The organism is Microbacterium sp. 3J1, assembly GCF_001049495.1.
GTDB lineage: Bacteria > Actinomycetota > Actinomycetes > Actinomycetales > Microbacteriaceae > Microbacterium.
In genome coordinates, this window is sequence record NZ_CDWI01000007.1 from 168428 (window position 1) to 225331 (window position 56904).

The following is a 56904-nucleotide window of genomic DNA, read 5'->3' on the forward strand; positions in this document are numbered from 1 at the left end:
GTCGAGGTCGACCAGAGTCGCGGCATCCGCCAGCGCCTCGCCGACCGCCTTCGCCGAGCGTTCGATCGCGGCGCGTGCGACGGCCACTCCCGCCGCGGCATCCCGCGCCAGGTCCTCACCGGTGGCTCCTGTCCAGCCCTGCTGCTGCGCCCACGCGGCGCTCGCGGGTCCGGAGGCGATCTCCTCGAGTGTGAGCCCGCCCTCGCGGCGCACCTGGCCGAGGTGGCCCGCGTTTCCCGTGGCTCCAGGAATGTACGCGCCGTTCACGACGAAGCCGCCGCCGACTCCGGTCGACACGACGATCGAGAGTGACGCACCGGCATCCTGCGTGGCGCCGAGCCACGACTCGGCAAGTGCCAGGGCGCCGCCGTCGTGACCCAGCACGGTCGGCACCTCTCGTCCGAGAAGAGCGGATGCCGCGACGCGCACCGCTTCCGCGAGGCCGAAGCCCCGCGCCAGAGGCATGTTCACCGGCATGATGGCGCCCGCGATGCGGTCGATCGGGCCGGCACTTCCGGCGCCCGCGCCGACGAGCTCGGCGCCTTCCGGCAGGTGTGCGAGGGCGTGCGCGATGATCGCCTGGACGGCGGCGGTCAGCGACTCGACGGTCGCCTCGCGCCCGGTCGCCTGACGGCTGCGGCTCCCCGCGACGAGCGCGCCGTCTTCACCGACGAGCGCGGCCTCCATCTTCGTGCCGCCGACGTCGACGGCGAGAGCGTAGCGGGTCACTGGGGGTCGAGTCCGAGGTCGTCGAGGTCGAACGCTGCGCGCCATTCGAGTCCCTCGGCTTCGATCGCGGCCTGCGCCCCGGTCTTGCGGTCGACGATCACGGCGACGGCGACGATCTCGGCGCCCTCCTTGCGCAGGGCCTCGACGGCCTTGAGCGCCGACTGGCCGGTCGTCGAGGTGTCTTCGAGCACGACGACGCGCTTGCCCTTGACGTCTGCACCCTCGATCTGACGACCGCGGCCGTGGTCCTTCGGCTCCTTGCGCACGACGAACGCGTCGAGCGGACGCTCGGTGGCGACCGAGGCATGCAGCACGGAATTGGCGATCGGGTCGGCGCCGAGGGTCAGGCCGCCGACGGCCACGACGTCGAGGTCGCCGATCAGGTCGAGCATGATGCGGCCGATCGCGGGGGCCGCGCGGTGGTCGAGGGTGAGCTTGCGCATGTCGACGTAGTACGTCGCCTTCTTGCCGCTCGAGAGGGTGAAGTCGCCGTGGAACACCGCCTCGTCCTTGATGAGGTCGAGGAGTGTCTGGCGGTCTGCGTCGAGTGCGGTCACGGCATCCAGTGTAGGAGGCACGGCCTAGGCTTGACGCATGCGCTTGGCCACCTGGAACGTCAACTCCATCCGCACCCGTGTCGCCCGCACCGTCGAGTTCGCCGTCCGAGAGGACATCGACGTGCTCGCGATGCAGGAGATCAAGTGCAAGCCCGAGCAGTTCCCCTACGGGCCGTTCGAAGAAGCCGGGTACCACGTCGAGGTGCACGGCCTGAACCAGTGGAACGGCGTCGCGATCGCGAGCCGTCTGCCCGTCACCGACGTCCGCACCGCGTTCGACGGCATGCCGGGCTTCGCGAAGGGCCACGAGGGTCCGGATGCTCCGCTCGAGGCGCGCGCACTGGGCGTGCTCGTCGACGGCGTGCGGGTGTGGAGCCTCTATGTGCCGAACGGCCGCTCGCTCGACGATCCTCACTACGCGTACAAGCTGCACTGGCTCGAGGAGCTGAAGAAGGCGACCGCCGCCGAGCTCGCGACGAACCCTGATCTGCCGCTCGCCCTGGTCGGCGACTTCAACATCATCCCTTTCCCTCATGACAACGGCGACCCGGGCATCGTCGAGGGCGTCTCGACCCACGTCTCCCCGCAGGAGCGCGCCGCGTTCTTCGCGCTCGAAGACGCGGGGGTCACCGACGTCGTGCGTCCGCTGCTGCCCGAGGGGTACACGTACTGGGACTACCAGCGCCTGAAGTTCCCCCGCAACGAGGGCATCCGCATCGACTTCATCCTCGGATCCCGCGCGCTCGCGGATGCCGTGCAGGGCGCCTCGATCCACCGCGAAGAGCGCAAGGGCGAGCAGCCCAGCGACCATGTCCCAGTGGTCGTGGAGCTCGACCTCGGGGGCACCGATGATGCGGATGACGACCTGCCGATGATCTTCTCCTGACCCTTCGACAGGTTCAGGGACCCATTCGATGCGCCTGATCGCGACCGACCTCGACGGCACGCTGCTGACATCGGCGTCCGAGGTGTCGCGTCGCACCCGCACGGCGCTCGATGCGGCGAGAGCCCGCGGCATCCATGTCGTCCCGGTCACCGCCAGGCAGCCGATCGGTCTGCGCGCGATCGCCGGCGGGGCGGGCTTCGACGGCTGGGCACTGTGCAGCAACGGCGCCTACGCCACGCATCTCACCGACGGGCGGATGCTGTTCGCCGAGGAGCTCCCGTCGGAGACGATCCGCACCCTGGCCGAGGCGCTGCGCGCCAGCATCCCCGGGCTGCTGTTCGCGAGCGTGCGCGAGGGCGGCGAGACCTTCGTGGCGCAGCACGGCTACGCCGAGATCGCCGACCTCTCAGACCACAAGCGCGACCCGAAGACGATGGGCGGCGTGCCGCTCGACCAGGTCCTGGCCGCTCCGAGCCTGAAGTTCGTGATCCGGCATCCGGAGCTCGCGCCGACGGCGCTCTTCGACACTCTGCGCGACCTCGGGCTCACCGGCTTCGAGGCGACACTGTCGGGCGCTCCGTTCGTCGAGGTCATGGCCGAAGGGGTGACCAAGGCGACGGGTCTCGCGAGGCTGTGCGCTCATCTCGACATCGATCGCGCCGATGTGGTCGCCTTCGGCGACGCGCTCAACGACGTCGAGATGCTGCGCTGGGCCGGGCACGGCGTCGCGATGGCGGATGCGATTGCCGTCGTACAGGACGCCGCGGATGAGACCACGACCTCGAACGATGACGACGGCGTCGCGCGGGTGATCGAGCGGATGCTCGGCTGAGTGCCCATTCCGCGAGCGGCGATTACTTACAGACGACTATCGGGCTGCCGCTGCTGATGCGAGGGCGTTCGGAGCACCATGACTTTCGCGGGTGAACCTCCTTCCGCGCAAGCGATCCGACCGCGCCGCACGTTCCTCATCTGCTCGTAACGACAACCGAAGCCGTCGTGCGCTCATCGTGATGGGGGCGACTTGTACAGCGGCGGTGGTGTTGGGTGGGGGGGGGTTCGCTCTCCGCCTCGGCGGTGCCGTTGGGGGCGAGTGTGGGGGGGTAAGTCGGTGACGGGGTCGTCGTGGCGTGCGGTGGCGCAGGCGGCGCACGCTGACGTGCTTGTCATTCTGCCAAGCACGTCGAGGGCGGTCCCGACCACCTCCCGCTCAGCCTTTGATGGCTCGCTCAGCTCGACTTCCGCAACCAGAAGATCTGATCGTTGGAGGCGCTGTCCGGGTCGTTGACGGACGTCAGGAACACCTTGATTTCCAGGGTGTCGCCCGAGGACCACACGTACGACGACCAGCCGGTCTGATCGCACGGGCCCTGCTGGATCGAGAAGACCAGCGCGTGCGACAACTCCGGGCTGACGCTGTGCCACGTCCCGGAGAAGTCGCTTCTGCGTTCCCAGTCGAGGTCGTCAACGGTCGAAGCCCCAGGGGACGTACAGACGAGATTTTCGGGCCACGCAGCTGCGTTGAACGTTCCATCATCGTTCAGGGTCAATCGGGCTGCGCCGCCGTCGTGCATCGCTCGCCACTCCCCCGGCAGCTCGCCCGGGTCGAGACCATAGGCGATATCGGTCGGAGAGCATCCTGCGATCATGAACGAGAGTGCTACCAATGCGGGCAAGAATCCACTTCGACTTCGGCTTCTGCTTGTCGTCACCAGGTAATCTCCTCTTCCCATGTGAAGGTGGGCAGCCGCACTCTGGCCAGGTGTACGCCCGCACAACCTTCCGCCACAGCCATCGCGCTCGCGCACCTCGCCATCCTCTGGGGCGCACATCAGTCGGCTGAAGGCACACCTGGCCTCGAACAGATTCGATCTCTTAAGCCTAGGGAAAAGTAGAACGACATTGCACCTACGGACGCGAGCGCCAAAAGCACGAGCACCGTCTGAACCCACTGCCAGGTGAACATATAGATCGGCACAACACCGAGTACCAGCGAGGCACCGTTCGCGGCTATTACGTGCCATCCGCGGATCACTCGGTTCACCAGTTGAGAGTTCGGACGCTCGAGCGCCCAGCTCATCAAGGCAGCCGGCATCCCACCACAAATGAAAATAACGACTGTGCCTGCAAACGCGATGACTTGCTCCATAATTGGGACTATCGATGAAGATTGAGCGTTGATCCAGAGCAATCGCGCGAGCGCGACTGCGATTGAGGTAGCAACAACTGCCGAGGTGAGCAAGGTGATCGTGAGAGCCTCAGGTCGACGTCGCGTGATCATCTTTGAGTCTCCAATATGTCAGTAAGGTTTGCAGCCCGTTCGTCCCACGTTGGTCGCGCAGCCTGGAATACCTTCATTCCGGTGAAGGTGAAGAGGTCAGCACCATGCCCGTTGGCAATTTGACTCAGGTAGACATTACCCTTCTTGTCTTCCCAGGTCGAGAACTCGATGGTAGATCCTGGCGCGTCGAAGTAGCCGTATTCGAGAACAGTGAAATTGACCGACGTGCTCGTCGTAGTCACGCCTACAACGCCGTTCGGATTAAGAAGCGGCGTCCCGGTTTTCAGATTGCATTCGGCACCATTCGAGAACGTGGGGCAGCCTTCCACACCGAAGGGGAAGATCTTGGCTGGATTCTGAGTGAACGCTCGCATGGCCTGCTCAGCCGTGAACTTCCCAACGCTGGAAATGGGATGATCATATCGGTAGCTGTAGCACCAGATTCCTGCTGGCCCAGTGCTATTGCAAGAACGCGCCTTTCCGGCGCCACCACACTTGACTTCCGGAGTAGCAGCCTTCACGCGGCATGACCAGTCTCCTACCTTGCAGTTTTGCTTGTTGCTCGACCCAGCGGACGGCTTTATCGACTTCGCGCCAGACGATGCCTTCGAACCGCCACCGTCGTTGGGCCGGTCGATGACAAACTTGAGCCCGCTCGGGTCCATGTAGGTCGCCGGGTTGTTGCCCGAGGACGTGTAGCCCGTGTTCTGCGGCGGGAGGTTCGTGTCGATCACCGGATCCACGGACAAGAACTTCCCCAGCACCGGGTCATACGTGCGGGCACCGACCGTGGTCAGACCGGCCGACGCGGTCACCGGCTTGTTCATATACCCCGTGCCACTCGACCACACCCCGTTCGACCCACCGATCGGAGCACCATACGGATCACGGAACACACGCGTGGTCGTACCTGTCGCATTCGCGAGCGTTTGCACGTCCACCGTTCCCTCCAGATTCGAGAACACCCACGTCAACGTCGTCCCCGTGGTCCCGGTCTTCGCCGATTTCTCCGCGAACAACGACGCACCCTCCACCTGTTGAATCGGATGCAGCTGTCCAAGCATTTCGTCCAGGAGAGACTCTGAGTTCTGTGCTACTGAAACGAGTTCAGCATTCCACACGCGTTGGATGACGTCTCACTCTTTGCCCACTGCCACGACGAGGTCGGCCTCGATGCCCTCGTCTCCGAGTTCGAATTCCGCTATGTGGCTACCCGCCGACTTTCCCCGTTTCGTCGATTGTTCGCGTGGCCACAAGTGCTCCCAGGAGATGCAGTTACCTCGAGGGTGGCAGGCAGCCAGGCAGGTCAATCGCCGGACTTGTCGCAGGGGCGATCACTGACGTCGCCGGAGTGATCGACGAACTTCCGATCCCTGAGTGCCTTGGGGTCGATGTTCCTGAACGCCATCTCGGCTCGCACATCAGGTCCCGACAAAACAAGGAACACGGTGATCGTGCCCGTCAAGGACGAGAGGGGAATGTCGTTGGCATGCACAACAGGAAGCCCCGCGAAAGTGGTCTCCAGATCGACCGGCATGCGTGGCGCGAACTCCACCGTGTCCTCGACATCGGCCTCCGCGGTGAGAACCGGCCACTCTCTTTCTTGCCCTTCGTCCTCCCGTATACGCGCAGACACGTATGACACTTGCATGCTCTCGTCGAGGCACTGCACCCAAGACAAGCGATCGTTGACAGAAGTCACGCTGATCGGCTGAAGCGCAAGCGGACGAGACGGCAGGATCGGAATACAGCCGACGAGCACCGCGGATGCCAGTGTTGCCGCTGCAGCGGCAACACTGGCCCTGCGTAGCGCTGCACTCAGCATGATGAGTACCTCCCTTCTTGCATACCCGCGTCGAACTCAAACCAGTTCGCGCAACCATAGCTTCCTGTGAGCACAGTCGATTTAAGTGCCTCCACCCCGTAGAGAATCGGATACAGCAGGTTCCCATGCCCGGCCCACTGCGCGGCGTGGCGCGTCTCGTGAGAAAGCAGTGCCTCAGAATTTGCCGTTCCGTCAAGCACCTCATCCTTGGAGATCTCGTTCGTCAAGAAGACGTCGCCCACAGTGGTGCCGCCCTGCTGTGCGAGCGGACTGCCTTCGCAGACGAAGAGCCCATGCCCGGGGCTGTAACCGCACTTTCCGCCTGCAATCAAGACCGAGGTGGCGGCGACGGCCGTGGCCGGAAGGTTCGCCAGACTGCGCAAGAAGCGATTGCTCACCATGGAATCGACTTTCGGGACAAAGCCCTTGATCTGCGCAACAGGATTGACCCACGCATCCTTCTTCTCGCACCTTGTTGAATTGAAAGCGCGACAAGGGTCGACCGCGCCAGACGACACCCCATCGTTCGCTCCGGGGCGGGATGCCCCTCGACATCCGACCGAGCCCCACTTGCATGACTGCTTCCCGGAGGTTGTTGTCACCGCCGGGGAATTGCCCTTGGATCACCGGATCCACGGAGAGGAACTTGCCGAGCACCGGGTCATACGTGCGGGCACCGACCGTGGTCAGACCGGTCGACGCGGTCACCGGCTTGTTCATATATCCCGTGCCACTCGACCAGACACCGTTCGACCGCCGATCGGTGCGCCGTAGGGATCGCGGGAGGTGCGGGTGGTCGTTCCGGCGGTGTTAGCGACGGTCTGCACGTCTACCGTCCCTCCAGATTCGAGAACACCCACGTCAACCTCGTCCCCGTGGTCCCGGTCTTCGCCGACTTCTCCGCAATCGGCCTACCCTCCGCACCACTGTACGTCCGCACACCCGCCACCACCGAAGAACCCGGCGCCTGCGACAACACCGTATCCCCCACGAACAACGACGCACCCTCCACCGTGCTCTTCCGCAACAGGATGCCCCATCCACGATTCGCTAGGACCGACCAGCTTGAGCGAGGTACCAGATAACCTCGTCGCTGCCACATACAGGCATGCCGAATCTGTACCAGACCACATCACCCATCGTTGGATTATAGGGACCGATGATGACCGCACCCTCTTGACTGCTTATAGTGATATTCAGATTTCGGTCTGCAGTCCATTCGGCCCGACCTGAGAAGGTCCTCATGCCAGTCAACGAAGTGCAGCCGTCGGCTGCGTCGATCTCTCCGATAGGGAATTCCGTCAGCTCTGCCACGCCGTCGCTCTTGAGTATCATCTCTCCTTTACCTGAACCCTGCCCCGAAGCTTCGGGGGTGAGCACAAGGGGAAGCCCGGCCTCAGCCTCGATGCGTGCCGCCCCCTCCTTCCTGGCGGGAAAGGAAACAACTAATACGCTGATGACGACAGTGACGGCCACGAGCAAGACAGCAACCAGCAGCCAACGAATCCTCTTCACCATCGCTAACCCTTGTTCCCGAATTCGCTGAGAATCATGTCCTGATACGCACCGAGAGGTACACCGCCTGGGTATTTGTCGGCCATCTGGTAGCCCAAAGATATCGCAGAGTCATCGAAGCTATCGATCTGCCCTGATGCATCGTCGCCAATATTCGACGCCATGATAGCTTCTTTATCTCCGACGCCGAAAGATGCCATCATGATGCCGTAATTCACGTTCCCAAATACATCCGCTCGAACCTTGCTGGAGCCGTCGCTGGTCCTCACGTAGAATTGCTGGTCAGTGCCGCCGGTGTAGCCATAGTCTTGCAGAATGTAGGGCTTCGCGTCCCAAACACCGTCGGTATGTATCATTCTCTAATTCGCAGCAACTAGTTCAGGTACTCGTGCAAGAACGAGATGCTCCGCTGGGCAGGCGTCGCCATGGCGAGTGCCGCTGGGTGGTCACCCGCGTCCGCGTCGGGCGTCGTCAGCTGTGCGCGCGCCTCCGTCGGATCATGGCGGCGCCGACCACAGCGAGGAACGCCCCGGTCAGGGCAGCCATCCCGGGCGCTTCGGCACCGGTGTCGGCCAGACCTCGCGGAGCGGTCGTCGCTTCTCCGATCACTGCCGGAGCGCTGATCACGGCTGCCGCGGTCACGCGCAGAGGCACACTCGCCTGAACAGTCGCACCTGCACCCAGCGCCACGAGAGTGTGGGCGCCGGCCGGAGCGGATGTCGGAATCCGCAGCGTCCCGCTGATCCGCCCGTCCGCATCAGCGGTCAGCGTTCCCAGCGCGAGAGGATCCGAATGCAACTCGAAGGCCACCGTCTCACCCGCGACGAAGCCCCTGCCGCTGATGAGCAGGTCTCCGCCCGCGCGGACCGAATCGACGGCGAGCGTCAGCTCGGGCGCGGGTTCGGGTTCGGGCTCCGTGCACGTCGCATCGAGCGCGACGTCGATGCCGGCGAGAACGTCTCCCTCGGCGAGTTCCACCGACTGGGCGCCCTCGATCGACGATGACCCTCCGTAGTACTGGGCGCAGAAGCCGTCGGCGAAGACGCCGATGCGGTAGGCGCCGGCGGGGAGCGGTCCCCCCTCGGCCTGCTCGGGCAATCCGGTGCCGAACCTGTAGTCGGATCCGGTTGCCGCTCGAGCGACCTCGCGCCACTCTCCGCCGCTCCAGAGATACGCGACGACGTCCGCTCCCGATCCCGGCACCTCCGATCCGTCTGCCGTGATGGTTCCGCCGATATCGCCTCCCAGCGACAGATCGAAGTCGACCCCCGTCGCGTCCGCGGACTCCCCGACAGTGACGTCCGTCGCCTCGGACCTCGTGTCGGCCCTGTCGTAGAACTGCTTGGCGTACACCGGTTCGTATGCGCTCCCGTAGGCGCTGACTGTGTAGGTGCCGGGCCGCAGCATCACTTCATAGTGGCCGGACGAGTCCGTGTAGGCCATGCCCTGGCCCAGGAGGCCGTCCTGCCAGATCTCGACGACCGCGTCGGCGAGAGGCAGGCCGTCAGCGAGCACAGTGCCGATGATGGCCACCGCTCGGTCGAGCTCAGCGCTCAGGGTCAGCGACTGCCCTGATGCGATCGTGACGGGCGTAGCCTCGGCGCTGGTGGCCGAGTTCTCCCAGTACTCGCTCAGAACGCGCGAATCGTAGCTCGTGAACTGGACCTCGTACGCGCCTGGCGCCACCGCCAGGCGGTACGAGCCGTCGGGTGCGATCGGAGAACTGAAGTAGTTCCCGCCTCCGGACGCCGACACGGTGCCGAAGACAGGAGACCCGTCGGCGGTGGTCACCGTACCTGAGATCGCCGACGCCCCGACGAGGCTCGCATCGATGCCGGAGGACTCCGACCCCGCGTCGACTCTCACACCGGTCGCCGCCGTCGGGGTGAGGGCTTCCTCCCAGTACTCGTCGGACAGTGATTCGTCCGGCGCGTCGAACTTCACGGTGTACGTCGCCGCCGGGAGTCCGACTGCCTGATACGTGCCGTCTGCAGCGGTGATCGCCATCGCCGGCGAGACCAGGAACGAGTCGGGCGACAGCTGCACGTGAACCCCCGCGACCGGAGCGTCGTCGCTCTCGCGCGTCACTCGACCGGAGATGCTCCCGCCCCGCTCCAGCGACGCGTCGATGCCGCTGATCTCCTCGCCTCCGAGGACGGTGATCCGTTGCGCCCTGTCCCACGATCGCGCGTCGTCCCAGTACTCGGTGATGAATCCGGCGCCGCTCGTGTCGGTCGTGAAGCGCACGGTGTACTCGCCCGGCTGCAGACCCGGAACGGCGTATCCGCCGTCCGTACCCGTGACGGCGACGCCGCCCTGGGTGAAGTCCGCGCTGGTGACGTAGACCGACACGTTCTCGAGCGGTGTCCCGTCGTCCTGGCGCGAGACCGTTCCCGAGATCGTCGTCGTCTGCTCTTCTTCAGCGGCGGCACTCACCGGCGCCCCGACCGCGAGCGCCAGTACCGCGGCCCCTGCCATCAGAGAGCGGAGCACTGCTCGCCTGATCGAACGTGACGTCATCATCATCCCTTGTTCGTGGGCACGTCCGAAGCGCTCGCGCTGTCACATGACCAGGTGGATCGGATGTGCCGACAGAGCGGCATCCGATCTGAATCTAGGGGATCACGACATAGGAAAGGAATAGTCGATACTCAGGACTAATCCGCGAAGGTCCCGACTTCCGGCACTCGGTCCGTGCGTCCATAGCGCAGCAGCAGCACGCCCTCGTCGTCCGGAGCGGGTGGCTCCAGCAACCCGAGCACCGACGGCAGCGCGTCGTCGCCGAAGACCTTCTTGCCGGCGCCGAGCAGGATCGGGTAGACCCAGAGGTTCAACTCGTCGAACAGGCCCTCGGCGAGCAGCGAGTGCACGAGATCGATGCTGCCGATGACGTGCACCTCGTCGTGGCGCTCCCGGAGATCGGCGATCTCGGCGGCGAGATCATCGCCGACGCGCACGCTGCCCTGCCACGGCAGGTCGAGATCCGCTTCCCTCGTCGCGACGTACTTCGGCACGCGGTCGAAGAGCCGGCCGATCTCTCCCGACGGCCCATCCGTGTGATGCGGCCAGTACGAGGCGAAGATGTCGTACGTCCGGCGTCCGAGCAGCAGGGCGTCGAGCCGCTGCATCCCCTTCGCGACACCCTCACCCATGCGGGACGACGGGTACCCGGCCTGCCAGCCGCTGAAGCGGAATCCTCCGGAGGTGTCCTCGTCGACGCCGCCCGGTCCTTGCGCGACCCCGTCGAGAGTGGTGAAGAGATCGATCAAGATACGTCCGGTCATGGCAGTGCTCCTTCGCACAGGTAGGGGACGACAGGTTGTCACACGATGACGGGGTCCTTCAGCGGCGCGATGTGGAACGTCCGCGCGAACGATTCGAGGTGCGCGACCTCGCCGCGCACCACGTCGAGCTCCTCCTGCTCGATCGCCTCGGCCGGGGTGATCTCGCCGGCGATCAGTCGACGGATGCCGGGGCCGGCGACGATGACGGCATCCGGCTCCCCGTCGGGGATGCGTCCGTCGACGGGTGGCGCCGGCGGCGCGATCTGCGCGACCATCAGCTGTCCGCCGTTCACCGACGCGCGGAGCGCCACATCACCGACATGCAGCTCGTACTCCGCGTCGTCGGCGGCATCGGGTCGGAATGCCGTGCGCAGCGCCATCGTGAGGGAGGCGCCGGTGACGATGTCGCCGTCTTCGGGCTCCCCCATGGCCTGGAAGCCCCAGCGGCCCAACGCGAGGACGACGGGTTCGAGCGCCCGGCCGTAGGACGTCAGCTCGTACACGAGTCCGCAGTTCATGAGCGGCACCCGACGAACCAGGCCACCCTCCTGCAACTCCTTCAGGCGCGCCGACAGGATGTTGGTGGGGATGCGCGGCAGGCCCTGCTTGAGGTCGGTGTAGCGACGAGGGCCGACGAGCAGGTCGCGGACGATGAGCATCGCCCACCGCTCCCCGATCAGCTCGACGGCGGTCGTCACACCGCAGTACTGGCCGTAGCTGCGCGCCGCCATCAGGACGCGGCGCTCTGCTCCGCGATCGGCTCGGGCCCGTTCTCGGCCGCCTCCGGAGTCATGTAGACGAACTCCAGGACGTTGCCGTCGGGGTCCTCGAGGTCGCGGGAGTACATGAACCCGTAGTCCTGCGGATCCTTGGGCTCGGAGCCGCCGGCCGCGAGACCCGATGCCAGCACCGCGTCGACCTCGTCACGGGACTCGCGGCTGATGGCGACGAGCACCTGTGCGGCCTCCTTCGGATCCACCACGGTCTTGTCCGTGAAGGTGCCGAAGAAGTCGCGGGTCAGGATCATGAAGTAGACGTCGTCGCTCCACACGACGCAGGCGGCGTTCTCGTCGGTGAACAGCGGATTGATGTCGCAGCCGAGCGCCGTGTAGAACGCCTTGGCGCGCTCGAGGTCGGTGCTGGGCAGGTTGACGAAGACCTTGGTCACGATGACTCCTCTGTCGATGGTGAACTCTTCGGGCCGGCGTCTCGGCGACCCGATGGAGACAATGCTTGCAAATAACAAGTGGGCTTGTCAATAGCAAGTACGGTCACTCGCCGACGGCGGCATCCGTCCGAGTCCGCAGACCGAGGAGCGCCAGCGCGCCGGCACCCGCCGTGAGCGCGGCCACGACTCCCAGCCCCACTCCGGGAACGGATGCCGTCGCCACGGCCCCCGCCACGAGTGGTCCGCCCGCATCCCCCAGCTCGCGCCCGAGCTCGGCGCTGCCCATGGTGCGCCCCATCCGGTCGGCGGGTGTGGATGCCGCGAGATGGGAGAACGCGACGGGCGTCGCGGTGCCCACGCCGAGGCCGACGAGCAGTGCCGTCGCCACGAGCACCACGGCCTCGCCGGAGAGCGCAGAGATCCCGATCCCGACGGCGATCAGCGCGAGGCCGCCGACCGTGCCGAGCCGCACCGAGAGACGCCCCCGATCGTGGGCCGCCCCGATGAGCGGCTGCGCGAGGCTCGACGCGATCGCCAGCACCGTCACGATCGCCATGCTGCCGACCGTGCCGAGCCCCGCCTGACGTCCGAGCAGCGGGAGGAAGCCCACTGCGACCGCGAGCGCGCCGGTCGTCGCCGCGAGCACGAGCGTGGGCACGAGGAATCCCGGCGCCAGGAGCTCACGGCCGAGGTCGACCAGGGTCACGCGCGTGCGCGGCAGCACCGGCACGCGCGGCACGGCGATCGCCACCCATACCGCCGCGGCGAGACCGAGCACCGCCAGAGCCCAGAACAGCGCCGGCATCCCACCCCACACGATGAGCACCGCGCCGAGCAGAGGGCCGAGCGCGTAGCCGAGGCTCTTCCACGATCCGTAGCGGCCGAAGTACCTCCCGCGGGTGGAGGCACCGGTGAGCCGGGCGACGGCGGCGGAGGACGACGGCGAGAACGCGGATGCCGCGGCGCCCTGCCCGAGGCGTCCGATGACGAGTCCGATCATCCCGGGGACGACGGCTCCCACGACGGAGAACGCGGAGAACGCGAGGAGACCGCCGACGATCACGGGCCGCACGCCGATCCGGTCGCTCAGGGCGCCGAACAGCGGCTTGAGCAGCACCTCGGCGAGGTCGTACAGCGCGAGCGTGAACCCGAACGCGAGCAGCGTCCAGCCGAGGTCCTCGGTCTCGGCGCCGAGGGCCGCCGCGATGCCGTGCGCGCCGAAGGCAGTGGTGAAGCCGGCGAGATACAACGGAGCGAGGCGGGGCGCCGAGGATGTCGAGGTCACGGAGGGCGTCGAGGTCACGCTCGATTCTCGCAGGCCACGATCCGTCGCACGGGGGATGCCGCGGCATCCGCCGCCCCCGTAGGTTGGAGCAATGTCCGCAGTGCCGTTCACCCGCACCCCGAGCGCACGCGAGATGCGGGGCGACCTCGTGCTCGCGGCGATCATGTTCGTCGGAGCGGTGCTCAGCGCCGCCCTGTCGACGGTGGCCGAGATCTACGGCGACACAAGAGCCGAACCCTGGACGGCGCTCGTGTACGCGGTCGCCGTGACGGCTCCGCTCGCGGTGCGTCGCCGCTGGCCAGGGCCGGTGGCCGTCGCCGTCTGCGTCGCGTACTTCCTCGCGATCTCGTTCCAGGTGCCCGAGATCTACGTGGGCAACATCGCCATGTTCGTGTCGCTGTACACGGTCGGCGCCTGGATGGCGAACCGGCGGGCGGCCATGATCGTGCGGGTCGCGATCATCGTCGGCATGTTCGTCTGGCTGATCATCACGATGTACCGCGAGGCGATCGACGAGGCCGCCGCCGCGGATGTCGCCGCAGGGCTGCTCTCGCCCTACGTCGCGTTCATGCTCATCCAGATCCTCTTGAACGTCCTGTACTTCGGCGGCGCGTACTACTTCGGCGAGCGCTCCTGGAACGCCGCGCAGGCCAGGCAGATTCTCGAGCAGCGCACGGCCGAGCTCGAGCAGGAGCGCGAGGTCACGGCCGCGCAGGCCGTGGCACTCGACCGGGTGCGCATCGCCAGGGAGCTGCACGACGTGGTCGCGCACCACGTCTCGGTGATGGGTGTGCAGGCCGGAGCAGCGCGTCTCGTGATCGATCAGGATCCCGAGCGGGCGAAGACGATCCTCACCGGCATCGAGGGGTCGGCGCGCGACGCCATCCAGGAGCTGCGGCAGCTGCTCGAGACCCTGCGCACCCCGGGCGGGGAGACGATGGATGCCGCGTCGACGGTGACCCTCGACGACATCGGCGAGCTGGTCGAGGCGTCGACGGAGGCCGGACTCGCGACCGACTACGCCGTGATCGGCGAACCGACCCCGGTGCCGTCGATCGTCGCGGTCAACCTGTACCGGATCACGCAGGAGTCGCTCACCAACGCCCGCCGCCACGCGGGAGTCGGCGCGACCGCCGACGTCCGGGTGCGATACGACTCCGACGGCGTCGAGGTCGAGATCGTGAACACCGGCCGCACCGTCGCGGCGCTGCGCCCCGGGCTCGGCCAGCTCGGCATGAGAGAGCGCGCGGCGGCGTCGGGCGGCACGCTCGAGGTGACGCCCCGCCCCTCCGGAGGGCTGCGGGTCCGCGCGCGTGTCCCTCTCGCGCAGGCGCCGGGTTCGCCGGAGTCCGCGAGGCCGGCACCTGCCCCGAGTGAAGCGAGCACGTCTCGATGACCGCGTCCGCCCCGACCATCCGCGTGCTGCTCGTCGATGACCATGCCATGCTGCGCGCCGGCTTCCGCACGATCCTCGACACCCAGCCCGACATCACGGTCGTCGGCGAGGCGGCCACCGGAGCCGAGGCCGTGGAGCAGGCATCCGCTCTTCATCCAGACGTCATCACGATGGACGTCCAGATGCCCGACATGGACGGCATCGAGGCGACCCGGCGCATCGTGTCCGACCCCGAGATCGGGGCGGCGATCGCCATCGTCACGACCTTCGACCGCGACGACTACCTGTACCAGGCGCTGGATGCGGGGGCGAGCGGCTTCCTGCTCAAGAACGCCGGAGCCGACGACCTCATCTCGGCCGTCCGGGCCCTGGCCGCGGGCGACGGGATGCTGGCACCCGAGGTGACCCGCCGCGTCCTTTCCCGGTTCGCGGCGGCGGCGGAACCTGCGGGTGCGGAGCCTGCGGGTACGGCTCCAGCGGGTGCGGCTCCAGCGGCCGCGCCGGCAGAGCCGGCGCCGCGGGTCGCGATGACGCTGGTCGATCCGCTCACCGACCGGGAGGCCGAGGTCCTGGTGCTGCTGGCCGACGCCCGCAGCAACGCTGAGATCGCGCGCGCCCTCTTCATCGGCGAGGCGACGGTGAAGACGCACGTCTCGCGCATCCTGCAGAAGCTCGGCGCACGTGATCGGGTGCAGGCCGTGGTGCTGGCGCACCGCATGGGCCTCGCCTGACCCGACCCTGCCCGCCCTGCCCCGGGGCGCGATCCCGATACTGTCGGAGGATGCCGACCGCTCCCCTGTCCCGCCCGATCCTGGCCGGCGTCGTCACCGCGCTCGTGGGCTTCACGAGCTCGTTCGCCGTGGTGCTGACGGGGCTCGGCGCGGTCGGGGCGACGCCCGCGCAGGCGGCGAGCGGTCTGCTCGCCGTGAGCCTCACGATGGGCGTCGCCTGCATCGTGCTCGCCTGGCGGTACCGGATGCCGATCACCGCGGCATGGTCCACGCCCGGCGCCGCACTGCTTGCCGCCACGGGCGCCGTCGAGGGCGGGTGGTCCGCCGCGGTCGGCGCATTCCTCGTGACGGCCGCACTGATCCTCCTCACCGCGCTGTGGCCGGCGCTCGGGGCGTTGATCGCCCGCATCCCGCCGTCGATCGCCCAGGCCATGCTCGCCGGTGTACTCCTTCCGCTCTGCCTCGCACCGATCACGGGTCTCGTGGCCAACCCGTGGGGCGTGGTGCCCGTCGTGCTCACCTGGCTCGTGTTCGCCCGCCTCGCCCCGCGCTGGGCCGTGCCGCTCGCGTTCGTCGCCGCCGCGGTCGTCGTCGCCGTCTCCCTGGCGCAGGCCGGGGCTCCCGTCGACGGCGGCCTTCTCGTGCCGCGACTCGAACTCACCGCCCCCACCCTCACCCTCGGGGCGCTGGTCGGCATCGCCCTGCCCCTGTTCATCGTCACGATGGCGTCGCAGAACGTGCCCGGCATCGCGATCATGCGCAGCTTCGGCTACGAGGTGCCCTGGCGGCCCGCCATGCTCGTCACGGGTCTCGGCACCGCCGCCGGAGCGACGGCGGGCGGGCACGCGATCAATCTCGCGGCGATCAGCGCAGCGCTCGCCGCCTCGCCCGATGCCGACCCCGATCCGCGGCGGCGGTGGGTCGCCGGAGTGTCGACAGGAGCGTCGTATCTCATTCTCGGCGGGTTCTCGGCCGCCTTCGCCGCCCTCGTGTTGCTGGCTCCCGAGGCCGTCATCCCGGCGGTCGCCGGCCTCGCCCTCTTGGGCGCATTCGGGGCATCGGTGCAGCAGGCCATCGACGACCCGGGCGAGCGCCTCCCCGCCGTCGTGACCTTTCTCGTGGCCGCCTCGGGCATCGCGGTCCTCGGGGTGAGCGCGGCCTTCTGGGCGCTGGCGGCCGGACTGCTCGTACGACTGGTGCTGCACGTCGGGCGTCGCCCTCCGCAGGAACCCGGCCGCTCGGGCTAGCGTGGGTGCGTGACGTCTCCCTCTCCCGCCGCCGGTCCGTCGACGAGCACCTCGGGGTTCTTCGACGCGCGCGCCCTCCTCGAGCCGGTGAATCCCGCTGAGGTCGATGCGTTCTCGAGGGCGCAGAAGGGGGCGAACCCCCGGTCAGGCGCGCAGATCGCGGCGTGGGTGCTCGCCGTCGTCTGCCTCCTGATGGTCGTTCCGGTCATCGGCGTCATGATCTTGGGGCTCGGGTACGCGATCGGACGCGGCACCGGCGTCGCCGTCGCTCTGGTGCTGGGGCTGCTCCTCCTCGGCGGGATCATCGTGGCGACCGTCATGCTCGTGCGGCGCGGCATGCGTGCCCGTGCCGTCACGCGCTTCCGCCTCGCTCGTTTCGCGGCGTCGAACGCGATGAGCTACGTCGAGCGCATCGACGCCCCTCCGCTGCCCGGCCTGATCTTCTCGAGCGGCTCCGGTCGCATGTCCACCGATGTGCTCCGCGGACACTCCCCTCGTTTCGTCGAGTTCGGCAACTACCAGTACACGACGAGCAACGGCAAGCAGTCGCAGACCCACCGCTGGGGGTACGTGGCGGTCAAGCTCGACGTGCCGCTGCCGAACATCGTGCTCGACGCGCTGGGCAACAACACCCTCGGCAGCACCGTCGCCGGCGCGTTCACGCGCGACCAGCGGCTCTCGCTCGAAGGCGACTTCGACCGGTACTTCGCGCTGTACTGCCCGGCCGGATACGAGGTCGACGCTCTCTACCTCTTCACGCCCGACGTCATGGCGCGCTTCATCGACCACGCCGCCCAGCTCGACGTCGAGATCGTCGACGACTGGCTCTTCCTCTACGCACGCCGCGACGTGTCGACGCTCGACCCGGCGACGTGGGCCTGGCTGTTCGGCGCCGTCGGGGCGCTGCTCACAAAGCTCGACCAGTGGGCGCGGTGGCGCGACGATCGCCTGCGGCTGGGCGCTCAGCAGCATCCGGCCGCGGTGCCCGCGCCATCCGCTTCAGCGCCCGCGCATCCGGCGCTCCCGTTCTCCCCGCCGCAGGGTCTGCTCACGCCGCCGCCGATCGGCGTGGCTCCTCCCGGTCGCCGCCTTCGGCGTCGCGGGCCCTGGCTCATCGTCGGGATCGTCCTCGGCGCGGTGTTCCTCACGACCGCGCTGCCGTTCGCGGTCGGGATCCTCTCCGTCCTGCTGGCGCCGTAGCCCCCTACGTCCTCCCCCCGTCACTCGGATCCTCGCGGAGGCGTCCTCCTCGCGGCGGAGGCACGGGGTGACCCACCCGTGACGATCCCCGACGATCCGCCGCACGATCCGCCGCACGATCCGCCGCATGGGGGATGCCGCGGCGATGCGCTCCTCCGTAGCGTGAAGGCATGCGATGCAGTGTGCAGACCCCGACCGGATGGAGCGAGACGACGTGACCACAGGAAAGCTGGTCCTGACCGGCATCACCAAGAGCTACGGCACGCGGCGCGTGCTCGACGATGTGTCGTTCGAGGTCGCGCCCGGGCGGCTGACCGGGTTCGTCGGAGGCAACGGTGCGGGCAAGACGACGACCATGCGCATCGTCCTCGGGCTCCTCAACTCCGACGGCGGCCAGGTCGCCCTCGACGGTCGGGCGCTCACCAGCGCCGACCGCCGCCAGTTCGGATACATGCCCGAAGAGCGCGGCCTGTATCCGAAGATGAAGGTGCTGGAGCAGATCGTGTACCTCGCGCGACTGCACGGCTTCGACAAGACGGATGCCACGACGCGGGCGACCGCGCTGCTCACCGAGCTCGGTCTCGAGGAGCGCCTGAACGACACCATCGAGTCGCTGTCGCTCGGCAACCAGCAGCGGGCGCAGATCGCCGCCGCCCTGGTGCACGACCCCGAGGTGCTCATCCTCGACGAGCCGTTCTCAGGCCTCGACCCGCTGGCGGTCGACGTCGTCGCGTCGGTGCTGCAGTCCTCCGCCGCCCGGGGCGCCTCGATCCTGTTCTCCTCGCATCAGCTCGACGTCGTCGAACGGCTCTGCGACGACCTCGTCATCCTCGCCGGCGGCACCATCCGCGCCGCCGGATCCCGCGACGGGCTGCGCGCTCAGCACGCCGGCGACCGGTACGAGCTCGTCTCCGCCGGGGACGCCGGCTGGCTGCGCTCCGAGCCGGGGGTCACCGTCCTCGACTTCGAGGGCGGCTACGCCCTGTTCGACGCCGACGGACCCGAGACGGCTCAGCGGGTGCTCCGCACCGCCGTCGATCGCGGCGATGTCGCGAGCTTCGCTCCCAAGCATCCGTCCCTCGCCCAGATCTTCAAGGAGGTCATCCAGTGAGCACCTCGTCCCCCGCTTCGCGGCCCGCGCGTTCCTCCGTGGGCTCAGGTCTGCAGGCCTCGATGATCTGGCTCGTCGCCGAGCGCGAGATCGGATCCAAGCTGCGCAGCAAGGCGTTCCTCATCTCGACCGGCATCCTGCTGCTGCTCGCTCTCGCGGGCATCGTGATCGGCGGCTTCGCCAGCCAGAACACCGAGGCGATGCCGGTGGCGGCGACCTCGGAGACGGCATCCGTCGTGTCGGCCCTGCCCGACGTCGAGGTGACGGAGGTCTCCGATAAGGCCGAGGCCGAAGAGCTCCTCCGCTCCGAGAAGGTCGATGCCGCCGTCCTCCCCGGCGAGGGTCCGACCGGACTCACGGTCGTGGCCCTCAAGGACGCGCCGAGCGGTCTCGTCTCGGGGCTGTCGCAGGCTCCGACCGTCGAGATCCTCGAGCCGGCGACCACCAACCCGCTGCTGCGGTACTTCATCGCCATCGCGTTCGGCATCGTGTTCATGGGTGCCGCCGCGACCTTCGGAGGCACCATCGCGCAGAGCGTCGTCGAGGAGAAGCAGACCCGCGTGGTCGAGATCCTGCTGTCGTCGATCTCGGCGCGCACGCTGCTCGCCGGCAAGGTGATCGGCAACACGATCCTCGCGATGGGTCAGATCCTCGCCCTCGCGGCGGTCGCGACGATCGGCCTGATCGTGACGGGCCAGCGCGAGGTGCTCGCGACCCTCGGCGCCCCGATCATCTGGTTCGCGGTGTTCTTCCTGTTCGGATTCATCCTGCTCGCCGCGCTGTTCGCCGCAGCGGCGTCGATGGTGTCGCGTCAGGAGGACATCGGCTCGACCACGACCCCGATCACGATGCTGATCATGGCGCCGTACGTGCTGGTGATCATCTTCAACGACAACCCGCTGGTGCTGACGATCATGTCGTACGTGCCGTTCTCCGCTCCGGTCGGCATGCCGATGCGGCTGTTCGTGGGCGAGGCGCAGTGGTGGGAGCCGCTGCTCAGCCTCGTGATCCTGCTGGCGAGCTGTGTCGCGGCGATCGTGATCGGCGCGAAGATCTACGAGAACTCGCTGCTGCGCATGGGCTCGCGGGTCAAGCTCGGCGAGGCGCTGCGGGGCTGACCCGACGCACTCTCCACACGCCCTCTCCACGCACTCTCCACACGCACAACTTCGGATGCCGCGGCTGACACGCCGCGGCATCCGTCGTTCATCCGGCGTGTCACGCCGCCCATCCGAAGTTGTGCTCGTCCAGGGTGCGGGGGCCGAGGTCAGATCCGGGCGGGAGGGGCAGACCGGGCAGACCGGGCCGACCGGGCCGACCGGGCCGACCGGGCCGGACGGGTCAGAGCAGCCCGTCCGACAGGGTGGTGGGGTTGCCGAAGCGGTGGTTGGTGATCGAGATCGCCTGCTCATGCAGGAACGGGAGCATCTCGACGCGACCTGCACCGGTGACGGCGTGCGACCACACGGCGACATCGGGGGTACCGCCGAGCGCCTCGAACAGGGCCGAGGGGTCGCCTCCGACCAGACGGACCCGCTGCCAGGTGTGCTCCGCCTTGGCAGCCGCCTTCGCGAAGCGCGCGACCCACGCGGCGTCCTTCTCCTGTGCGACCGTCACGCCCTGGGCGCGCAGCGCCTTCTCGACGCGAGAGGGCAGCACCGCCGCGGACACCGTGAAGGGGCTGCCGCTTCGGAGGGCGGCGGCGATCACGCGGATGCCGTCGACCAGCGACGCGCCCTCCGCGATGCGCACGTCGGCCGCGACCGGACGGTACCGGAAGACGTTGCGCTCGACCTCGAGCCCGGACTTGTCGGTCACGGCGCCGAACTCGTCGACCCACGCACGCTCGTCGGATGCCGCGGCGCGATGCAGCCACTCGATCTCGACCGCGTCGAGGGCGGCGGCGGATGCGGTCAGCAGCGCCTCGACGGCGGGGGCCGTCGCGGCGCCCGGAGCGGCTGCGGGGAGCTCGGCGCGTGTCCAGTCGCCGAGCCCGAACAGGTAGTTCGGCCCTCCGGCCTTGGCGCCCGCTCCGACGGCCGAGCGCTTCCACCCGCCGAACGGCTGACGCTGCACGATCGCCCCGGTGATGCCGCGGTTGACGTAGAGGTTGCCGGCCTCGACGCCGTCGATCCACGTCGCGACCTCGGCGGAGTCCAGCGAGTGGATGCCGGCGGTCAGACCGTAGTCGACCGCGTTCTGCAGACGGATCGCCTCGTCGAGGTCCTTCGCGTGCATGATGCCGAGCACCGGGCCGAAGAACTCCGTCAGGTGGGTGGTGGATCCGGGAGCGACACCGATCTTCACGCCGGGGGTCCACTGGCGACCCTCGTCATCGAGCTTCTTCGGCTCGACGAGCCAGCGCTCGCCCTTGTCGAGGGTCGTGAGCGCGGTCAGCAGCTTGCCGTCGGCGGGCTCGATGATCGGCCCCATCTGGGTCGCCGGGTCGTCGGGCAGGCCCACGCGCATCGACGTCACCGCATCGACGAGCTGACGCTCGAAGCGCTCGGAGTCCGCGACCGAGCCGACGAGGATGGCGAGGGATGCCGCGGAGCATTTCTGCCCCGCGTGCCCGAACGCGCTGCGGGCGACGTCGGCGGCCGCGAGGTCGAGGTCGGCCGACGGCGTCACGATGATCGCGTTCTTGCCGCTGGTCTCGGCGAGCAGCGGCAGGTCGGAGCGGAACGAGCGGAATAGCTGCGCCGTCTCGTACGCACCCGTGAGGATCACGCGGTCGACCGCAGGGCTGGCGACGAGCTGGGTACCCAGGTCGCGGTTCGCGAGGTCGACGAGTGCGAGCAGGTCGCGGGGCACGCCCGCAGCCCACAGGGCCTCGACCATGACGGCACCGCACCGCTGGGTCAGCTTCGCCGGCTTGATGACGACGCCTGATCCGGAGGCGAGACCGGCGAGCACACCGCCCGCGGGGATCGCGACGGGGAAGTTCCACGGCGGGGTGACGACCGTGACCTTCGACGGCACGAACTCGGCGCCGGGGATGCTCTCGAGGTCCAGAGCGCGCTCGGCGTAGTAGTGCGCGAAGTCGATGGCCTCGCTCACCTCGGGGTCGGCCTCGGCGATGGTCTTGCCCGCCTCGTGCGCCATGATCTCGATCAGCTGGCCGCGTCGCGCGGCGAGCTCGTCACCCGCGCGGTGCAGCACCGCGGCACGCTCGGCCGCAGGCAGGGCGGCCCACCTCGCCGCCGCCGCGGTGGCAGCGGCGAAGACGCCGTCGAGCTCGTCGCGCGTCTCGACGCGGCCCAGGGCGATGGAGTCGAGGCCCAGTGTGGAGTCGACCGAACGCGCGAGGATCTCGCGACCCCAGGTGCGGTTGCCGGCGATGGCCGGGTCGCTGTCGGGCTGGTTCGCGAAGCCCGTGGTCGTCGCGGTGCGGCCGGCAGCAGCATCCGCCGCCTCCGCCGCGCGATCCTGCACGCGGTTCGACGCGGGCACGCTGCGGTCCGCCTCGAGGGCGGCGAGCGAACGCTCGAAGCGCTCGCGCTCGCGAGTGAGCAGCTGCGGGTTCGACGCGAGCTCGAACACCGCCGACATGAAGTTCTCGGGGCTCGCGTTCTCCTCGAGGCGGCGCACGAGGTAGGCGATCGCGACGTCGAACTCGGCCGGGTTCACGACCGGCGTGTAGAGCAGCAGCTGTCCGACGTCCTTGCGCACGGCCTCGGCCTGACCGGTCGCCATGCCGAGGAGCATCTCGTACTCCACGGCATCGGTGACGTTCCGGTCCTTCGCGAGCAGCCACGTGTACGCGATGTCGAAGAGGTTGTGACCCGCGACGCCGATGCGCACGGCATCCAGGCGCTCCGGCGTCATCGCCCAGTCGAGCACGCGCTTGTAGTTGGTGTCGGAGTCCTGCTTGGTGCCGTAGGTCGCGAGCGGCCAGCCGTGCACCTTCGCGTCGACCTCCTCCATGGCGAGGTTGGCGCCCTTGACGACGCGGACCTTGATGGCGGCGCCGCCCCGGGCCCGGCGAGCCGCCGCCCACTCCTGCAGGCGCTGCATCGCCGAGAGGGCGTCGGGCAGGTAGGCCTGCAGCACGATGCCCGCCTCGAGGTTCTCGAGCCCCGGCTGATCGAGGATGCTCGTGAACGCGGCGATGGTGAGGTCGAGGTCGCGGTACTCCTCCATGTCGAGGTTGATGAACTTGGTGCGGCCGTTCGCCTCCGACGCGGCCGCCAGCTCGTACAGCGGCGTGAGCTTCTCGACGACATCGGCGACGGCCTCGTCGAACGACCACATCGAGAGCTGGCTGACCACGCTCGAGACCTTGATCGAGACGTAGTCGACGTCCTTGCGGGCGAGGAAGTCGTAGGTGCCCTGCAGGCGTCGTCCGGCCTCGCGCTCGCCGAGCACGGCCTCGCCGAGGAGGTTGAGGTTCAGGCGGTTGCCGCTCTTGCGCAGCTTCGCGATCGCGGGGCCGAGCTTCGACGGCGTGGCGTCGAGAACGAGGTGTCCCACCATCGCGCGCAGCACCCGGCGTGAGATCGGCACCACGACGCCGGGGAGCTTCGGCGCCCAGAATCCGCCGGTCTTGATGGCCGCCCGCAGGTACGCCGGAAGGAGGGTCGGGGTGATCTCAGAGATCTCGGCGAGCTTGCGACCGGCGACGCTGAGGTCTTCGGGGCGCATCACGCCGTCGACGAACCCGACGGTGAAGGCGAGTCCGTTCGGGTCCTTGAGGACCTCGGACAGGCGCTGGGCGGCGGGCTCGACGGGATGCGTCTCGCTCTCAGCGAGCCAGCGCTGCACCAGGGCTGCGACGTCTTCGGTGCGCGGCGTGGTCTCGGGTGTGGTGGTGTCGGCGGCGACGGTCATGAGCGGGTACCTCTCGGGGGATCGCACACCCGGGTTCGTGTGCGGCTCGATCATTGTCGGGCCGCCGAGTAGGCTACGTCTATCAACCGATCCGAGCGGATTCTGTTCGGCTGAGCTGAACGATTGCGTAGCCGACCACCACGGCGACAGGAGAGAGCGGATGCTGGACGTCAACAGGCTCCGGATGCTCGTCGAGCTGTCCCGCCGCGGCACCCTGTCTGCGGTGGCCGACGCGCTGTCGTACAGCAAGGCCTCGGTGTCGCAGCAGCTCGCCGCGCTCGAGCGCGAAGTCGGCGTCCCGCTGCTGCGCAGGGTCGGCCGCGGCGTGCAGTTCACGCCTCAGGGAAACGTCCTCGTCGCGCAGGCGATCGCGATCCTCGACCAGCTCGAGCACGCCGAGGTCGCCGTCGCGGAATCTCTGACCGAGGTCACCGGAACGGTGCACATCGCCGTCTTCCAGTCGGCCGCGCATTCGCTGCTCCCCCGCTCGCTCGAGGCGTTGAAGTCCGAGCATCCGGCGCTGAGGGTCGAGGTCACCGAATGCGACCCCGAGACCGGACTCGTGGGCGTCTCGAGTCGGGACTTCGACCTCATCCTCGCCGAGCAGTACCCCGGCCGTACGCGCCCCATCCACGCCGACCTCGATCGCGTGGTTCTCGCGCACGACGCGATCGCACTGGCGAGGAGCGCGCCGGGCGACGTGACCGGTACGGATGCCGCCGCTGCCCTGTGGGCGACCCGAGACGACCCCTGGGTGCTGGAGCCGGCGGGCACCGCATCCCGCGCCTGGGCCGAGCAGCTGTGCCGCACCGCGGGCTTCGAGCCGGACGTCCGCTTCGAGGTCGCCGACCTCACCGCGCACGTGCGCCTGATCCATGCGGGTCTTGCCGTGGGACTGCTGCCCGAGCTGGTGTGGGCCGGCGACACGCCCTCGGTCGGCCTCGCCGCGCTGCCCGATGCGCCTCGGCGAGAGATCTTCTCGTCCGCACGCCGCGTCTCGGCCGCGGCTCCGTCCATCCGGGCAGTGCGCAAGGCATTGGCCGGGGCCGCCGCGCACATCCTCCCCGACTGACGGACCCCTCGCGCAGACGCTCAGACGAGCTCGGAGATACGCAGCACCTCGCCGAGCCGCCACCACGGTGAGCCCGGCGGGAGAGTCCACCCTGCATCCCACCCTCCCCCGGCGTCGTTGAGACCCGAGAGACCGACGCGGAGCTCGACCATCACGAACCGGGCCGCGGGCCAGAGCAGTGCCGAGCGCGGCGTGAAGGGCCCGAGGCTCTGCACGTACAGGGCGACGAGTCGCGCCGAGTGGTCAGGAGTCGGGTCGCCGCCGCCGATGTCGCGTTCGAGGAGGTGGCCGCCGGGGAGGCGCGTGCACAGCTCGAGATACGACGACGTCTGCACCGCGAGCGACCTCCAGACCGAGTCGAGCTCGGGCGAGGACGCGATCGGGAGGTCGGGCAGCGCAGAGGCGAGCACGAGCGTCTTCAGGCACTCCACGACATGCTGCTCGGCCTCGGCGCGCGGTCGATCACCGAGGCCGGCGACCGTCGCCTCGGCGTACTCCCGCGAGAACGCGGGAAGCGGCGTGCGATCCATGTCGACTCCTCTCGCCGTTCCTCCGGTGCGCGTTCGAGAACCATACCCGATCACATGCGGGCGTTTCGTCCCCATGTGGATACAGATGGCGTGGCGCGGCTCGGATGCCTGCCCTCTGCGTCGAGCGCGCGGAGCCGTGCGGGAATATGCATGCACATACATGCGTTCCCACCCCCTGTACGCGGACGAAGGAGTCCGATCGACTCCTTCTCGAAAGGCACTTCCGTGAGTTCTCCCGTCCTCGACCGCACCGCCCCCACCGAGCACCCCGTGCTCGACGTCCTCGCCGGGCGCTGGAGCCCCCGCGCGTACGACGCGCAGAACGAGATCGACGAGGCCAAGCTCGCGACGGCTCTCGAAGCCGCACGCTGGAGCCCCTCCGCCAACAACTCGCAGCCCTGGCGTTTCATCGTCGCCCGTCGCGGCACCGCACTGCACGCGCAGATCGTCGACTCCCTCATGGGCTTCAACCAGATGTGGGCGACGAATGCGGCCGCGCTCGTCGTCGCCGTCGCCGAGACCGCGACGGAGGACGGCACTCCCGTCACGCACGCCTTCTACGACCTCGGCCAGGCCGTCGCGCACTTCTCGGTGCAGGCCCACCACGACGGCCTCGTCGTGCATCAGATGAGCGGCTTCGACCCCGAGGTCGTCCGTGAGTTCGCCGACCTCGACGAGCGCTTCGTCCCCGCCACCGTCATCGCCGTGGGCGAGTTCGGCGACGTCGACAGCCTGCCCGAGGTGCTGCGCGAGCGCGAGGTCGCCCCGCGCGTGCGTCGCCCGATCGACGAGACGGTCATCCTCAGCGCCTGATCTGCTCGCGAGAGCATCCCTCCGCTCCCGCCGCGTCCCTGTCGTCCGCATCCCCGTGCAGCGACAGCGGATGCGGCGGGAGCGCTGTTTCGTGAGGGATGCGGACCGCCCGTCGACTTACAATCGTCGGCATGGCAATTCAGCGAAGGATCAAGTCCGTCGAGCAGTCGATGGCAGAGACGCACGATGAGAAACGCTCGCTGAAGCGGTCGCTCGGCACCTGGGACCTCGCCGTCATGGGCGTCGCCGTCGCCGTCGGCGCGGGCATCTTCTCCGTCGGCGCCGAGGCCTCGGCTCGTCACGCCGGGCCCGCGGTGATCATCTCGTTCATCATCGCCGCCGCCGTGTGCGGCCTGGCGATCCTCTGCTACGCCGAGTTCGCCTCCTCCATTCCGGTGGCAGGCTCGGCCTACACGTTCACCTACTCGACCCTGGGCGAGTTCCTCGCCTGGATCATCGGCTGGGACCTCATCCTCGAGATGCTCATGGCCTCGGCCGTGATCGCGAAGTACTGGGGCGTCTACCTCGGCGACGCGGTGTCCCTGTTCGACCTCGAGATCCCGATGACGCTGCAGCTCGGTCCGCTCGCGTTCGACTGGGGCCCCGTCGTCATCGTCGCGATCTTCACGGTGCTCCTGGCGCTCGGAACGCGGCTGTCGAGCCGGGTGAACAGCGTGTTCACGGTCATCAAGGTCGCGATCGTGCTCTTCGTGATCATCGTCGGCCTGTTCTTCATCAACGGCGCCAACTACACGCCGTTCGTGCCTCCGGCCGAGACGGGCGCAGCGTCCGAGAGCGCCTGGACGCAGTCGCTGTTCTCCTTCATGACGGGCGCCGACCCGACGATGTACGGCGTTTTCGGCATCCTCAGCGGGGCCGCACTCGTCTTCTTCGCGTTCATCGGGTTCGACGTCGTGGCCACCAGCGCCGAGGAGACCAAGGACCCGAAGCGGACGGTGCCGCGCGGCATCATCCTCGGTCTCATCATCGTGACCGTGCTCTACGTGCTGGTCGCCATCGTCATCACCGGCATGGTCTCGTACACCGAGCTCGCAAAGCTCGACGAGCCGTCGCTGTCGAGCGCGTTCGAGCTCGTGGGTGCGACCTGGGCGGCGCAGGTGATCGCGATAGGCAGCCTCGTCGGCCTCACGACCGTCGTCATGGTGCTGCTCATGGGACTCGCCCGCGTCGTGTTCGCGATGAGCCGCGACGGCCTCCTCCCCCGTTCCCTGAGCGTCACCGACGCCAAGCGCGGCACCCCGATCCGCATTCAGCTCATCGTCGGCGTCGTCATCGCCCTCATCGCCGGCTTCACCGACGTGCAGGTGCTCGGCGACATGATCAACATCGGCACGCTGTCGGCGTTCGTGCTCGTGAGCATCGGAGTGCCGATCCTGCGCAAGACCCGCCCCGACCTCGAGCGCCCGTTCACGGTGCCGCTCTCGCCGTGGCTGCCGTGGATCTCGGCGCTCGCCTGCTTCTGGCTCATGCTGAACCTCAGCACCGAGACCTGGGTGCGCTTCGCGATCTGGCTGGCGCTCGGCATGGTGATCTACTTCGCCTACTCGCGTCGGCACTCGCTCATCGGGCGCGAGCTCGCGGCGGATGCGATCGCGAGCCGCAGCACGAGGATCTGACCGCCCCAGGCCGTTCGACAGGCTCAGCGACCCGTCTCTGGGGTCGCTGAGCCTGTCGCGTGTCAGTCGTCGAGCAGCTCGGCTTCGATGACCTCGTCGTCGCCATCGGGCTCGTCCGTCGCCTCCGGGGAGGTCGACGTGAGCACGAGGCCCGTACCGTCGGCCGCCACGTCCACGCGCACCGTGTCGCCGTCGCGCACACCGCCCGAGAGCAGAGCCGTCGCCAGCTTGTTCTGCACCTCGGTCTGGATGAGGCGGCGAAGCGGCCGTGCACCGAACATCGGGTCGTAGCCGCGCTCGGCGAGCCACGACCGGGCATCCGGGGTGACCGCCAGCGTGAGCCGACGATCGCGCAGCCGGTCATGCAGCTGGTCGACCGACAGCTCGACGATCTGTGCGAGGTCGTCTTCGCTCAGCGCCGAGAACATGACGATGTCGTCCAGGCGGTTGAGGAACTCCGGACGGAACGCCTGCCGCACGAGACCCATGACCTGCTCGCGCTTCACCTCGACCGACAGCGTCGGGTCGATGAGGATCGGCGAGCCGAGGTTCGAGGTGAGGATCAGGATGACGTTCGAGAAGTCGACCGTGCGCCCCTGGCCGTCGGTCAGGCGACCGTCGTCGAGCACCTGCAGCAGCACGTCGAACACCTCGGGGTGCGCCTTCTCGACCTCGTCGAGGAGGACGACGCTGTACGGGCGTCGCCGCACGGCCTCGGTGAGCTGACCGCCCTGTTCGTAGCCGACGTACCCGGGAGGGGCGCCGACGAGCCGGGAGACGGAGTGCTTCTCGCCGTACTCCGACATGTCGATGCGCACCATGGCGCGCTCGTCGTCGAAGAGGAAGTCCGCCAGAGCCTTCGCGAGCTCGGTCTTTCCGACGCCGGTCGGGCCGAGGAAGAGGAACGACCCGGTCGGACGTCCGGGGTCGCTGATGCCGGCACGCGAGCGCCGGACCGCGTCGGACACCGCCTTGACGGCATCCTTCTGCCCGATCAGGCGACGCCCGAGCTCGGACTCGAGGTGCAGCAGCCGCTCGCTCTCGCCCTGCAGCAGACGACCGACGGGGATGCCGGTCCACGCGGCGATCACGGCGGCGATGTCCTCTTCGGTGACCTGCTCGTTGACCATGCGTCCTTCGGTCGAGACGGCGGCCTCGGCCTGCTCGGCCTCGGCGATCTCGCGCTCCAGGCGCTTGATGGTCTCGTACTCGAGCTTCGACGCCTTCGTGTAGTCGGCGTTGCGCATCGCGAGGTCGCGCTGCGTGACGGCGTCGTCGAGCCGCTTCTTCAGATCGCCGACGCGGTTCAGGCCCTGACGCTCGCGCGCCCACCGGGCCTCGAGGTCGGCGAGCTGCGCCTCCATGCCGACGAGCTGCTCGCGCAGCGCCGCCAGGCGCTCCTTCGACGCGGCGTCCTTCTCGCGCTTGAGGGCGAGCTCCTCGAGCTTCATCCGGTCGACCTGGCGCTTGAGCTGGTCGATCTCGACCGGCGACGAGTCGATCTCCATCTTGAGCCGCGACATGGACTCATCGATCAGGTCGATCGCCTTGTCCGGAAGCTGACGCGCGGGCAGGTAGCGGTTCGACAGCGCGGCGGCCGCGACCAGGGCGCTGTCCGAGATCGTGACTCCGTGATGCGCCTCGTATCGACCCTTGAGTCCGCGGAGGATCGCGATCGTGTCCTCGACGGTCGGCTCGCCCACGTACACCTGCTGGAAGCGGCGCTCCAGCGCGGCATCCTTCTCGATGAACTCGCGGTACTCGTTGAGAGTCGTCGCGCCGATCAGCCGCAGCTCGCCGCGGGCGAGCATGGGCTTCAGCATGTTCGACGCGGCGACGGATCCCTCGCCGCCACCTGCGCCCATGAGCACATGCAGCTCGTCGATGAAGGTGATGACGCGTCCGTCGGACTCGGTGATCTCCTTGAGCACGCTCTTCAGACGTTCCTCGAACTGGCCTCGGTACATGGCACCGGCGACGAGGGCTGAGATGTCGAGCGACACCAGCTCCTTGTCCTTGAGCGACTCGGCGACATCGCCCGCGACGATGCGCTGCGCGAGGCCTTCGACGACCGCGGTCTTGCCGACGCCGGGCTCGCCGATCAGCACCGGGTTGTTCTTGGTGCGACGGGTGAGGACCTGGCTGACGCGGCGGATCTCGCTGTCGCGGCCGATCACGGGGTCGAGCTTGCCCTGGCGGGCGCGGTCGGTGAGATTGATCCCGAACTGCTCGAGGGCGGACTGCTGGTCGTCGTTCTGCGGCGTGCTCTGTGGGCCTGGCATCTGTTCCTCCTGAGGAGACTCCTTCTGGTCGCGGTGTGGTCCATCCGCAAAGTTGAGTGTTCTTGACTCAAGTTTAGCGCATCGCGCGCACTGCGTCGAGGATCGCTCTCGCCACCTCGCGCTTCGAGCCTGCGGCAGATGCGACGATCGCGCCACCCTCTCCGACGATCTCGACCGCGTTGTCGCGCTTCTCGAACCCGTGGTCCGCGTCGGCGAGGTTCACGGCGAGCAGGTCGACGCCCTTGCGCTCACGCTTGCGCCGCGCACGCTCCCGCCGCTCCTCGGCGTCCGGCAGCGTCTCAGCCGCGAACGCGACGATCACCTGCTCGGTCGGGCCTCCGCCGGCAGTGCGCGCCGCGGCGAGCGCGGCCACCACATCCTCGTTCTCCACGAGCTCGATGCTCGTGAGCGGGCCCTGCTCCTTGGTGAGTTTCTGATCCGAGGCGGAGGCGGGGCGGTAGTCGGCCACGGCGGCGGCCATGATCACGATGTCTGCCGCGCGGGATGCCGCCTTCATCGCATCCGCCAGCTGTGCCGCCGTCTCGACGCCGACGACCTCGACCGACGGATGCCGCGCCTCGGCGAGCACGTCACCGGCGACGTTCGCCGCGACCACAGTCACCGATGCTCCCCGCGACGCGGCCTCTGCCGCGAGCGCGACCCCCTGCCGGCCGCTGGAGCGGTTGCCGAGGAAGCGCACCGGGTCGATCGGCTCCCTGGTCCCTCCGGCGGAGACGACCACGCGCAGTCCGTCCAGGTCGCGCGGCGCGAGGAGCGCGACCGCGGCGGCGAAGATGTCCTCCGGCTCGACCATGCGACCGGGGCCGCTGTCTCCGCCCGCGAGCTCGCCGTCGGCCGGGCCGACCAGGTGCACACCCCGGCTCGTGAGGGTCTGGATGTTCGCCTGCGTGGCGGCGTTGCGCCACATCTCGGCGTGCATGGCGGGCGCGAGCAGCACCGGCGCCTCGGTCGCCAGCAGCGTCGTGCCGAGAAGGTCGTCGGCGATGCCGGCGGTGATCTTGGCGATCGAGTTCGCCGTCGCCGGTGCGACGATCACGAGGTCGGCGTTCTGTCCCAGCGCGACGTGCCGGACCTTCGCGACATCGTCGTGGACGCTCGTCGTCACCGGATGCCGGCTGAGGGCCTCCCAGGTCGGTGTGCCCACGAACCGCAGCGCGTCCTCCGTCGGAACCACCGTCACCTCGTGTCCTGCCTTGGTCAGCAGCCGCACCAGGTGCACTGTCTTGTATGCGGCGATGCCACCCGTAACTCCGACGACGATGTTCACGGTTCGATTCTGCCGCAGCATCCGCCTCCGCGGGCCGGAGCCCGTGCGCGGCCCGCGACCTAGACTGGCCTGCGTGTGCACCGTGGTGATCGATGTGGCGGATGCCGGGCCCGCGCGGCTGCTCGCGGTGCGCGATGAGGATCCGCAGCGCGACTGGGACGCCCTCGGCGAATGGTGGCCGGAGGCCTACCCCGGCGTCTCGGGAATCCGCGACCGCCGGGCCGGCGGGGCATGGATGGCCATGAACCCCGCGTCGGGACGCCTGGCGGTGCTGCTCAATCGTGCGGATGTGACCGATCTCCCCGAGGAGCGTGCGCAGTCGCGCGGCTCTCTGGCGCTGGAGTCCGTCATGGGCCGATCGCCCTCGGGGGTGCTGCCGATGCACGGCTTCAATCTGCTCGAGGTCGGCCCGGAGGAGACGAGGGTGATCTCGTGGGACGGCGCGGAGCTCCGGACCTCGGCCGTGCCGCCGGGCACGCACATGATCGCGCACGACGATCTCGACGATGAGGTCACTCCGCGCATCCGCACGTGGCTTCCGCGCTTCCGGGCACTGGGTCCGACCGCGGCCAGCGCGGACTGGGCCGAGGAGTGGACGGCGCTTCTCGCCGAGTCGGCGGCACTCGCCCCCGAGGACGATCGCGCCATCATCCGCGACAACCGCCCGCACGGGTATCCGACGCAGTCCCTGCTCTACGCCGTCGCCTCCGTCTCACCCGACGGCGTGGTCGTGCGCGATCACGCTCTGCCGAGTCCCGCGCACTGGGATCACTGACGACCCCGGACTGCGCTTCCGGTCAGGCCGACTCGGTCAGGCTGCCGACTCCGTGTCGTCGGCGCACGAGAACCGCGAGCGGTACGCGGTCGGCGTCGTGCCGAGCACGCGTGAGAAGTTCTGTCGCAGCACCGCCGCCGACCCGAACCCGCACTCGTCGGCGATCTGCTCGAGCGACAGCTCGGTGCGCTCCAGCATCCGCTGCGCATGCAGCACCCGCTGCCTGGCGAGCCAGGCGGCCGGCGTCGCCCCGTACTCGGCCTTGAAGCGGCGTGCGAAGGTGCGTGGCGACATCAGCGCGCGGGCGGCGAGCTGGTCGACGCCCAGGTCGTCGCGAAGGTGCTCGACCGCCCAGTCCGCGACGGCGGCGAGGGAGTCGCTCGCGACGACGGGGATCGGACGGTCGATGAACTGCGCCTGACCGCCGTCGCGCTGCGGAGGCACGACCATGCGCCGGGCGATGCGGTTGGTGAGCTCGGCGCCGAGTTCCTGGCGCAGCAGGTGCAGGCAGGCGTCGATCCCGGCCGCGGTGCCCGCGCTGGTGATGATGCGGTCGTCCTGCACGAACAGCACATCGGGGTCGATCTCGATCTGCGGGTACATCTCCGCCATCACATCGGAGTACATCCAGTGGGTGGTGGCGCGTCGCCCGTCGAGCACCCCGGCGGCACCGAGGATGAACGAGCCGCTGCAGATCGTGAGCACCCAGGCACCCCGGGCGACCGCGTCGCGCGCGGCCTCGATCAGCAGCGGATCGATCTGCGTCCAGTACTCGCGCGGCACCGGGCAGAAGATCACCAGGTCGGCCTCATAGGCGTAGGAGAGGTCGTGCTCGACGTTGATCGAGAACCCCAGCTTCGACTTCACGACGCCGGGGTGCGGGGCGATGACACGGAAGTCGAAGTTCGGAACACCGTCGTTCGACCTGTCGAGCCCGAACGCCTCGCAGGCGAGCCCGAATTCGAACGGGGCGAATCCGTCTTGGACGATGCAGGCGACCGTCTTCATCATGGCGACTCCCGGGGTTTGGCAGGATTCCTACGACAATAGTCAATTCTGCCACTCGTGGCAGAATCGACGGTGATCGTAGTGTTTCTGCCATGATACTCCTCATCTCACTTCTCGCACTAGCCATCTGGGCCGCGGTCGCCACCGTGGTCGAACTCCGTCGCGACGGCTACCGGCGTGTCCCCACCGACTGGACGCGCGTCAGGTCTCGCGACGCCTTCGACCGCGCCGGGGCCGGGCACACCTACCGCTGACGGCGCAACAGTCCTCTCCCGTCGGCCGGGTGACGGCGCTACGCTCGGAGTCATGAGCGAGCCGCAGCAGCCCCCCGCGCAGCCGTACCAGGGGCAGCCGTACCCCGGTCAGCCGCAGCCCGGCCCGCCGCAGCCCGGCCCGCCCCTGGTGGCGCTCGCGATCAGCCTGGTCGTGACACTCGCGTTCCCGTTCATCATCCGGTCGCTCTACGAGACCGTGGCGATCGGTGCGGTCGGGGCCGTGGGCAACGGCCTCGTGCTCGTCGTGGCGGTCGTGGCCCTGATCCTCGGACTCCTGGCCGTCCGGCGTCCCGGGCAGCAGATCCTCGCGGGCATCGCGATCGGGATCAGCGCCTCCGCGATCGCCGGCATCGTGCTGTCCTGGCTGTCGAACCTCGCCTTCGCACTGATCTACTCCTGACCGAAGGGCCACCATGAGCGACACCCCGCAGCCCGCACCCGGCCAGCCCTACGCGCAGCCGGGTCAGCCCTACACGCAGCCGGGTCAGCCCTACGGCGCCCAGCCCGGTCAGCCCTACGGCGCCCAGCCCGGCCACCCCTACGGCGCCCAGCCCGGCCAGCCCGGTCAGCCCTACGGCGCCCAGCCGGGCCAGCCCTACGGTGCCCAGCCCGGCACCTACGGCCCCGCGTCACCCGCACCCGTCAGCGCCGGCAATCCGGTCGGACGCACGGCCTTCCTCGTGACCGTGATCGCGGTGGGTGTCGGACTCGTCGGGCAGTTCCTCCTGCAGCTCCTCTATGCGAGCATCGGGTTCCAGGCACTCAGCGGCGTCTCGAGCATCCTCGAGTTCCTGGTCTTCGTCGGCGCGGCCGCCGGGCTCGTGCTGGGCATCGCCGCGCTGCGCAGGCCTGCGCCCCACCTGCTCGCGGCCATCGCGATCGGGATCGCCGGGAGCACGCTGGCGGGCACGCTGGTGTCGGTGCTGTCGAGCGCCGTGTACAACCTCGGGTTCTGACCCTCGCGGGCCGAGCCCCTCTCGTCACCGACGAGTCCGGGGCCCCTCGGCTCACCCGAGGACTCGGCCGTAGACCTCGATCATGGCGGCGGTCCGCGACGACTGCCGGAAGGCCTCGGAGACCTCCCGCATGGGCGCCGGCGCAGTACCGGCTGAGATGTCGGATGCCGCGCGCCGCAGCGTCTCGACGAGACCGGCCTTGCGCTGCTCCTCCGTGCCCGCGGCGCCCGGCACGGCCCAGAGACCGCCACCCAGCTCGGCAGCGATGTCGGGGTCGCTGATGACCGAGGGGGTGCCGAGGGTCGCGGCCTCGAAGGGCGTCATCCCCTGGGTCTCGAATCCGATGGACGTCTGCACGAGGGCATCCGCGGCGGCGATCCTCGCCAGCGTCTGCGGATAGGTGAGTCGCCCGGCGAACCGGACGTTCCCGTGGCCGGCGACGATCTTCTCGGCAGCGCCGCGCTGGGCGCCCCCGCCGATGATCTCGAGCTCTGCATCGACTCCCGATTCGACGAACGCCTCGAGGAAGGGCAGCAGCCGCTTCTCGGGGCTCATCCGCCCCAGCCAGACGAAGCGCGGTCGCCCCGGGGTGCGCACCGCCGGCGCGTCGGCGAGGGTCGCGTCGCGGACGTCGTCGTCGATGCCGTTCCACACCACATCGACGGGGCTGAACACGGCGTGCTCCTCCAGCCGCCGGGCGAAGTGGGTGGAGGGCGCGGTCACCGCGGACGCCCCCGCGGCGAGTCCTCGAAGGAAGGCCCATCCGTCGTGCCCGGGCACCGCGGATCCGATTCCTCGCAGGGCTCGGCGCCGCCAGGCGTTCAGGACGGCGAGCGCGGGACGATGCAGCGGCGTCACGGCCGCGATGCCCACGTCGACGCGGTTGTGCATCGTGTGGACCACCGGGATCCCGTGGCGCGCCGCATAGCGATGCCCGATGAAGGCCCCCCAGAAGTCGGCCTGCACGTGCACGAGGTCGACCGGTGGACGTCGGGTCAGGGCACGGTCGACGAACCGGTCGGTGCGGCGACCCGGCCAGCTCATCGCGTACTCGCGGTCGACGGTGATCGGCACGGACGGCAGGTCCACGTCGCCGAGGGCGGGGGCGACGGCGCGGGGTCCGTGCATCTTCGGCGCGACGACGGTCACGGTGTGCCCGGCGCGCTCGAGGTACTCCCGCTGCAGCCGCATCGACACCTGCGCGCCGCCCAGGGACTCGAGGTGCTGATCGCCGAAGAAGACGATGTGCATGACGGTGGCGCCGCGCCTATGCCGGAAGCGGCTCGTCGCGGTACAGCGCTTCGAACGTGTCGAGGGTCCGGTTGATGTCGTGGATGAGCACGCCGTCGAGCGATGCCTGCTGCATCCGCTCGAATTCGGCGGTGTCGGCCGTCAGTACGTCCGTCAGCCGTGCCGCGAGCGCGTCGGCGTTGCCCGGCTCGAAGAGGTAGCCGTTCTGCCCGTCGTGCACGAGGTGCGGCAGCGCGACGGCATCCGCGGCCACGATCGGGAGGGCCGAGGCCATGGCCTCCATGGTCGCGATCGACTGCAGTTCGGCGATCGACGCGATCGTGAAGACCGAGGCGCGCGACAGCAGAGCACGGAGCTCCTCGTCGGTGGTGCGCCCGTGGAACGCGACGCGGTCGGCGATGCCCAGCTGCGTCGCGAGGTTCTCGAGCTGCTTGCGCTGGTCGCCCCCGCCGACGATGTCGAAGGTCACGTCGAGCGCCGGGTCGAGCTTCGTGATCGCCTGAAGGATGACCTCCACCTGCTTCTCGGCGGTGAGGCGGCCGACGAAGACGATGCGGTTCTTCTCCCGTGGGCCGATGACCGGCCGGTACTGCGTGCGATCGATGCCGCAGCTGACCGGGATCACGTTGCGGACCTCGACGGTGCGCTCGAGGAAGTCGGCCGCGCGTCGGGTCGGAGTCGTGATCGCCCGCGTCAGCGCGAAGGTGCGCTTGGCGTCGGCCCAGGCGAAGCGCAGCACCAGGTCGTCGATGAACTTCGGCATCGTCGTGTGATCGAGGATGTTCTCGGCCATGACGTGGTTGGTCGCGATCACCGGGATGCCGCGCTCGTGCGCGATGCGGGCGAGCCCCCGACCGATGACGATGTGGGACTGGATGTGCACGACATCGGGGCGGACCGCGTCGAGGACCTTGCGGGCGTAATGCTTGGAGCGCCACGGCCAGACGAACCGCAGCCAGTCGTGCGGGGCCCAGCGCACCGACGGCAGTCGGTGCAGAGTCATGGGCTCACCCTCGATCACCTCGGTGCGGGCGGCCGCGCGGCGGTATGCCTGGTTCGGCGCGACGACGTGCACGTCGTTGCCGCGCTGCACGAGGCCGGCGGCGAGTCGCTCGGCGAAGCGGGCGGCGCCGTTGATGTCGGGCGCGAACGTGTCGCAGCCGAGGAGGATGCGCAGCGGACGCTGCCCGGACTCAGTCGCAGACTCAGGGGCGTTCGTCGGATCGGAGGGAGAGGAGGACATTCTGCCTTACGGTGCGGCGGCCAGGGAGCCCGGTCTGGGCGCTGGCCACTCTACCCGAGGCCTCTGTTCGCACGGCCGAGGCGTACCGGCATCCGCATGGACCCGTCCTTCTCGCCTGTCCCGCAGGTTCTGCCCCTACCGTGGAGGCATGCGACTGACAGCCGACGCCGACCCGCAGCTGTGGATCCCCGTGACGGATTCGCTCGGATGGAGGGGGCGCCGTCATCGCAAGGCCGCGATCCGGATGCTGTTGGGGCAGGCGAACTCGGCGCTCGGCGCGACTGAGCGGCCGGGGTCGAAGTTCGGGGCGTGGGCGATGAGCCAGGCCGCTCCGCTGCTGATGCGGCGCGCGGCCGGGCGGGTGCTGGTCTGGACGTGGAAGGCGGATCCGGAACTCGTCGTCGCGATGGCGACCGTGCAGCTGCTGACGCCGGATGTGCGGATCGCTCGCGCATCGATGCCGATGGACTACGACGACACGACGACCTTCTCGAGCCGCTGGCTGGGGTCGGGCGAGAAGCTGGTGGTCGCGATGCCCCCGTCGCCGGCGACTCCGCCGTTCCAGACGTACACCTGGGACACCGGCACACACCTCGTCACCCTCACAGCGGTCTGCAGCGACCGCGAGCGTTTCGGCACGCTCGACGGGGCGCTCGATGAGCTGGCGCGCAGCATCCGCATCGCCGACGAGCTCACCGGAGGCGAATCGCCCGAGGTGCTGCGGCTCGGGCCGGCGTGATCGCCCCGGCCTGATCGACCCGGCCGCCTAGGCCTCCTTCGGCGGCTCCCACAGTTCGATCGCGAGCCCTTCGGGGTCGTGGATGCGCGCGAATGTGCCGTACTCGTCGGTGTTCCACTCGTCGCGCCGTTCCACCGGGATGCCCGCCGCTGTCAACCGCGCCGCCAGCTCCTCGACGTCGGCGACCCTGAGATTGAGCATGAACTGCTGGTCCGCCGCGAAGTAGTCGCTGTCTGCGGCGAACGGTGCGAAGACCGTCATGCCCGCTTCCTGTCGCCACAGCCCGTCATGCCCGGCACCGATGCCGAGATGCTCCCGGTACCAGGCCGCGCGCGCCTCCGGATCCTTGCTGCGGAAGAAGATGCCGCCGATGCCTGTGACGTCTGTGCCCATGTGTCTGTTGTACTCCTGTCGTGCGCGCCTGTAAGGCTGATGCGGCCTCCTAGCCGGGTCGAAGCGCTCCGGTCGGCGGCCGCGCCGCGAAGGCTATGCCTGGGTGTGCGCCATCGTTGCTCAGGGTCCCACCACCGGGGTCCGCGCACCTGTGGGCGGCCGTCGTTCATCCGGATCTCCCACCCCGAGGTTCCGAGGGATCGGTGATGCCACCAGCACAACGGCACACCGTTGTCCGTATGGGTCGGTCCACCCCTCGCATGCTCGGTCACGTGGTGGATCTCACACCACGATGCCGGCACATGACACCCCGGAATCAGACATTCCTCATCGCGGGCGATGATCGCCCGACGCTGGTGGACGGTGAACACCCGGTCAGTGGTGGTGATCGCGATGATCCGGCCCTCGTCGAAGAGGACACGTTGGATCGCTCCGGTGCACGCGATCTGCGTGGCGACCGACACCGGCACGTGTGCTCCGGATCCGGGGATCGTTGCCCAGCCGGAGGTGTCGCTCCTCCGGACAGCCTCGCGAGACGTGTGGGTGGCGACGTCCTTCGCATCGACGTTGACGACGAGCACCGGCGACGAACCGCCGAGTGTGGGCATGTCCTTATGACGCGCGGCGATCCCGAGCACGGCAGCGAGCGCATCGTGGCGCTTCTGCGCCGCGGTGCGGTCATCGATCACGCACCGCGGATCGGAGTTGAACGGGTCATCGCCGCGCGCATCGTCGCCGCTCGGCGCGAAGCGCACCCCGGGCACGGCAGGTCTGTCGGCTTTGGGGTTGAGGAGCGCGTCCATGATCAGTTGCAATTGCGCCGCGACCTCCGAGGTCAGATACCCGCGGATCGCGTGCACGCCATCCTTCAACCGGCCGATCGTGATCCCTCGGCGACGACGCGCGTCCTCATCCTTGGGTTCTTCTCCATCGGGGTCGAACATCGACGCCAGGTCTTCGGCGAGGCTCTTCAGATCCTGCGCGGTCGGCGACGGACCGGACCCCTCCTCGCCGCCTTCCAGGTCGCTCCGGTCGTCGAGAACCAGACCGTGCCCGCGCGCGGCACCCGCCAACGCGACGTCGGCGGCCAACCGCTGATCGACACTGATCCGCTCCCACACCTTCTCGATCGGAGTCGTCGCCGCCAAGAATCCCGAGACTCCGACCGCCCCGTCCAACAGGGCCAGCCGCATCTCATGCCACCGCGCCGGGAGCCTCTCCCCTGCCAGGCTCACCGGACGCCGGACCCGATCGACGACCCGGTCGACCAGAGTCGCAGCCCGCGCCTCCACCGATAACGTCCGCTGCAACAGCTCGTTCATTCCGCGGCAGCCGGCCGCGTGCGGGAAGTCGCCGATGTCGGCGGTCGCGATCGTCTCGACGACGACCGCCTCAACCCGCCGAAACGCCGCCCCCGCCGTCTTCAGCACAGTGATGCGATCCGCATCCGACAACGAAGCAAGGGCATCATCGGACAGCACCGCATCGAGGTCGGCGACGACCCGATCCAGGAGTTCGGCAGTGCTGTTCATACACGCAAGTCAACCCGGGAGCACCGACATTCAGGACCTGGAACCGCCCCGATGAACCCCCGGTCAGATGAGGTATTCCGATCTTCCGATATGGAGCGGCGAGCCAGCAGAATCCGAACTCGGCAAACTAGTGAAGTAAGGTAACAATGTAGTACGATCTCGAATATGGAACGCCTGTTCGTGGACCGACTGCTGCAGATCGCCGATCTCTTCCAGAGAGACATGGTGCGCGCTTTCGCCGGCACCGGCCTCACGACAGCGCGCGTGCACCTGCTGTGGGCGCTCCAGCATGCCGGACCGTCCACCCAGCAGGCGCTCGCTCAACTCTGCGACGTCACCCCTCGCAACATCACCGGGCTCGTCGATGCCCTCGAGAAGTCGGGGCATGTTCGCCGCACTCCGCACCCCACCGACCGACGCGCCGTCCTGGTCGAGCTGACCGACGCCGCCACCGAGACGATGACGCGGATGCAGGAGGAGCACGAGCATCTCAACGCGACGCTGCTGAACGCGATCGCTCCGAGAGACCGGGCCGCCGTCGAGCGCGGTGTGTCCGCCGTGGCCGCACATCTCGAGACCCTCGTCGCCGCAGCGGCCGCCGAGTCCGAGGACACACCATGACCGAGAAGATGCAGATGACCGCTCCGAGCCCGACCCCGATCGCGCGCATCCTCAACTTCCTCCATCGCGCATGGGTCGCCGAGCTCCGCGTCTACTCGAGCATCGCGCGTGCGATCGCCCGCCGCCCCGCAGTTCCGAAGGGCGGCACGGGGATCGGCTATCACCGTCCCGTGCTCACAGTGCTGTTCATCTTCATCGGCCTCTCGGCGGTGGAGATCCCGATCCTCGACCTGATCGTGCATCCGTGGCCCGCCGTGCGCATCACTCTGCTGGTGCTCGGAATCTGGGGCGTCACCTGGATGGTCGGCCTGCTGTGCGCGATGCTCATGCGCCCGCACACCGTCGCGCCCGACGGCATCCGCGTGCGCAGCGGACTCGAACTCGACGTCCCTGTCGGCTGGGCCGACATCGCCTCGGTCGCGATCAGCCGTCGCGTCGATGAGCCGAAGCAGCCGCGTGTCACCGGGTCCGAGTACGCCGAGCGGATGCAGGACGAGACGAACATCGAGATCGAACTCGAACGCCCGGTCGCGATTCGGCTCCCGGGTCTCGCGCCGAAGGGCGGGACGCATCGGGTCGACCGCATCCGACTGTGGGCCGACGACCCGCGCGCCTTCCTCGACGCCGCACGCCCGTTCCTGATCGCGGCCTGATCAGTCCAGGCCGCGCTCGGCGAGCCACTGCTTCGCGACGAGCACGGGCGCCCGCGCCAGCCACGCGTCGGCGATGATCTCGGCCAGCCGGTCGCGTTCGATCGCGTCGAGCTGCACGAGCAGCCCGGGGTATCCGTCGAAGTGCGGCACCGAGAACAGCCCGTCCGCCCCGGTGGCGAGCAGCGCGGCCTTCTCTTCGAGGCTCTCCACCCGCACGCCGAGCACCGGGCCGTCGGGCCACGGGACTCCGAGGTCGGCGAGCTGCCGCAGGTCGACCTTGCTGGGCCCGCGCACCCACGCGATCTGGCCGCTCGGCAGCCGCGAGGACGGCTCGCCGGTGTGTCCGCCGACGCGCTCGGTCACACCGGGCAGAGCGAGGGCGATCTCACGGACGTCATCGACAGTCGCCATCCGCCCATCGTCCTCCCGCGGGGCATCCGCCACAACGGCACCCTCGGGATGCCGTCAGCGCGAGTCGCGCTTCGCCTGTCTGCGAGCGCCCTGCGCACGAGTGGACGCGTCCCGCTTCACGCCGCCGGTCGTCTGCTGATGCTCTCGCATGCGGCCGGTCGACATGCCTTCGTCGAGCGGTGCGTCAGAGGCGGGACCACTCCACTTGCCCTCGCGGGCTCGCGCCAGCCGCTCGTCCTTGAGCGCCTCCGCCGCCTCGTGCGCCACTCGAGCGAGCTCGGCGCTGATCAGCGAGAGCGCCTCCTCGAACACGTACGCGCGCCCTCTGGCCTTGTCCGAGCCTGCGGCCGCGGCTCCTCGTCCGCCCGCCTGCTCGACCCGCTCTGCCGCGCCGCGCCGATAGTTCGTCGTGTGCTTGTTGCGTGCCCGCCTGATCCGCTTGTGCAGCGCCAGCAGGCCGTCTTCATCGAGCTCTGCCAGCCGCTCCGATTCGAGCTCTCGGATGAGGTCTCGCTCCTTGTCCTTCAGAACCCACAGGTACTGATCCATCCCGTGCTCCTTCGCTCGAGGCTCGCCGTCGCCGGTCGTGCAACCGAGTATGCAGGCGGAGACGGCTCTCCGCCAGGGGTTCCGTTGCGCGCGGCGTCACGAGAACGACGCTCTCAGCGCACGATGCGCAGCGTCCGCACCTCGAACGGCCGCAGGCGCAGCTCGCCGCCCACCCGCGCGTCGTCGATCTCGTCCTCGATCAGCGACACCTCGCGGATCTCGCGGTGCTCGAACCCGGCCGCGACCGACCCGACAGTGCGACGTCCGAGCGCCTCGTAGACGCGCACGATGACGTCGCCCGACCCGTCGTCGGCGAGCTTGACGCCCGACACGACGATCCCCTCGCCGTCGACCGACACGAGCGGCTCGACCTCCCGTGCGCCATGGACGACGGTCGCGGGAGCGTTGAGGGCGATGCCCTCGGCGGTGGCGATGGCGGCATCCGCTCCGATCACGAGCCCCACCTCGATCTCGTGGTGACCGTGATCGGTGTCGGGGTCGGGGAACCGCGGAGCCCGCAGGAGCGAGAGCCGGACCGTGGTCGTGACGGCGTCATCCGACACCTCGCGAGCGGTGTCGTACCCGTAGATCGAGTCGTTCACGAGCGCGACGCCGAAGTCGGGCTCGCGCACGAGCACGAAGCGGTGCATGGAGGTCTCGAACTTCGCGGCCTCCCAGCTCGTGTTCGTGTGCGTCACCCGCGACTGGTATCCGAACTGCGTCTCGGCGTCGGTGTGCGTGGCCTGGATGTCGAGCGGGAACGCGAGCTTCAGCAGCTTCTCGGTCTCGTGCCAGTCGACGTCGTTGCGCAGCAGCACGGTGCGAGACCCCGGACGCAGCACGATCGTCTGCTCGATCGTCGACTGCGAGAACGAGCGGGAGACGGTGACGACGGCCGCGCCGTCGACGACGGATGCCGTGATCGCCGCGACGTCGGTGAGATCCTCGACGCTGTTGCGGTAGTAGCGGTCGATGTCCCACGCGTCCCACATGTTCGGGAAGTCCTGGTGCAGCTGGAACAGGTTGGCCGCACGCCCTTCGGCCACCGCGTCGCGACCGGTCCCCTTGTCGATCGCCGAGACGATGAGACCCTCGTCCGAGACGAGCACCGAGACGAGCTCGTTCTCGAGGCGCCAGCCCCCGTCTTCGCCGATGAGGGCGACGGACGACACCGCAGGCTCTTCGACGAGACCGGCACCCAATGCGCGTCCTTCGCCGACCGAGCTCGGCACGAACCGCAGAGCGTGGTCGCCCTCTCCGGCGAGGGAGCGGCGTGCGGCATCCGAGATGGCCTCCGCCGCCGACAGCACGCCGGTCAGCACCTCGACGGCCTCGCGGTGCACCCATGAGATCGAGGTGCCGGGCAGGATGTCGTGGAACTCGTGCAGCAGCACGGTCTCCCACAGCCGATCGATCTCGGCCTTCGGATACTCGGCGCCGGTGCGCACGGCATCCGTCGCCGCCCAGAGCTCGGCCTCGATGAGCGCGTGCTCCGCCCACCGGTGCAGGGCCTTCGTCGCGTGCTGGCTGGTGAGGGTGCCGCGGTGCAGCTCGAGATAGAGCTCGCCGACCCAGACCGCCGGATTCGGGATCTCGGCGCGCGCGGCCTCGAAGAACACGTCCGGGTGCTCCCACACGACCTGCGCGCTGCCCTCGAGGTCGCCGAGCCGCCGGGCCTTGCCGGTCATCTCCCGCGTGGTGCCGCCGCCGCCGTCGCCCCAGCCGACCGGCGCGATCGACCGAGACGTCACCCGGCTCTCCTTGAACTGCCGAGACGCCTTGGCGACCTCCATGCCGCTGAGCTGCGAGTTGTAGGTGTCCATCGAGGGGAAGTGCGTGAACACCTGCGATCCGTCGATGCCCTCCCAGAGGAAGCTGTGGTGCGGGAACACGTTCTGCTGGTTCCACGAGATCTTCTGCGTGAAGAACCACTCGAAGCCGGCTCGACGCATGAGCTGCGGCAGCGCCGGCGAGTAGCCGAAGCTGTCGGGCAGCCAGACGCCCTTCGACCGGATGCCGAACTCGCGCTCGAAGAACCGCTGTCCGTACGAGAACTGCCGCACGAGCGACTCCCCCGTGGGCATCACGGTGTCGGATTCGACCCACATGCCGCCGAGCGGCAGGAACCGCCCCTCCGCGACCGCGGCCTTGACGCGCTCGTAGACCTCGGGACGGTGCTCCTTGAGCCACGCGTACTGCTGCGCGCTGGACATGCCGTAGAGGAAGTCCGGCTGCTCCTCGATCAGGGTCGTCATGGACGCCGAGGTGCGGGCCACCTTGCGGATCGTCTCGCGCACGGGCCACAGCCAGGCCGAGTCGATGTGCGCGTGGCCGACGGCGGAGATGCGGTGCGCGCTGGCCTCGGCCGGCGCGGCGAGCGCGGGAGCGAGCCGAGCACGGGCGTCCGGCGCGGTCTGCACGATGCGCTGCAGGTCGAGCACGTCGAGCGCATCGTCCATCGCCTGCAGGATGCGCATGCGCCGAGGTGAGGTCGCGGGCAGCTCGGCCTGAAGCTCGAACAGCACCTCGAGGTCGAGGGACAGCTCGAACACCTCCTGCTCGAAGACGGCGAGGTCGATGCGGCGGGTGCGATACAGCGGCTCGCGCGACGAGGTGCGGATGTCGCCCTCCTGCGTCGGCAGGAAGGGGTGGTAGTCGAGCAGCACGGGGTTGGCTGCCGCCTCGAGGTAGAGCTCGACCGGCTCGTCGCCGTGCGCCGCCTCGGTGATGGGCAGCCACTGGTTGCGCGGGTTGATGCTCTTGATCGGCGATCCGTCTGCCCGGTAGGCCAGCGCCTCGCACTGGAACCCCGGCATGTTGATGTCGAATCCGAGATCGATCACGGCCTCGACCCGGCGCCCCGCCCATTCCGCGGGGACTGCGCCCGTGATCCGGAACCAGGTGGTCGACCACGCGGGCCCCCACACACTCGGCACGGATGCCGGCGCGAAGTCGAGCGCCAGGCCGTCAGCGGGGCTGATCGGCTCGCCGGGGAGCTCGTTCACCTCGATGCCCAGGGGGACGGATGCGGAGTGGATGGCCGGGCGGATGCGCTCGTTCAGGACGCGCGTGACGCGGCCGACGGTGAGCGAGGTGTCGTCATGCATGGTCTGGTTCTCCGGGCTCGACGGTGAGGGGTTGTGCCTGACGCGCGCCCGAGGGGAGGACGGCGTGAACAATGCTATCGGATTTACTAAAGCGATCTAGCTGACGATCTCCAGGCGTGTTCTGCTGCTTCCGGGCGGCTAAATCGATCAAGTAGGGTGAAGCCCATGACTTCGGGGAAACGCGTCACCATCGCGGACATCGCGCGTATGGCCGGCGTCTCACCGGGAGCCGTCTCCTTCGCTCTCAACGGCCGCCCCGGCGTGAGCGAGGAGACCCGCCAGCGCATCCTCTCGATCGTGGAGGAGAACCACTGGCAGCCGAGCTCCGCGGCCCGCGCCCTCGTCGGCGCCCGCGCGAACACCGTCGGCTTCGCGCTCGCGCGCCCCGCACGCTCGCTCGGCTCGGAGGCCTTCTTCACCGACCTCATCGCCGGCATCGAGTCGCGCCTGTCCGAGAGCAAGGTCAGCCTGCAGCTGCGCCTGGTCGCCGACATCGGCGAGGAGATGGAGGTGCACCGGCAGTGGCGGTCGTCCACCCAGGTCGACGGCATCATCCTCATCGACCCGCGCGACGACGACCCCCGCAGCGATCGCATCGCGGCTCTCGACGCCCGCGCGGTGATGATCGGCTCGAAGCCGTCACCCGAGGGCGCCGTGCCCAGCGTCTGGATCGCCGACGACGAGGTGGCCGAGACGCTCTTCTCCTACCTCGCAGCCCTCGGGCACACGCGCATCGCCTACGTCGCCGGCCCGGCCGAGCTCGAGCACACCCGCCTGCGGGCCGAGGTGCTGCGCGGCATGGAGGCCGACGGGGTCTCCGGCGAGATCATCACCACCGACTTCTCCCCCGCGCGGGCGTCGGCTGTGACGCGGTCGCTCCTCTCGGCACGCCTTCGCCCGACCGCGATCGTCTACGACAACGACGTGATGGCCGTGGCGGGCCTGCGAGTCGCTCAGGAGATGGGACGCTCGGTTCCGCGCGACGTCTCGATCGCCTCCTTCGACGACTCCGTCATCGCAGGACTCATCAATCCGTCGATCACCGCGATGACCCGGGACACGTTCGAGCTGGGCGAGCAGGCGGCCACGCTGCTGCTGCAGCAGATCGTGGCCGGGGCGAACCTGCCCAGCGCCCAGGGTCCGACTCCGACTCTCACCGCCCGCGAGAGCACTGCTCCGCCGGCGGCCTCCTGACGACGCCCGAACCGTGCTCGGCACCGCCGTCAGTCGTGCGCCGCGCTGCCGTGCGTCGTGCGCGGCGCCGCCGTCAGTCGGCGACGACGGTGTTGACCGAGCCGTACGGGTCGACCTCGTCCGCCGCCACGTCGGGGCGGATCAGCCGGCGGATGCCGCGCTCCGCGAGCTGCCCCGGATCGAGAGCCGCCGTCGATGTGACGAAGGCGGGATCCTCGCCGGCCGAGCAGGCATCCACCCAGGCCTGGAACACGGCGCCGCCGGGGCTGAGTGCGGCCCGGCTCACCGGCACGTCGCGCTCGTCGACGTCGACCACGATCGCGGTCTCGCGCACGGGCGCGGCGGTGCGCTCGCGCAGCTCGGGGATCAGCTCTGCGAACCGCCGCCCGAGAGGTTTGGCCGCGCCGCTCTGGTCGATGAGGCCGAGCGAGTACTCCAGCTCGGGGAAGTCGCCGAGCTCCCTGCTCACGTCGTGCGAGCACCACCACGTCACACCCCAGAGGTTCTCGGTGCGAAGGGCCGACCGCAGGGTCGCCTCGAGGAAGCCGGGCATCTCGCTCTCGTCGAGGCAGTTCGACGGAGCCCCGACCTCCTGCAGCCAGATCGGTCGTCCATGATCGGTCGCGAAGGCGCGCGAGAGCTCGATGAGGTACTCGGCGTGACGGTCGGCAGCGACGGAGCGTCCGTCGTAGCGCTGCGCGGTGCCGTTGAAGATCCACGAGTGGATCGTCGTCATGGCGCCCAATCGAGAGGCGTGAGCCGGGGCGAAGCCGTGACCGTCCATGTACCAGACCGCGTCGTACTCGCTGTGGACATGAGGGAGTCCGGGAGCCGCCCTCTCGGCGGCGTCGAGCAGCGACCCGATCCACTGCCCGGCCTCGTCGACCGTGACCGGCCAGGGCGACGGATGCGTGTGCGCCGAGAACTGGTTCGTCTCGTTGCCGAGCGTCAGCCCGAGGAAGTTCGGGGCATCGCGCAGCGCGCCCGCGAGCCTCTCGACGAGCGCGACCTGACCGCTCAGCGCCTTCGGGTCGGTGAACATGTTGCGGTCATGCCATGTGTAGAGCCACGAGGGCACGAAGTCGAAGCTCGACAGATGTCCCTGGATCACGTCGACGCTCGCATCGAGGTCGAACTCCGCGGCGATGTCGACCATCGCGCGGACGTCGTCGACGGCCTTGCTGCGGATCAGCGTGCGGTTGGGCTGAAGCACGGTCCACAGCGGGAAGACCCGCACATGGTCGAGCCCCAGCTCGGCGAGAGCCGCGAAGTCGCGCCGCACGTCATCGGGGGTGAAGTCGAGCCAGGAGTGCATCCAGTCCTTCGACGGCGTGTAGTTCGCCCCGAATCTCAGGCGAGCATCGAGAGCGCGGCGCTGCGTCATGTGTGCGGACCTTTCCGACAGAGCCCTCCGACGAGGACATGTCGCACCACTATAACGCTTGAGCAAGACGGTGCACGCAGAGATTCCTTGCCCTCGCCTGAAGCACGACCGACCGCTCTTGACACGAGCAGAATCGGATGGTTTCATCTGCTAAAGCGTTGTAGTCCACGAGTGTGGACCCCCGCCAATCGCCCGCCTCGAGGAAGAAGCACGATGAGAGTTCCCGCACGCAGTGTCGCTCTGGCAACATTCACGATCGGCGCCCTGGCGCTCGCCGGCTGCACCGGAGGCGGTGCCGCATCCGAGGCCGGAGGGCCGATCGACACCTCCGGCGAGCTGAGCGGAACCATCCAGTTCCAGACCTGGTCGCTGAAGAACGAGAAGTTCACCCCGTACTTCGAGGATCTCATCGACGCGTTCGAGAAGGAGCACCCCGACGTCACGGTCGAGTGGCTCGACCAGCCGGGAGACGGCTACCAGGAGAAGATCCTCAGCCAGGCGAACGCCGACACCCTGCCCGACGTGCTGAACCTGCCGCCGGACATCGCCTACCCGCTGGTCGCCGCCGGAAAGCTGGTCGACCTCGAGACGGCCGACCCCGACCTGAAGTCCTCGTACAACGCGGGCGCATGGGACGCGTACAGCCAGTACCCCGGCGTCGAGGGCACCTACGGCCTGCCGTGGTACCTCTCGAGCGACGCCTCGTGGTGGAACCTCGCCCAGCTCGCGCCCTACGGCGTCACCGAGGAGAACCTCCCGACCACCGTCGACGAGCTGCTCACCCTCGCGCAGGACGTCGCCACCGAATCCGGCGGCAAGGTCCAGCTGCTGTCCTCGATCCCCGCTCTCGACACCTTCACGTCGGCGGGCATGGAGGTCATCAACGACGAGGGCGAGTTCGACTTCAACACCGGAGAGGCCGCCGCCATCATCGAGAAGTACGCCGACGCCTACGCCGCGGGTGCGATGCCGGCGGAGGCGCTGACCGGAGACTACGGCGGGAACGCCGAGGCGTACATCCAGGAGAAGGTCGCTTTCACCACCGGCGGCACGGGCTTCACGACCGACCTCGCGAAAGACGCTCCCGCACTGCTGGAGAGCACGGTCGCCACGCAGCGACTCGGCATCCCGCCGCTCTACGTGCAGGGCCTCAACGTCTCGGCCGACTCCGACAACAAGGAGGCCGCCCTCGCCTTCGCCGAGTTCGCGACGAACGAGGAGAACCAGGTGGCCTTCTCGACGCTCGCGGTCGGCACGGCTCCCGGGACCTCGGACGGAGGCGACGCGGTCGTCGAGAACATCTCGGCATCGGTGACCGACGAGAAGCAGCTCGCCGCGATCGACACCGTGTTCACCGCGATGGAGGACGCCAAGGCCATCCCGTTCCAGTGGACGTCGGACATGGCGACGTACATGATCCAGCAGATCGCGCTCGCCGTCAACGGCGAGGCCGACGCGCAGGAGCAGCTCGACAAGATCGTCGAGTACGCCAACGCGAACCGCGTGGACCAGTAAGCCATGAGCGCGGACACCAGCATCCGAAGCCGGAGGACGACCATGCGATCGCACAAGTGGTTCACCCCCTGGCTGCTCCTCGGCCCCGCCGTCATCTGGGTGCTGGTGTTCGCGCTGTGGCCGTTCCTCAACACCGTGTTCCTGAGCTTCACCGACGCACGGCCTCTGCGGACGCCGGAGTTCGTCGGCGGGGCGAACTACGAGCGGATGTTCGGCGACGAGATGTTCTGGAACGCGCTCACGACCTGCATCATCTACGTGGTCGTCTGCGTGCCCCTCCTCACGATCCTTCCGCTGCTGCTCGCGCTGCTCGTCCAGAAGAAGCTCCCGGGCATCTCGTTCTTCCGCACCACCTTCTACTTCCCGGTGATCGCGTCGGTGGTCGTCGTCGCCCTGATCTGGACGTGGCTTTTCGACAGCCGAGGGATCATCAACCAGACGCTCGAGTTCCTCGGGCTGGTCGACAGGCCGATGGCGTTCCTCGTCGATCGGTGGCTGCTGCTCGGCTGCGCCATCCTCCTCACCGTGTGGAAGGGCCTGGGCTACTACATGGTCGTGTACCTCGCCGCCCTCGGAAACGTCGGCAAGGAGCTGCACGAGGCGGCGATGCTCGACGGCGCCGGGTCGTTCCGTCGATTCCTCTCGGTCACCATCCCGTCCGTGCGCGGTGCCATGCTCCTCATCGCCGTCCTCATCGCGGTCTCGGCGATGAGGGTGTTCGCCGAGCTCGACGTGCTCTCCAAGAGCACGGGCGGCCCCGGCGGCTACGACATGTCCCTCGTGATGCTGATCCGCCAGGTCGGCTCCGGCCTGAACGGCAACATCGGATACGCGTCCGCGATCAGCGTCGCCCTGTTCCTGCTCACTCTCATCCCGCTGGCCGCGATCGCCTTCATGAATCGCGAGAAGAAGGCGAAGGTCTCCGCATGAGCACTCTCAGCCCGCCCCGGATCGACGACGATCGTCGCCCCGACGAGCAGCCCGCTCCCCCCGCGCGCGAGCGCATCTTCCGCCGCCGCGGCTCGGGAGACTTCAGCACGCCGACGCTCGGCGGCCTCATCGGCCGATACGCTCTCCTGCTGCTCGTGCTGGTGCTCGTCATCGGCCCCTTCGTCTGGCAGCTCTCGACCTCGTTCAAGGGGCCGCAGGAGAACATCTACTCCTTCCCGCCGAACCTCATCCCCCGCGAGCCGACGTTGCAGAACTACGTCACCGTCGCCGACATCGTCCCGGTGTATCTGTACGCCTGGCACTCGCTGCTCGTCTCGGTCGGCACGGTCGTCAGCAACGTCGTGCTCGCGACCTTGGCCGGCTACGCGCTCGGATGCATGCGGTTCCGCGGCAAGTGGATCGTGATGGCCATCCTGCTGTCGACCCTGCTGTTCCCGGGCGAGGTCACCGTGACGAGCAACTTCCTCACCATCCGCGCTCTCGGACTCGCCGACACACTCTGGGGCGTGTTCCTGCCCGGCGCCATCAGCGCGATGAACGTGCTGCTCGTCGCGACCGCCTGCCGCATGATCCCGAAGGACGTCCTCGACGCCGCGACCGTCGACGGCGCCACGACGTGGCAGCGGATCCGCCACATCGTGTGGCCCAACATCCGCGGCATGGTCTCGGTGGTCGCGATCTTCGCCTTCATCGGCGCATGGGACGACTACCTCTGGCCCCTCATCGTGCTCTCGGACCCCGCCAAGTACACGCTCACCGTGGGGATGGCGTACTTGAACAGCAGCTTCTCCGTCGACCCGCGTCTCATCGCGGCCGGCACCATGATCGCGTTGGTGCCGATCGTGATCATGTTCTCGTTCACGCAGCGCTTCTTCTTCAGGGGCGTGCAGGAGGGTGCCGTCAAGGGGTGAGCACCGCGCATCTCATCCCGGCCGACGGTCCGGCCGATCCCCCCTCCTCCCGGCCTCGTGCGGGCGTGCTCCGCGGACCGGTCCTCGCGTTCTCCTTCGATCCGTCGGCCGGCGAGCAGCGCGTCGAGGTGCCGGAGCTCGCGGACGTCCCGATCACGCGGCACTCCGTGCTGCACTGGGCGTTCTACGCCGACGGCGACGCGGCCACCCTCGCACCGCACGCGGCCCTCGCGGTGACCGTCGATGTTCGCGGCGGCGACGGGACGAGACTCGGCGAGATCGCCGCCGTGCGCGACCGGTACGACTTCGCCCTCACCGCGGACGCGCAGTTCTCGGCGCGCTGGAGCATGCCCGAGCAGTGGAACGCCGATACGGTCTCGCTGGCCCCGATGCTCTCGGGGTCGGCGCCGCACACCTCCGTCACCGTCGAGGTGGTGCTCGGCACCGCGAGGCTCGCCACCGAGTCGGACCTGCCGTCGCGCGTCACCGGGTTCGTGCAGTTCGTGATCGAGGAGCAGGGCCCCGTCGCCGACGATGTCGCCCCCGTGGAGCGCGTCGACACACGCCGGGGCTCCCATTCCGGGCCGCGCTTCTCTCGCGGGAACACGATTCCCGCGGTGGCCGTGCCGCACGGCTTCACGTTCGTCACGCCGGCCACCGATGCGGCGGACACCCGCTGGCCGTATCGTCCCGGCATCCACGACGATCCACCCGGGCGACGTCTCGAGGCCCTGCAGTTCTCGCACCAGCCGAGTCCGTGGATCGGCGACCGCTCGGTGCTCCAGTTCATGCCGTTCGAGGGGCACCCGACATCGGAGCCCGCCGCGAGGCGACGGTGGATCCGTCCGGGTTCCGAGCGCGCCCGCCCGCACGAGTATGCCGCGGATCTCGGTGGCCTGCGCGTGGAGATGACCGCGACGTCGCACACCGCCGCCTTCCGAGTGCACGGCGCCGACGGCGACGCGGCCGTCGGCTTCGTCATCGACCAGCCCACCGACGAGGGACGTCTGGTCTGGACCGATGCCGGCGGCTTCGAGGGGTGGACGCCCGAGGGGTCGGAGGACTGGGGCAATGCTCCCCGCTGCTACTTCGCGGGCATCGTGCTGCGGGGCGGGGGCGACGACGCGGCGCGCCTCCGCGGCGCCCTCGACGACGAGGGACGGGCACGGGTCGCGGGCTACGTCGCCGGGCGCGGATCGCTCGAAGTGCGGGTGGCGGTGTCGTTCCTGTCGGTGGAGCAGGCCCGACGGAGCCTGTCGCTGCAAGCACCGCCCGAGGCGACCTTCGACGAGCTGCGCGCGGATGCCGCAGCATCCTGGAATCGGGTGCTCGGGCGCGTGAGCATCCCGGCACTCGACGCGTCGGAGGCGCCCTACCGGATGCTGGCCGACGAGGAGAATCGGAATCGGATCGCCGCGGCCCTGCACCGGATGCATCTCTATCCGAACACCGCGGCGGAGAATGCCGGCACCGCGGATGCGCCGCGGCATCGCTTCGCCGATGTCTTCGCGCCGCGGGCGCCGTTCGGCGAACATGTCACCAGCGCCCCCGTCGTCGACGGCGAGCTCGTGGTGAACAACGGGTACTGGGACACGTATCGCACCGAGTGGCCGGCTCTCGCGCTGCTCGACCCGGCGCTCACGGGCAGGCTGCTCGACGGCCAGCTCGAGCAGCACCGACGAGGAGGCTGGATGGCGAGGTGGAGCGCGCCCGGCTACGTCGACAGCATGGTCGGCACCTCGAGTGACCAGATCTTCGCCGACGCCGCGCGGTGGGGCGTGGAGTTCGACCGCGCGGAGGCGTTCGAGAGCGGATGGCGCAACGCCTGCGAACCCGGCCCCGATGCACTGCGCGGTCGCAAAGGGATCGCGTGCGGGCGCTTCACCGGCTACATCTCATCGGATGTGCCGGAGGGCATGAGCTGGACCATCGAGAACGCGGTCAGCGACGCCGCGCTGGGCCGGTTCGCCGCGCAGCTGATGGACGACGCGTCCTCGCCGCAGGATGCCGCCCGCTACCGATCCTTCGCCCGGTACTTCGCCAACCGGGCTCGGTCGTACCGCGCGCTCTTCGACGCGGAGACCGGATTCCTGCGCGGCAGAGACGCCGCCGGCGACTTCGCCTCGGACTTCGACCCGCGCACGTGGGGCGGAGACAACGTCGAGACCAACGCCTGGGGCATGTCGGTCGGCGCCGTGCACGACGGAGCGGGCCTCGCCGCTCTGCATGGCGGCCTCGGCGCCTTCGGTCGGCATCTCGACGCCCTCTTCGCCGAGCCCGAGACCGCCGAGGAGCGATTCGGCGGGGCGTACGGCACCGTCATCCACGAGCAGCGCGAGGCCCGCGCACTGCGCTCGGGGATGTGCGCGATCTCGAATCAGCCTGCCCACCACATCCCCTTCATGTACGCGTTCAGCGACCGGCCCTGGCGCGCCGGCGCGCTCGTGCACGACCTCGCCGGGCGCCTCTTCGCGGGCGCGCACATCGGTCAGGGGTTCCCCGGCGACGAGGACAACGGTGAGATGAGCGCGTGGTGGCTGTGGGCCGCCCTGGGGCTCTATCCGCTGGAGCTCGCCGCGGGAGTGCTGCGGATCGGCTCTCCTCTCTTCGACGACATCCGCGTCGATCGCGGTGACGGTTCGTCCCTGCGCATCCGCTCGCATCGCAGCGAGCCGGGAGCGCACGTCCTGCGAAGCGCGCGGCTCGACGGGATCGATCTCGACACGGCCGACCTGCCCATCGACGCCCTCGTCGGCGACGCCGAGCTCGTACTGACCTTCGGCAGCGACCCCTCCGCCGCCCTCGAGACGGGCCGGCACACTCCGGCGGATGTCACGCCCTGGCGCCGCGATCTGACGGCCGACGGAGGAGATGTCATCGCGTCAGCATCCGTCGTCGACGCGGGCCGCCTGTTCGACGACGGCGATCCGAGCGGTTCGAGCGGCGTCGTCCTGGCATCGGACGAATGGGCAGGCTGGCGTTTCGCCGAGCCGCGCGCCGTCTCCGACCTCACCGTGACGTTGCTCGCCGGCGCGCCCTCGTCGCGCCTGCGCTGGGAGGTCCTCGGCGCGGACGGATGCTGGACCGCCGCGGCGACCACCTATGACTCCGATCTCCCGGCAGACCGCACCACCCCGTTCGAGCTGGCGTCACGGGTCGTGACCTCGGCCGTCCGCGTGCGAGCGGACGCCGAGGTCACGATCCGTCAGATCGAGGTCTTCGATCTCGAGTGATGACGCCGGGCTGAGGTCGTCATTTGGACAGGACGAACGACAGCTCGGTCGTGTTGCCTGCGACATCGAGCACCTGCAGCCTGTTCTGGCCCACGACCGCGCCGAACACGCCGGGCTTCACGAAGTTCAGGTCGCTCCACGCGTCGTCGGTGAGGTCCTTCAGCACCCCGTTGACGTAGAGCCTGTCGATCTGGCCCTCGTCGTAGAGCCCGAAGCTGACGCGCTGGTACGCGCCGTCCGCACGGACCTTGGTGAACCGCGAGCCCTCCTTCACCGTGACGGTCGGCGACGTGGTGTCACGGGGCGCCGCCCGGTACTCCGTCGCCTCCCCCTTCATCGCCTGCGTGATCCCCGACAGGTAGTCCGACTGGTCGGTCGCCGTGAGGTTGTAGGCCACGTACACGCCGTATCCGTCGGCCACGGTGCGGTCCGCGAAGTCCGCCGCCGTCGCCGCGCTCGTGTTCGAGAGGTCGATCGCGGCCGCTCCGAGCCGCGTGCGGTCCTCGAGCCCGGGAACGGTGGGTGCGTCGTACGTCGGGTAGTACGGGTTCCAGGCGTAGTCGATCACGCCGGCCGCGTCGAACAGCGTGAAATCGGTGGTCGTGTAGCTCGGACCGATCGCGTACAGGCTGATGATCTTGTCGGGCCCGAGTCGATCGCGCAGCGCCGTGGCGAGCCATCCGAACGATTGGGCGTTGGGCTGCGGCGTGCCGTTCGCGCCGTAGTTCGTCCACTCGTCGTCGAAGTCGATGCCGTCGAGACCGTAGGTCGCCACGGCATCGGCCAGCTGGGCCGCGAAGGCGTCTGCCTGCTCGAACGACGTGAAGTTCGCGAAACCGGCGCCCTGGTGGTTGCCGAGCACCGACAGCAGCACCTTGGTGCCCTTCGCCTGCACCGGACGGATCTGCGTCTCCGCGTCGTCGAGCGTCTCGGTGACCCGCTCGTTGAAGTGCAGGTAGGCCTTCTCACCGTCGTAGTTGATGTTGGCGGCGAAGATCATCGCCATGTCGATGGCCGCCTCGCCGGATTCGGCGAGGGTGTAGTCCGCGACGTTCGCTAAATCGTTCGAGTTCACCTCGACGTAGACGGCGAGCTTCGGATCCGCCGGATCCGCAACCTCAGCGGCTGCCCCTGCGGTTCCGGCGAAGAGGCCGGCAGCGGCGGTTGCGAGCACCCCGAGACCGGCGATGCCCCTGCGCAATCGGTGGTTCCTGACGTTCTGACTCATGACGGATCGTCTCCTTCGGCGTCGTTGTCGAATCGGGTCGCGACCTCGCGACCTGCCGCCGACTATAGCGCTTAAGCAGGAGCCCCGAAAGGTCTGCGGTCCGACCGAGACCGCGCCGGGTCAGTCCGCGAGCATCCGGTCCCTGACCTGGCGGCGCAGCACCTTGCCGATCAGCGAGCGGGGCAGATCGTCGACGGCGGTGATCTGCTTCGGCACCTTGTACGGCGTGAGGCGCGTCCTGCAGAAGTCGCGCAGCGCCGTCGTGTCGAGCGTCGCCCCGTCGCGGAGAACGACCGCGGCCGCGACCTCCTCGCCACCGCTCGCTCGCGGAAGTCCGACGACTGCGGCCCCGACGACATCGGGATGCGCCATGAGGGCGTCCTCGACCTCACTGGGCGACACGTTGAAGCCGCCCGTGATGATCAGCTCCTTGAGCCGGTCGACGATCGTGACGAAGCCGTCGGCCGACACCTCGGCGATGTCGCCCGTGCGGAGCCACCCGTCCTTCAGCAGCACGTCGGCGGTGTCGCCCGGCCGACGCCAGTACCCCTGGAACACCTGCGGACCGCGGATGAGGAGCTCACCCGGCTCCCCGATCGGCCGGTCGACATCGGTGTCCGCGGGGTCGACGACGCGGATCTCCGTGCTCGGGAACGGCACACCGACCGTGCCGGGACGCCTGCTCGTGCCGATCGGGTTCCCAAGTGCGACCGGCGAGCTCTCGGTCATGCCGTACCCCTCGACGAGGAGGCCGCCCGTCGCCTCCTCCCAGCGCTGCACGGTGGCGACCGGCAGGCTCATGGCGCCGGAGATGGCGAAGCGGACCGTCGAGAGGTCGATGGTCCCCCGCGACGCCGCGCGGGCGAGCTGGTCGTAGATCGGCGGCACGGCGGGGAGGAAGGTCGGCGGACTCGTGCGTGCGGCCTTCGTGACGAGACCGAGGTCGAAGGTCGGGAACAGCACGAGCTTCGCGCCGATGCTCATCGCGAAGGTCAGGCACAGGGTCATGCCGTAGGCGTGGAACAGCGGCAGCACACCGTAGAACGTCTCCTCGCCGTCGATGAGCCCCGGTACCCACGCCCGACCCTGCATCGCATTCGCGCGCAGGTTGGCGTGCGTGAGGATCGCGCCCTTGGGGTCGCCCGTGGTCCCACTGGTGTACTGCAGCAGCGCCGTGTCGCCGAGCTCGGGCCCCTCGACCCGCCGCGAGAGCGGACGGTGGTCGACGAGCTTCTTCCACGGGATCGCGCGTCGCGCCGCCGGGGCCCCGGTCAGCTTCGCCCTCGACGCGCGCGCCTTCGGTACCGG

At 68.9% G+C, this 56904-nt stretch carries 51 protein-coding genes (2 of these 51 only partly in view); 23 read left to right on the plus strand and 28 right to left on the minus strand.

Translation table 11 applies throughout. From position 1 onward, the window contains the following. Positions 1-729: the 5' portion of an ROK family protein gene (locus BN2660_RS04260; RefSeq protein WP_091227715.1), read on the minus strand. 174 nt of this gene lie to the left of the window's left edge; 729 of the gene's 903 nt are visible here — the first part of the coding sequence; its start codon is at positions 727-729; its stop codon lies beyond the left edge, outside the window. After that, positions 726-1286 (minus strand): orotate phosphoribosyltransferase, encoded by a 561-nt coding sequence (pyrE, locus tag BN2660_RS04265; RefSeq protein ID WP_091227717.1) that lies wholly within the window; start codon positions 1284-1286, stop codon positions 726-728. The genes BN2660_RS04260 and pyrE overlap by 4 nt, the downstream gene beginning before the upstream one ends. A 37-nt stretch (positions 1287-1323) precedes the next feature. Between pyrE and BN2660_RS04270 the strand changes: the two genes are divergently transcribed. Both BN2660_RS04270 and BN2660_RS04275 read left to right on the plus strand, forming a co-directional pair. Beyond that, positions 1324-2172 (plus strand): exodeoxyribonuclease III, encoded by an 849-nt coding sequence (locus BN2660_RS04270; RefSeq protein WP_091227720.1) that lies wholly within the window; start codon positions 1324-1326, stop codon positions 2170-2172. Positions 2173-2200: 28 nt separating this feature from the next. After that, entirely contained in the window at positions 2201-3004 is an 804-nt protein-coding gene (locus BN2660_RS04275) for a Cof-type HAD-IIB family hydrolase (protein ID WP_091227723.1), read from the plus strand. Between the two features lie 397 nt (positions 3005-3401). On the opposite strand, the gene BN2660_RS04280 is transcribed toward BN2660_RS04275, so the two are convergent. The 11 genes from BN2660_RS04280 to BN2660_RS04335 all read right to left on the minus strand — a co-directional run bounded on the left by BN2660_RS04280 (position 3402) and on the right by BN2660_RS04335 (position 13548). Further along, complete coding sequence (locus BN2660_RS04280) at positions 3402-3821, minus strand: hypothetical protein (protein WP_091227726.1); 420 nt, start codon at positions 3819-3821, stop codon at positions 3402-3404. A 628-nt stretch (positions 3822-4449) separates the two neighbouring features. Beyond that, complete coding sequence (locus BN2660_RS04285; RefSeq protein ID WP_091227729.1) at positions 4450-5517, minus strand: RHS repeat domain-containing protein; 1068 nt, start codon at positions 5515-5517, stop codon at positions 4450-4452. 242 nt (positions 5518-5759) lie between these two features. Next, positions 5760-6278: a hypothetical protein gene (locus BN2660_RS04290; RefSeq protein WP_141651234.1), complete on the minus strand. Its 519-nt coding sequence runs from the start codon at positions 6276-6278 to the stop codon at positions 5760-5762. Further along, a complete protein-coding gene (locus BN2660_RS04295; RefSeq protein WP_141651235.1) occupies positions 6272-6796 on the minus strand; it encodes a hypothetical protein in 525 nt (174 codons plus the stop codon). Before BN2660_RS04295 ends, BN2660_RS04290 begins: the two co-directional genes overlap by 7 nt. A gap of 532 nt (positions 6797-7328) precedes the next feature. After that, positions 7329-7796 (minus strand): hypothetical protein, encoded by a 468-nt coding sequence (locus BN2660_RS04305; protein ID WP_091227738.1) that lies wholly within the window; start codon positions 7794-7796, stop codon positions 7329-7331. Between the two features lie 2 nt (positions 7797-7798). Further along, a complete protein-coding gene (locus tag BN2660_RS04310) occupies positions 7799-8149 on the minus strand; it encodes a polymorphic toxin type 44 domain-containing protein (protein WP_091227741.1) in 351 nt (116 codons plus the stop codon). Between the two features lie 115 nt (positions 8150-8264). Further along, positions 8265-10313: an MSCRAMM family protein gene (locus BN2660_RS04315; protein WP_176697079.1), complete on the minus strand. Its 2049-nt coding sequence runs from the start codon at positions 10311-10313 to the stop codon at positions 8265-8267. A 137-nt stretch (positions 10314-10450) separates the two neighbouring features. Continuing rightward, complete coding sequence (locus BN2660_RS04320; RefSeq protein ID WP_091227746.1) at positions 10451-11077, minus strand: dihydrofolate reductase family protein; 627 nt, start codon at positions 11075-11077, stop codon at positions 10451-10453. A 38-nt stretch (positions 11078-11115) separates the two neighbouring features. Continuing rightward, entirely contained in the window at positions 11116-11808 is a 693-nt protein-coding gene (locus BN2660_RS04325; RefSeq protein ID WP_091227749.1) for a winged helix-turn-helix transcriptional regulator, read from the minus strand. Next, positions 11808-12248 (minus strand): VOC family protein, encoded by a 441-nt coding sequence (locus tag BN2660_RS04330; protein WP_091228055.1) that lies wholly within the window; start codon positions 12246-12248, stop codon positions 11808-11810. The genes BN2660_RS04325 and BN2660_RS04330 overlap by 1 nt, the downstream gene beginning before the upstream one ends. 100 nt (positions 12249-12348) lie before the next feature. Then, positions 12349-13548: an MFS transporter gene (locus BN2660_RS04335; protein WP_255305022.1), complete on the minus strand. Its 1200-nt coding sequence runs from the start codon at positions 13546-13548 to the stop codon at positions 12349-12351. Positions 13549-13621: 73 nt separating this feature from the next. Between BN2660_RS04335 and BN2660_RS04340 the strand changes: the two genes are divergently transcribed. The 6 genes from BN2660_RS04340 to BN2660_RS04365 all read left to right on the plus strand — a co-directional run bounded on the left by BN2660_RS04340 (position 13622) and on the right by BN2660_RS04365 (position 20333). Then, the gene (locus tag BN2660_RS04340) at positions 13622-14926 is read left to right on the plus strand and encodes a sensor histidine kinase (protein WP_091227751.1); all 1305 of its coding nucleotides are present in this window, start codon (positions 13622-13624) and stop codon (positions 14924-14926) included. Further along, positions 14923-15657, plus strand: a complete 735-nt coding sequence (locus BN2660_RS04345; protein WP_091227754.1) for a response regulator — start codon at positions 14923-14925, stop codon at positions 15655-15657. The genes BN2660_RS04340 and BN2660_RS04345 overlap by 4 nt, the downstream gene beginning before the upstream one ends. A gap of 50 nt (positions 15658-15707) precedes the next feature. Further along, a complete protein-coding gene (locus tag BN2660_RS04350; RefSeq protein ID WP_091227757.1) occupies positions 15708-16904 on the plus strand; it encodes a benzoate/H(+) symporter BenE family transporter in 1197 nt (398 codons plus the stop codon). A gap of 9 nt (positions 16905-16913) precedes the next feature. Further along, positions 16914-18104 carry a hypothetical protein gene (locus BN2660_RS04355; protein WP_091227760.1) on the plus strand — a complete coding sequence of 397 codons (1191 nt, stop codon included), beginning with the start codon at positions 16914-16916 and terminating at the stop codon, positions 18102-18104. 199 nt (positions 18105-18303) lie between these two features. Then, the gene (locus BN2660_RS04360) at positions 18304-19215 is read left to right on the plus strand and encodes an ABC transporter ATP-binding protein (RefSeq protein ID WP_091227762.1); all 912 of its coding nucleotides are present in this window, start codon (positions 18304-18306) and stop codon (positions 19213-19215) included. 62 nt (positions 19216-19277) lie between these two features. Continuing rightward, positions 19278-20333 carry an ABC transporter permease gene (locus BN2660_RS04365; RefSeq protein WP_091228063.1) on the plus strand — a complete coding sequence of 352 codons (1056 nt, stop codon included), beginning with the start codon at positions 19278-19280 and terminating at the stop codon, positions 20331-20333. Positions 20334-20556: 223 nt separating this feature from the next. Here the strand turns inward: BN2660_RS04365 and BN2660_RS04370 are convergent, their stop codons facing one another. Further along, positions 20557-24045, minus strand: coding sequence for a proline dehydrogenase family protein (locus tag BN2660_RS04370; protein WP_091228064.1), 3489 nt, complete (start codon positions 24043-24045; stop codon positions 20557-20559). A gap of 160 nt (positions 24046-24205) precedes the next feature. Between BN2660_RS04370 and BN2660_RS04375 the strand changes: the two genes are divergently transcribed. Then, complete coding sequence (locus BN2660_RS04375; protein ID WP_091227764.1) at positions 24206-25117, plus strand: LysR family transcriptional regulator; 912 nt, start codon at positions 24206-24208, stop codon at positions 25115-25117. A gap of 20 nt (positions 25118-25137) precedes the next feature. Here BN2660_RS04375 and BN2660_RS04380 read toward each other — a convergent pair whose 3' ends face one another. Then, complete coding sequence (locus BN2660_RS04380) at positions 25138-25647, minus strand: hypothetical protein (RefSeq protein WP_091227766.1); 510 nt, start codon at positions 25645-25647, stop codon at positions 25138-25140. A gap of 225 nt (positions 25648-25872) precedes the next feature. Here BN2660_RS04380 and BN2660_RS04385 point away from each other — a divergent pair, with 225 nt between their 5' ends. Beyond that, the gene (locus tag BN2660_RS04385) at positions 25873-26460 is read left to right on the plus strand and encodes a nitroreductase family protein (RefSeq protein WP_091227768.1); all 588 of its coding nucleotides are present in this window, start codon (positions 25873-25875) and stop codon (positions 26458-26460) included. 131 nt (positions 26461-26591) lie between these two features. Continuing rightward, on the plus strand, positions 26592-28097 hold the full coding sequence (locus BN2660_RS04390; RefSeq protein WP_091227770.1) for an amino acid permease: 1506 nt from the start codon (positions 26592-26594) through the stop codon (positions 28095-28097). Positions 28098-28159: 62 nt separating this feature from the next. Here the strand turns inward: BN2660_RS04390 and BN2660_RS04395 are convergent, their stop codons facing one another. Then, positions 28160-30379 carry an ATP-dependent Clp protease ATP-binding subunit gene (locus BN2660_RS04395; RefSeq protein WP_091227772.1) on the minus strand — a complete coding sequence of 740 codons (2220 nt, stop codon included), beginning with the start codon at positions 30377-30379 and terminating at the stop codon, positions 28160-28162. A gap of 73 nt (positions 30380-30452) precedes the next feature. Next, positions 30453-31667: a bifunctional phosphopantothenoylcysteine decarboxylase/phosphopantothenate--cysteine ligase CoaBC gene (gene coaBC, locus BN2660_RS04400; RefSeq protein ID WP_091228065.1), complete on the minus strand. Its 1215-nt coding sequence runs from the start codon at positions 31665-31667 to the stop codon at positions 30453-30455. 73 nt (positions 31668-31740) lie between these two features. On the opposite strand from coaBC, the gene BN2660_RS04405 reads away from it, so the two are divergent. Beyond that, the gene (locus BN2660_RS04405) at positions 31741-32442 is read left to right on the plus strand and encodes an NRDE family protein (protein ID WP_091227775.1); all 702 of its coding nucleotides are present in this window, start codon (positions 31741-31743) and stop codon (positions 32440-32442) included. Between the two features lie 36 nt (positions 32443-32478). Here BN2660_RS04405 and BN2660_RS04410 read toward each other — a convergent pair whose 3' ends face one another. Then, positions 32479-33450, minus strand: coding sequence for a GlxA family transcriptional regulator (locus BN2660_RS04410; RefSeq protein WP_176697089.1), 972 nt, complete (start codon positions 33448-33450; stop codon positions 32479-32481). A gap of 92 nt (positions 33451-33542) precedes the next feature. On the opposite strand from BN2660_RS04410, the gene BN2660_RS16560 reads away from it, so the two are divergent. The 3 genes from BN2660_RS16560 to BN2660_RS16690 are packed head-to-tail and all read left to right on the plus strand — an operon-like array spanning position 33543 to position 34681. Beyond that, entirely contained in the window at positions 33543-33704 is a 162-nt protein-coding gene (locus tag BN2660_RS16560) for a hypothetical protein (protein WP_176697081.1), read from the plus strand. A 52-nt stretch (positions 33705-33756) separates the two neighbouring features. Further along, the gene (locus BN2660_RS04415; protein ID WP_091227779.1) at positions 33757-34125 is read left to right on the plus strand and encodes a hypothetical protein; all 369 of its coding nucleotides are present in this window, start codon (positions 33757-33759) and stop codon (positions 34123-34125) included. 13 nt (positions 34126-34138) lie between these two features. Further along, a complete protein-coding gene (locus tag BN2660_RS16690) occupies positions 34139-34681 on the plus strand; it encodes a hypothetical protein (RefSeq protein ID WP_218054097.1) in 543 nt (180 codons plus the stop codon). A 51-nt stretch (positions 34682-34732) separates the two neighbouring features. On the opposite strand, the gene BN2660_RS04425 is transcribed toward BN2660_RS16690, so the two are convergent. Further along, positions 34733-35932: a glycosyltransferase gene (locus tag BN2660_RS04425; protein WP_091227781.1), complete on the minus strand. Its 1200-nt coding sequence runs from the start codon at positions 35930-35932 to the stop codon at positions 34733-34735. Between the two features lie 16 nt (positions 35933-35948). After that, positions 35949-37175: a glycosyltransferase gene (locus tag BN2660_RS04430; protein ID WP_091227783.1), complete on the minus strand. Its 1227-nt coding sequence runs from the start codon at positions 37173-37175 to the stop codon at positions 35949-35951. Between the two features lie 148 nt (positions 37176-37323). On the opposite strand from BN2660_RS04430, the gene BN2660_RS04435 reads away from it, so the two are divergent. Beyond that, complete coding sequence (locus BN2660_RS04435) at positions 37324-37914, plus strand: hypothetical protein (RefSeq protein ID WP_091227786.1); 591 nt, start codon at positions 37324-37326, stop codon at positions 37912-37914. Between the two features lie 27 nt (positions 37915-37941). On the opposite strand, the gene BN2660_RS04440 is transcribed toward BN2660_RS04435, so the two are convergent. Next, the gene (locus BN2660_RS04440) at positions 37942-38286 is read right to left on the minus strand and encodes a VOC family protein (protein ID WP_255305033.1); all 345 of its coding nucleotides are present in this window, start codon (positions 38284-38286) and stop codon (positions 37942-37944) included. Next, complete coding sequence (locus BN2660_RS16750) at positions 38172-39839, minus strand: HNH endonuclease signature motif containing protein (RefSeq protein ID WP_091227790.1); 1668 nt, start codon at positions 39837-39839, stop codon at positions 38172-38174. Before BN2660_RS16750 ends, BN2660_RS04440 begins: the two co-directional genes overlap by 115 nt. A 165-nt stretch (positions 39840-40004) precedes the next feature. On the opposite strand from BN2660_RS16750, the gene BN2660_RS04450 reads away from it, so the two are divergent. Beyond that, complete coding sequence (locus BN2660_RS04450; RefSeq protein ID WP_091227792.1) at positions 40005-40460, plus strand: MarR family winged helix-turn-helix transcriptional regulator; 456 nt, start codon at positions 40005-40007, stop codon at positions 40458-40460. Then, the gene (locus tag BN2660_RS04455) at positions 40457-41113 is read left to right on the plus strand and encodes a hypothetical protein (RefSeq protein WP_255305023.1); all 657 of its coding nucleotides are present in this window, start codon (positions 40457-40459) and stop codon (positions 41111-41113) included. The genes BN2660_RS04450 and BN2660_RS04455 overlap by 4 nt, the downstream gene beginning before the upstream one ends. On the opposite strand, the gene BN2660_RS04460 is transcribed toward BN2660_RS04455, so the two are convergent. The 3 genes from BN2660_RS04460 to BN2660_RS04470 all read right to left on the minus strand — a co-directional run bounded on the left by BN2660_RS04460 (position 41114) and on the right by BN2660_RS04470 (position 45180). After that, entirely contained in the window at positions 41114-41524 is a 411-nt protein-coding gene (locus BN2660_RS04460; protein WP_091227795.1) for an MmcQ/YjbR family DNA-binding protein, read from the minus strand. A gap of 54 nt (positions 41525-41578) precedes the next feature. Beyond that, on the minus strand, positions 41579-42073 hold the full coding sequence (locus BN2660_RS04465; protein ID WP_091227797.1) for a hypothetical protein: 495 nt from the start codon (positions 42071-42073) through the stop codon (positions 41579-41581). A 113-nt stretch (positions 42074-42186) separates the two neighbouring features. Continuing rightward, entirely contained in the window at positions 42187-45180 is a 2994-nt protein-coding gene (locus tag BN2660_RS04470) for an alpha-mannosidase (protein WP_091227800.1), read from the minus strand. Between the two features lie 165 nt (positions 45181-45345). Here BN2660_RS04470 and BN2660_RS04475 point away from each other — a divergent pair, with 165 nt between their 5' ends. Beyond that, positions 45346-46374 (plus strand): LacI family DNA-binding transcriptional regulator, encoded by a 1029-nt coding sequence (locus BN2660_RS04475; protein ID WP_091227803.1) that lies wholly within the window; start codon positions 45346-45348, stop codon positions 46372-46374. A gap of 73 nt (positions 46375-46447) precedes the next feature. Here the strand turns inward: BN2660_RS04475 and BN2660_RS04480 are convergent, their stop codons facing one another. Then, a complete protein-coding gene (locus BN2660_RS04480) occupies positions 46448-47758 on the minus strand; it encodes a glycoside hydrolase 5 family protein (RefSeq protein WP_091227805.1) in 1311 nt (436 codons plus the stop codon). A 213-nt stretch (positions 47759-47971) separates the two neighbouring features. Here BN2660_RS04480 and BN2660_RS04485 point away from each other — a divergent pair, with 213 nt between their 5' ends. Genes BN2660_RS04485 through BN2660_RS04500 form a run of 4 tightly spaced genes read left to right on the plus strand, consistent with a single transcriptional unit; the run spans position 47972 to position 54368 of the window. Continuing rightward, positions 47972-49273, plus strand: a complete 1302-nt coding sequence (locus BN2660_RS04485; RefSeq protein WP_091227808.1) for an ABC transporter substrate-binding protein — start codon at positions 47972-47974, stop codon at positions 49271-49273. 42 nt (positions 49274-49315) lie between these two features. Further along, positions 49316-50203 carry a carbohydrate ABC transporter permease gene (locus BN2660_RS04490; protein ID WP_176697082.1) on the plus strand — a complete coding sequence of 296 codons (888 nt, stop codon included), beginning with the start codon at positions 49316-49318 and terminating at the stop codon, positions 50201-50203. Next, entirely contained in the window at positions 50200-51135 is a 936-nt protein-coding gene (locus tag BN2660_RS04495; protein ID WP_091227813.1) for a carbohydrate ABC transporter permease, read from the plus strand. The genes BN2660_RS04490 and BN2660_RS04495 overlap by 4 nt, the downstream gene beginning before the upstream one ends. Continuing rightward, the gene (locus tag BN2660_RS04500) at positions 51132-54368 is read left to right on the plus strand and encodes a GH92 family glycosyl hydrolase (RefSeq protein ID WP_091227815.1); all 3237 of its coding nucleotides are present in this window, start codon (positions 51132-51134) and stop codon (positions 54366-54368) included. Before BN2660_RS04495 ends, BN2660_RS04500 begins: the two co-directional genes overlap by 4 nt. Before the next feature lie 19 nt (positions 54369-54387). Here BN2660_RS04500 and BN2660_RS16755 read toward each other — a convergent pair whose 3' ends face one another. After that, positions 54388-55596, minus strand: a complete 1209-nt coding sequence (locus BN2660_RS16755) for an endo-beta-N-acetylglucosaminidase H (RefSeq protein ID WP_255305024.1) — start codon at positions 55594-55596, stop codon at positions 54388-54390. Between the two features lie 120 nt (positions 55597-55716). Further along, positions 55717-56904 carry the 3' portion of a long-chain-fatty-acid--CoA ligase gene (locus BN2660_RS04510; protein WP_091227817.1) on the minus strand. The gene runs 510 nt beyond the window's last position, so only the last 1188 of its 1698 coding nucleotides appear in the window; its start codon lies off the right edge, out of view; the stop codon is at positions 55717-55719.

What these genes read in the sequence shown, in the direction of transcription:
- BN2660_RS16690 (WP_218054097.1), top strand. Translation starts at nt 34,139, where the DNA reads ATGAGCGACACCCCGCAGCCCGCACCCGGCCAGCCCTACGCGCAGCCG.
- BN2660_RS04280 (WP_091227726.1), bottom strand. Translation starts at nt 3,821, where the DNA reads ATGATCGCAGGATGCTCTCCGACCGATATCGCCTATGGTCTCGACCCG.
- BN2660_RS04395 (WP_091227772.1), bottom strand. Translation starts at nt 30,379, where the DNA reads ATGCCAGGCCCACAGAGCACGCCGCAGAACGACGACCAGCAGTCCGCC.
- BN2660_RS04325 (WP_091227749.1), bottom strand. Translation starts at nt 11,808, where the DNA reads ATGGCGGCGCGCAGCTACGGCCAGTACTGCGGTGTGACGACCGCCGTC.
- BN2660_RS04450 (WP_091227792.1), top strand. Translation starts at nt 40,005, where the DNA reads ATGGAACGCCTGTTCGTGGACCGACTGCTGCAGATCGCCGATCTCTTC.
- BN2660_RS04360 (WP_091227762.1), top strand. Translation starts at nt 18,304, where the DNA reads ATGGAGCGAGACGACGTGACCACAGGAAAGCTGGTCCTGACCGGCATC.
- BN2660_RS04495 (WP_091227813.1), top strand. Translation starts at nt 50,200, where the DNA reads ATGAGCACTCTCAGCCCGCCCCGGATCGACGACGATCGTCGCCCCGAC.
- BN2660_RS04350 (WP_091227757.1), top strand. Translation starts at nt 15,708, where the DNA reads ATGCCGACCGCTCCCCTGTCCCGCCCGATCCTGGCCGGCGTCGTCACC.
- BN2660_RS04375 (WP_091227764.1), top strand. Translation starts at nt 24,206, where the DNA reads ATGCTGGACGTCAACAGGCTCCGGATGCTCGTCGAGCTGTCCCGCCGC.
- BN2660_RS04270 (WP_091227720.1), top strand. Translation starts at nt 1,324, where the DNA reads ATGCGCTTGGCCACCTGGAACGTCAACTCCATCCGCACCCGTGTCGCC.
- BN2660_RS04410 (WP_176697089.1), bottom strand. Translation starts at nt 33,450, where the DNA reads ATGAAGACGGTCGCCTGCATCGTCCAAGACGGATTCGCCCCGTTCGAA.
- BN2660_RS04390 (WP_091227770.1), top strand. Translation starts at nt 26,592, where the DNA reads ATGGCAATTCAGCGAAGGATCAAGTCCGTCGAGCAGTCGATGGCAGAG.
- BN2660_RS04380 (WP_091227766.1), bottom strand. Translation starts at nt 25,647, where the DNA reads ATGGATCGCACGCCGCTTCCCGCGTTCTCGCGGGAGTACGCCGAGGCG.
- BN2660_RS04480 (WP_091227805.1), bottom strand. Translation starts at nt 47,758, where the DNA reads ATGACGCAGCGCCGCGCTCTCGATGCTCGCCTGAGATTCGGGGCGAAC.
- BN2660_RS04425 (WP_091227781.1), bottom strand. Translation starts at nt 35,932, where the DNA reads ATGCACATCGTCTTCTTCGGCGATCAGCACCTCGAGTCCCTGGGCGGC.
- BN2660_RS04290 (WP_141651234.1), bottom strand. Translation starts at nt 6,278, where the DNA reads ATGCTGAGTGCAGCGCTACGCAGGGCCAGTGTTGCCGCTGCAGCGGCA.
- BN2660_RS04490 (WP_176697082.1), top strand. Translation starts at nt 49,316, where the DNA reads ATGCGATCGCACAAGTGGTTCACCCCCTGGCTGCTCCTCGGCCCCGCC.
- BN2660_RS04340 (WP_091227751.1), top strand. Translation starts at nt 13,622, where the DNA reads ATGTCCGCAGTGCCGTTCACCCGCACCCCGAGCGCACGCGAGATGCGG.
- BN2660_RS04465 (WP_091227797.1), bottom strand. Translation starts at nt 42,073, where the DNA reads ATGGATCAGTACCTGTGGGTTCTGAAGGACAAGGAGCGAGACCTCATC.
- BN2660_RS04455 (WP_255305023.1), top strand. Translation starts at nt 40,457, where the DNA reads ATGACCGAGAAGATGCAGATGACCGCTCCGAGCCCGACCCCGATCGCG.
- BN2660_RS04320 (WP_091227746.1), bottom strand. Translation starts at nt 11,077, where the DNA reads ATGACCGGACGTATCTTGATCGATCTCTTCACCACTCTCGACGGGGTC.
- BN2660_RS16755 (WP_255305024.1), bottom strand. Translation starts at nt 55,596, where the DNA reads ATGAGTCAGAACGTCAGGAACCACCGATTGCGCAGGGGCATCGCCGGT.
- BN2660_RS04305 (WP_091227738.1), bottom strand. Translation starts at nt 7,796, where the DNA reads ATGGTGAAGAGGATTCGTTGGCTGCTGGTTGCTGTCTTGCTCGTGGCC.
- BN2660_RS16560 (WP_176697081.1), top strand. Translation starts at nt 33,543, where the DNA reads ATGATACTCCTCATCTCACTTCTCGCACTAGCCATCTGGGCCGCGGTC.
- BN2660_RS04415 (WP_091227779.1), top strand. Translation starts at nt 33,757, where the DNA reads ATGAGCGAGCCGCAGCAGCCCCCCGCGCAGCCGTACCAGGGGCAGCCG.
- BN2660_RS04485 (WP_091227808.1), top strand. Translation starts at nt 47,972, where the DNA reads ATGAGAGTTCCCGCACGCAGTGTCGCTCTGGCAACATTCACGATCGGC.
- BN2660_RS04345 (WP_091227754.1), top strand. Translation starts at nt 14,923, where the DNA reads ATGACCGCGTCCGCCCCGACCATCCGCGTGCTGCTCGTCGATGACCAT.
- BN2660_RS04435 (WP_091227786.1), top strand. Translation starts at nt 37,324, where the DNA reads ATGCGACTGACAGCCGACGCCGACCCGCAGCTGTGGATCCCCGTGACG.
- BN2660_RS04310 (WP_091227741.1), bottom strand. Translation starts at nt 8,149, where the DNA reads ATGATACATACCGACGGTGTTTGGGACGCGAAGCCCTACATTCTGCAA.
- BN2660_RS04370 (WP_091228064.1), bottom strand. Translation starts at nt 24,045, where the DNA reads ATGACCGTCGCCGCCGACACCACCACACCCGAGACCACGCCGCGCACC.
- BN2660_RS04285 (WP_091227729.1), bottom strand. Translation starts at nt 5,517, where the DNA reads ATGCTTGGACAGCTGCATCCGATTCAACAGGTGGAGGGTGCGTCGTTG.
- BN2660_RS04315 (WP_176697079.1), bottom strand. Translation starts at nt 10,313, where the DNA reads ATGACGTCACGTTCGATCAGGCGAGCAGTGCTCCGCTCTCTGATGGCA.
- BN2660_RS04430 (WP_091227783.1), bottom strand. Translation starts at nt 37,175, where the DNA reads ATGTCCTCCTCTCCCTCCGATCCGACGAACGCCCCTGAGTCTGCGACT.
- BN2660_RS04460 (WP_091227795.1), bottom strand. Translation starts at nt 41,524, where the DNA reads ATGGCGACTGTCGATGACGTCCGTGAGATCGCCCTCGCTCTGCCCGGT.
- BN2660_RS04275 (WP_091227723.1), top strand. Translation starts at nt 2,201, where the DNA reads ATGCGCCTGATCGCGACCGACCTCGACGGCACGCTGCTGACATCGGCG.
- BN2660_RS04470 (WP_091227800.1), bottom strand. Translation starts at nt 45,180, where the DNA reads ATGCATGACGACACCTCGCTCACCGTCGGCCGCGTCACGCGCGTCCTG.
- BN2660_RS16750 (WP_091227790.1), bottom strand. Translation starts at nt 39,839, where the DNA reads ATGAACAGCACTGCCGAACTCCTGGATCGGGTCGTCGCCGACCTCGAT.
- BN2660_RS04475 (WP_091227803.1), top strand. Translation starts at nt 45,346, where the DNA reads ATGACTTCGGGGAAACGCGTCACCATCGCGGACATCGCGCGTATGGCC.
- BN2660_RS04365 (WP_091228063.1), top strand. Translation starts at nt 19,278, where the DNA reads ATGATCTGGCTCGTCGCCGAGCGCGAGATCGGATCCAAGCTGCGCAGC.